At 71.9% G+C, this 54194-nt stretch carries 57 protein-coding genes and 1 tRNA gene (2 of these 58 only partly in view); 17 read left to right on the top strand and 41 right to left on the bottom strand.

Annotated elements, in window-relative coordinates; translation table 11 throughout:
- Nucleotides 1-63 carry the start of a TetR/AcrR family transcriptional regulator gene (locus AERO9AM_RS00800; RefSeq protein ID WP_159574445.1) on the bottom strand. It extends 624 nt beyond the left edge of the window, so only the first 63 of its 687 coding nucleotides appear in the window; its start codon is at nt 61-63; its stop codon lies beyond the left edge, outside the window.
- Nucleotides 64-136: 73 nt separating this feature from the next.
- Between AERO9AM_RS00800 and AERO9AM_RS00795 the strand changes: the two genes are divergently transcribed.
- Nucleotides 137-1213: an alpha/beta fold hydrolase gene (locus tag AERO9AM_RS00795; RefSeq protein ID WP_159574444.1), complete on the top strand. Its 1077-nt coding sequence runs from the start codon at nt 137-139 to the stop codon at nt 1211-1213.
- A gap of 24 nt (nt 1214-1237) precedes the next feature.
- Here AERO9AM_RS00795 and AERO9AM_RS00790 read toward each other — a convergent pair whose 3' ends face one another.
- The gene (locus AERO9AM_RS00790) at nt 1238-1543 is read right to left on the bottom strand and encodes a MarR family winged helix-turn-helix transcriptional regulator (protein ID WP_159577288.1); all 306 of its coding nucleotides are present in this window, start codon (nt 1541-1543) and stop codon (nt 1238-1240) included.
- Between the two features lie 459 nt (nt 1544-2002).
- On the opposite strand from AERO9AM_RS00790, the gene AERO9AM_RS00785 reads away from it, so the two are divergent.
- Both AERO9AM_RS00785 and AERO9AM_RS00780 read left to right on the top strand, forming a co-directional pair.
- Nucleotides 2003-2833, top strand: a complete 831-nt coding sequence (locus tag AERO9AM_RS00785) for a MarR family winged helix-turn-helix transcriptional regulator (RefSeq protein ID WP_159574443.1) — start codon at nt 2003-2005, stop codon at nt 2831-2833.
- A 75-nt stretch (nt 2834-2908) separates the two neighbouring features.
- Nucleotides 2909-3880: a helix-turn-helix transcriptional regulator gene (locus AERO9AM_RS00780; RefSeq protein WP_236602435.1), complete on the top strand. Its 972-nt coding sequence runs from the start codon at nt 2909-2911 to the stop codon at nt 3878-3880.
- 45 nt (nt 3881-3925) lie between these two features.
- Here AERO9AM_RS00780 and AERO9AM_RS00775 read toward each other — a convergent pair whose 3' ends face one another.
- The 6 genes from AERO9AM_RS00775 to AERO9AM_RS00750 form a co-directional block, all read right to left on the bottom strand.
- On the bottom strand, nt 3926-5131 hold the full coding sequence (locus tag AERO9AM_RS00775; RefSeq protein ID WP_159574442.1) for an MFS transporter: 1206 nt from the start codon (nt 5129-5131) through the stop codon (nt 3926-3928).
- Between the two features lie 321 nt (nt 5132-5452).
- A complete protein-coding gene (locus AERO9AM_RS00770; protein ID WP_159574441.1) occupies nt 5453-6250 on the bottom strand; it encodes a hypothetical protein in 798 nt (265 codons plus the stop codon).
- Between the two features lies 1 nt (nt 6251).
- A complete protein-coding gene (gene dcd, locus AERO9AM_RS00765) occupies nt 6252-6857 on the bottom strand; it encodes a dCTP deaminase (protein ID WP_159574440.1) in 606 nt (201 codons plus the stop codon).
- 142 nt (nt 6858-6999) lie between these two features.
- On the bottom strand, nt 7000-8331 hold the full coding sequence (locus tag AERO9AM_RS00760) for a mechanosensitive ion channel (RefSeq protein WP_159574439.1): 1332 nt from the start codon (nt 8329-8331) through the stop codon (nt 7000-7002).
- Between the two features lie 216 nt (nt 8332-8547).
- Complete coding sequence (locus AERO9AM_RS00755) at nt 8548-9369, bottom strand: ABC transporter permease (RefSeq protein ID WP_159574438.1); 822 nt, start codon at nt 9367-9369, stop codon at nt 8548-8550.
- Nucleotides 9366-10310 (bottom strand): ABC transporter ATP-binding protein, encoded by a 945-nt coding sequence (locus AERO9AM_RS00750; protein ID WP_159574437.1) that lies wholly within the window; start codon nt 10308-10310, stop codon nt 9366-9368. The genes AERO9AM_RS00755 and AERO9AM_RS00750 overlap by 4 nt, the downstream gene beginning before the upstream one ends.
- A 295-nt stretch (nt 10311-10605) precedes the next feature.
- Here AERO9AM_RS00750 and AERO9AM_RS00745 point away from each other — a divergent pair.
- Nucleotides 10606-10679: transfer RNA gene (locus tag AERO9AM_RS00745), tRNA-Gly, on the top strand.
- A 198-nt stretch (nt 10680-10877) separates the two neighbouring features.
- On the opposite strand, the gene AERO9AM_RS00740 is transcribed toward AERO9AM_RS00745, so the two are convergent.
- Complete coding sequence (locus tag AERO9AM_RS00740; RefSeq protein WP_159574436.1) at nt 10878-11243, bottom strand: winged helix-turn-helix transcriptional regulator; 366 nt, start codon at nt 11241-11243, stop codon at nt 10878-10880.
- A gap of 94 nt (nt 11244-11337) precedes the next feature.
- Here AERO9AM_RS00740 and AERO9AM_RS00735 point away from each other — a divergent pair, with 94 nt between their 5' ends.
- On the top strand, nt 11338-12192 hold the full coding sequence (locus AERO9AM_RS00735) for an SDR family oxidoreductase (protein WP_159574435.1): 855 nt from the start codon (nt 11338-11340) through the stop codon (nt 12190-12192).
- Between the two features lie 192 nt (nt 12193-12384).
- Nucleotides 12385-12702 carry a DUF2853 family protein gene (locus tag AERO9AM_RS00730; RefSeq protein WP_159574434.1) on the top strand — a complete coding sequence of 106 codons (318 nt, stop codon included), beginning with the start codon at nt 12385-12387 and terminating at the stop codon, nt 12700-12702.
- 94 nt (nt 12703-12796) lie between these two features.
- Here AERO9AM_RS00730 and aztD read toward each other — a convergent pair whose 3' ends face one another.
- From aztD to aztB, 4 genes are read right to left on the bottom strand one after another with little or no spacing between them, the layout of a single operon-like run.
- Nucleotides 12797-14005, bottom strand: coding sequence for a zinc metallochaperone AztD (gene aztD / locus AERO9AM_RS00725; RefSeq protein ID WP_159574433.1), 1209 nt, complete (start codon nt 14003-14005; stop codon nt 12797-12799).
- 37 nt (nt 14006-14042) lie between these two features.
- On the bottom strand, nt 14043-14960 hold the full coding sequence (gene aztC, locus AERO9AM_RS00720; RefSeq protein ID WP_159574432.1) for a zinc ABC transporter substrate-binding protein AztC: 918 nt from the start codon (nt 14958-14960) through the stop codon (nt 14043-14045).
- A gap of 1 nt (nt 14961) precedes the next feature.
- Complete coding sequence (locus tag AERO9AM_RS00715) at nt 14962-16197, bottom strand: ABC transporter (RefSeq protein WP_159574431.1); 1236 nt, start codon at nt 16195-16197, stop codon at nt 14962-14964.
- Nucleotides 16198-16238: 41 nt separating this feature from the next.
- Entirely contained in the window at nt 16239-17135 is an 897-nt protein-coding gene (gene aztB, locus AERO9AM_RS00710; protein WP_159574430.1) for a zinc ABC transporter permease AztB, read from the bottom strand.
- A gap of 54 nt (nt 17136-17189) precedes the next feature.
- Between aztB and aztA the strand changes: the two genes are divergently transcribed.
- Nucleotides 17190-17855 (top strand): zinc ABC transporter ATP-binding protein AztA, encoded by a 666-nt coding sequence (aztA, locus tag AERO9AM_RS00705; RefSeq protein WP_159574429.1) that lies wholly within the window; start codon nt 17190-17192, stop codon nt 17853-17855.
- A 24-nt stretch (nt 17856-17879) separates the two neighbouring features.
- On the opposite strand, the gene AERO9AM_RS00700 is transcribed toward aztA, so the two are convergent.
- Nucleotides 17880-18365, bottom strand: a complete 486-nt coding sequence (locus tag AERO9AM_RS00700) for a MarR family winged helix-turn-helix transcriptional regulator (RefSeq protein ID WP_159574428.1) — start codon at nt 18363-18365, stop codon at nt 17880-17882.
- Nucleotides 18366-18443: 78 nt separating this feature from the next.
- Here AERO9AM_RS00700 and AERO9AM_RS00695 point away from each other — a divergent pair, with 78 nt between their 5' ends.
- Nucleotides 18444-19643: an FAD-dependent oxidoreductase gene (locus AERO9AM_RS00695; protein WP_159574427.1), complete on the top strand. Its 1200-nt coding sequence runs from the start codon at nt 18444-18446 to the stop codon at nt 19641-19643.
- Nucleotides 19644-19694: 51 nt separating this feature from the next.
- Here AERO9AM_RS00695 and AERO9AM_RS00690 read toward each other — a convergent pair whose 3' ends face one another.
- A complete protein-coding gene (locus tag AERO9AM_RS00690) occupies nt 19695-19844 on the bottom strand; it encodes a hypothetical protein (protein ID WP_159574426.1) in 150 nt (49 codons plus the stop codon).
- 172 nt (nt 19845-20016) lie between these two features.
- On the opposite strand from AERO9AM_RS00690, the gene AERO9AM_RS00685 reads away from it, so the two are divergent.
- The gene (locus AERO9AM_RS00685) at nt 20017-20556 is read left to right on the top strand and encodes a GNAT family N-acetyltransferase (RefSeq protein WP_159574425.1); all 540 of its coding nucleotides are present in this window, start codon (nt 20017-20019) and stop codon (nt 20554-20556) included.
- Between the two features lie 14 nt (nt 20557-20570).
- Here the strand turns inward: AERO9AM_RS00685 and AERO9AM_RS00680 are convergent, their stop codons facing one another.
- Entirely contained in the window at nt 20571-20768 is a 198-nt protein-coding gene (locus AERO9AM_RS00680; RefSeq protein WP_159574424.1) for a DUF2795 domain-containing protein, read from the bottom strand.
- A complete protein-coding gene (locus AERO9AM_RS00675) occupies nt 20768-20965 on the bottom strand; it encodes a hypothetical protein (protein WP_159574423.1) in 198 nt (65 codons plus the stop codon). The genes AERO9AM_RS00680 and AERO9AM_RS00675 overlap by 1 nt, the downstream gene beginning before the upstream one ends.
- A gap of 144 nt (nt 20966-21109) precedes the next feature.
- Between AERO9AM_RS00675 and AERO9AM_RS00670 the strand changes: the two genes are divergently transcribed.
- Entirely contained in the window at nt 21110-22747 is a 1638-nt protein-coding gene (locus AERO9AM_RS00670; protein WP_159574422.1) for an acyl-CoA dehydrogenase family protein, read from the top strand.
- A 130-nt stretch (nt 22748-22877) separates the two neighbouring features.
- Here AERO9AM_RS00670 and AERO9AM_RS00665 read toward each other — a convergent pair whose 3' ends face one another.
- The 3 genes from AERO9AM_RS00665 to AERO9AM_RS00655 form a co-directional block, all read right to left on the bottom strand.
- Nucleotides 22878-24374 (bottom strand): sugar porter family MFS transporter, encoded by a 1497-nt coding sequence (locus tag AERO9AM_RS00665; RefSeq protein WP_159574421.1) that lies wholly within the window; start codon nt 24372-24374, stop codon nt 22878-22880.
- 132 nt (nt 24375-24506) lie between these two features.
- On the bottom strand, nt 24507-25904 hold the full coding sequence (gene pntB / locus AERO9AM_RS00660) for a Re/Si-specific NAD(P)(+) transhydrogenase subunit beta (protein ID WP_159574420.1): 1398 nt from the start codon (nt 25902-25904) through the stop codon (nt 24507-24509).
- The gene (locus AERO9AM_RS00655) at nt 25901-27460 is read right to left on the bottom strand and encodes a Re/Si-specific NAD(P)(+) transhydrogenase subunit alpha (protein WP_159574419.1); all 1560 of its coding nucleotides are present in this window, start codon (nt 27458-27460) and stop codon (nt 25901-25903) included. The genes pntB and AERO9AM_RS00655 overlap by 4 nt, the downstream gene beginning before the upstream one ends.
- A gap of 198 nt (nt 27461-27658) precedes the next feature.
- Between AERO9AM_RS00655 and AERO9AM_RS00650 the strand changes: the two genes are divergently transcribed.
- The gene (locus AERO9AM_RS00650; protein WP_159574418.1) at nt 27659-28096 is read left to right on the top strand and encodes a hypothetical protein; all 438 of its coding nucleotides are present in this window, start codon (nt 27659-27661) and stop codon (nt 28094-28096) included.
- Between the two features lie 99 nt (nt 28097-28195).
- Complete coding sequence (locus AERO9AM_RS00645; RefSeq protein ID WP_159574417.1) at nt 28196-29512, top strand: alpha/beta hydrolase; 1317 nt, start codon at nt 28196-28198, stop codon at nt 29510-29512.
- Between the two features lie 46 nt (nt 29513-29558).
- Here the strand turns inward: AERO9AM_RS00645 and AERO9AM_RS00640 are convergent, their stop codons facing one another.
- Nucleotides 29559-30869 carry a cation:proton antiporter gene (locus AERO9AM_RS00640; protein ID WP_159574416.1) on the bottom strand — a complete coding sequence of 437 codons (1311 nt, stop codon included), beginning with the start codon at nt 30867-30869 and terminating at the stop codon, nt 29559-29561.
- Nucleotides 30870-31054: 185 nt separating this feature from the next.
- Entirely contained in the window at nt 31055-31987 is a 933-nt protein-coding gene (locus AERO9AM_RS00635; RefSeq protein ID WP_159577286.1) for a LysR family transcriptional regulator, read from the bottom strand.
- 96 nt (nt 31988-32083) lie between these two features.
- On the opposite strand from AERO9AM_RS00635, the gene AERO9AM_RS00630 reads away from it, so the two are divergent.
- Nucleotides 32084-33124 carry a YeiH family protein gene (locus AERO9AM_RS00630; protein ID WP_236602434.1) on the top strand — a complete coding sequence of 347 codons (1041 nt, stop codon included), beginning with the start codon at nt 32084-32086 and terminating at the stop codon, nt 33122-33124.
- Nucleotides 33125-33277: 153 nt separating this feature from the next.
- On the opposite strand, the gene corA is transcribed toward AERO9AM_RS00630, so the two are convergent.
- The 5 genes from corA to AERO9AM_RS00605 form a co-directional block, all read right to left on the bottom strand.
- Complete coding sequence (corA, locus tag AERO9AM_RS00625; protein ID WP_159574415.1) at nt 33278-34294, bottom strand: magnesium/cobalt transporter CorA; 1017 nt, start codon at nt 34292-34294, stop codon at nt 33278-33280.
- A gap of 121 nt (nt 34295-34415) precedes the next feature.
- Nucleotides 34416-35684, bottom strand: a complete 1269-nt coding sequence (locus tag AERO9AM_RS00620; protein ID WP_159574414.1) for a serine hydrolase domain-containing protein — start codon at nt 35682-35684, stop codon at nt 34416-34418.
- Nucleotides 35685-35957: 273 nt separating this feature from the next.
- Entirely contained in the window at nt 35958-36683 is a 726-nt protein-coding gene (locus tag AERO9AM_RS00615; RefSeq protein ID WP_159574413.1) for a response regulator transcription factor, read from the bottom strand.
- Nucleotides 36680-38041, bottom strand: a complete 1362-nt coding sequence (locus AERO9AM_RS00610; protein ID WP_159574412.1) for a sensor histidine kinase — start codon at nt 38039-38041, stop codon at nt 36680-36682. The genes AERO9AM_RS00615 and AERO9AM_RS00610 overlap by 4 nt, the downstream gene beginning before the upstream one ends.
- A complete protein-coding gene (locus AERO9AM_RS00605) occupies nt 38038-38613 on the bottom strand; it encodes a hypothetical protein (protein ID WP_159574411.1) in 576 nt (191 codons plus the stop codon). The genes AERO9AM_RS00610 and AERO9AM_RS00605 overlap by 4 nt, the downstream gene beginning before the upstream one ends.
- 95 nt (nt 38614-38708) lie before the next feature.
- Between AERO9AM_RS00605 and AERO9AM_RS00600 the strand changes: the two genes are divergently transcribed.
- Both AERO9AM_RS00600 and AERO9AM_RS00595 read left to right on the top strand, forming a co-directional pair.
- The gene (locus AERO9AM_RS00600; RefSeq protein ID WP_159574410.1) at nt 38709-38915 is read left to right on the top strand and encodes a ribbon-helix-helix protein, CopG family; all 207 of its coding nucleotides are present in this window, start codon (nt 38709-38711) and stop codon (nt 38913-38915) included.
- Nucleotides 38912-39277, top strand: coding sequence for a type II toxin-antitoxin system death-on-curing family toxin (locus tag AERO9AM_RS00595; RefSeq protein WP_159574409.1), 366 nt, complete (start codon nt 38912-38914; stop codon nt 39275-39277). The genes AERO9AM_RS00600 and AERO9AM_RS00595 overlap by 4 nt, the downstream gene beginning before the upstream one ends.
- Before the next feature lie 130 nt (nt 39278-39407).
- Here AERO9AM_RS00595 and AERO9AM_RS00590 read toward each other — a convergent pair whose 3' ends face one another.
- The gene (locus AERO9AM_RS00590) at nt 39408-40793 is read right to left on the bottom strand and encodes an ATP-dependent DNA helicase (RefSeq protein WP_159574408.1); all 1386 of its coding nucleotides are present in this window, start codon (nt 40791-40793) and stop codon (nt 39408-39410) included.
- Nucleotides 40794-40908: 115 nt separating this feature from the next.
- Between AERO9AM_RS00590 and AERO9AM_RS00585 the strand changes: the two genes are divergently transcribed.
- Nucleotides 40909-42027 (top strand): hypothetical protein, encoded by a 1119-nt coding sequence (locus AERO9AM_RS00585; protein WP_159574407.1) that lies wholly within the window; start codon nt 40909-40911, stop codon nt 42025-42027.
- A 14-nt stretch (nt 42028-42041) separates the two neighbouring features.
- On the opposite strand, the gene AERO9AM_RS00580 is transcribed toward AERO9AM_RS00585, so the two are convergent.
- The 12 genes from AERO9AM_RS00580 to AERO9AM_RS00525 form a co-directional block, all read right to left on the bottom strand.
- On the bottom strand, nt 42042-44186 hold the full coding sequence (locus AERO9AM_RS00580; protein ID WP_442923244.1) for a cytochrome c oxidase assembly protein: 2145 nt from the start codon (nt 44184-44186) through the stop codon (nt 42042-42044).
- Between the two features lie 120 nt (nt 44187-44306).
- On the bottom strand, nt 44307-44594 hold the full coding sequence (locus AERO9AM_RS00575; RefSeq protein ID WP_045250850.1) for an HU family DNA-binding protein: 288 nt from the start codon (nt 44592-44594) through the stop codon (nt 44307-44309).
- 283 nt (nt 44595-44877) lie between these two features.
- Nucleotides 44878-45183, bottom strand: a complete 306-nt coding sequence (gene rpsN, locus AERO9AM_RS00570) for a 30S ribosomal protein S14 (RefSeq protein ID WP_159574406.1) — start codon at nt 45181-45183, stop codon at nt 44878-44880.
- A gap of 3 nt (nt 45184-45186) precedes the next feature.
- A complete protein-coding gene (gene rpmG, locus AERO9AM_RS00565; RefSeq protein ID WP_045250846.1) occupies nt 45187-45357 on the bottom strand; it encodes a 50S ribosomal protein L33 in 171 nt (56 codons plus the stop codon).
- Complete coding sequence (gene rpmB, locus AERO9AM_RS00560) at nt 45357-45593, bottom strand: 50S ribosomal protein L28 (RefSeq protein WP_159574405.1); 237 nt, start codon at nt 45591-45593, stop codon at nt 45357-45359. The genes rpmG and rpmB overlap by 1 nt, the downstream gene beginning before the upstream one ends.
- Nucleotides 45594-45728: 135 nt before the next feature.
- Nucleotides 45729-46523: a DNA-3-methyladenine glycosylase gene (locus AERO9AM_RS00555; protein WP_159574404.1), complete on the bottom strand. Its 795-nt coding sequence runs from the start codon at nt 46521-46523 to the stop codon at nt 45729-45731.
- Nucleotides 46524-46542: 19 nt separating this feature from the next.
- Nucleotides 46543-48309 carry a hypothetical protein gene (locus AERO9AM_RS00550; RefSeq protein WP_236602433.1) on the bottom strand — a complete coding sequence of 589 codons (1767 nt, stop codon included), beginning with the start codon at nt 48307-48309 and terminating at the stop codon, nt 46543-46545.
- On the bottom strand, nt 48299-49156 hold the full coding sequence (locus AERO9AM_RS00545) for a TIGR03943 family putative permease subunit (RefSeq protein WP_159574403.1): 858 nt from the start codon (nt 49154-49156) through the stop codon (nt 48299-48301). The genes AERO9AM_RS00550 and AERO9AM_RS00545 overlap by 11 nt, the downstream gene beginning before the upstream one ends.
- Nucleotides 49149-50150: a permease gene (locus AERO9AM_RS00540; protein WP_159577282.1), complete on the bottom strand. Its 1002-nt coding sequence runs from the start codon at nt 50148-50150 to the stop codon at nt 49149-49151. Before AERO9AM_RS00540 ends, AERO9AM_RS00545 begins: the two co-directional genes overlap by 8 nt.
- A gap of 79 nt (nt 50151-50229) precedes the next feature.
- Nucleotides 50230-50625 (bottom strand): Fur family transcriptional regulator, encoded by a 396-nt coding sequence (locus AERO9AM_RS00535; protein ID WP_159574402.1) that lies wholly within the window; start codon nt 50623-50625, stop codon nt 50230-50232.
- 199 nt (nt 50626-50824) lie between these two features.
- Nucleotides 50825-52141, bottom strand: a complete 1317-nt coding sequence (locus AERO9AM_RS00530) for a cell division initiation protein (RefSeq protein ID WP_201298540.1) — start codon at nt 52139-52141, stop codon at nt 50825-50827.
- Nucleotides 52142-52494: 353 nt separating this feature from the next.
- A complete protein-coding gene (locus AERO9AM_RS00525) occupies nt 52495-53076 on the bottom strand; it encodes a TetR/AcrR family transcriptional regulator (RefSeq protein WP_159574401.1) in 582 nt (193 codons plus the stop codon).
- Between the two features lie 108 nt (nt 53077-53184).
- Between AERO9AM_RS00525 and AERO9AM_RS00520 the strand changes: the two genes are divergently transcribed.
- Nucleotides 53185-53871, top strand: coding sequence for a DUF899 family protein (locus tag AERO9AM_RS00520; RefSeq protein WP_159574400.1), 687 nt, complete (start codon nt 53185-53187; stop codon nt 53869-53871).
- A gap of 3 nt (nt 53872-53874) precedes the next feature.
- Here AERO9AM_RS00520 and AERO9AM_RS00515 read toward each other — a convergent pair whose 3' ends face one another.
- Nucleotides 53875-54194: the end of a YibE/F family protein gene (locus AERO9AM_RS00515; protein ID WP_159574399.1), read on the bottom strand. It continues 1117 nt past the right edge of the window; only the last 320 of its 1437 coding nucleotides appear in the window; its start codon lies beyond the right edge, outside the window; it ends in the stop codon at nt 53875-53877.

The following is a 54194-nucleotide window of genomic DNA, read 5'->3' as shown; positions in this document are numbered from 1 at the left end:
TCCGTCTGGAATCGACTGCGGCGCGGGCTCCGGGAGGCGATCGGTGGTGAGGGGATCCGGCATAGCTCTAGTGTACGAACGATCGTACGGTTATTATACGGATGATCGTTCGTATTCTTTGTCCGAAGGAGTACCGATGCCCGCCTCCGCTCGCCTCGTCGCCGCCGCCATCCGCCCGGTGGGCCTGCTCGCCCCGGCACTGTCCGCACGCCTGGCCCTGAGCCTGTTCTTCACGACAGCGCCGCGCATGTCGGTGCGCGACGCCGATCGCGCCACCCACGAGGATGCCCGGCGCGAGCGGATCCGGGTGCGCGACGCCGATCGCGCCACCCACGAGGATGCCCGGCACGAGCGGATCCGGGTGCGCGACGCCGAGGTCGTCGTCTACCGCTGGGGCCGCGGCGAGCGCAGCGTCCTGCTGCTGCACGGCTGGCAGGGACGCGCCTCGCAGTTCGCCCCGCTCGTGCGGGAACTGGTCGCCGACGGCTTCCGCGTGGTGTCGTTCGACGCGCCGGGGCACGGCGACTCCGGCGGTCGCCGCACCGACGTGCGCGACTGGGTCGCCCTCGCGGACACGCTGCAGCGCACAGACGGACCGTTCCACGCCCTCGTCGGGCACTCCTTCGGCGGCTTCGCCGCACTCACGGCGGTGCGGACGACCGTGCCGGCCCCGCACGTCGCCGTGATCGCGGGCGCGAGCTCGGCGACCGCGTATCTGTCCGAGTTCGCGCGGTCGCTCCAGCTCACCCCCGCCGTCGCCGCGCGATTCGAGCGCCGGTTCGCCGCGCGGTTCGGACTCGACGCGGAGGGGATCGCCGCCGCCTTCGACGCGGTGCGCGACCCGCTCCCCCGCGGCACCGACCTCCTGGTGGTGCACGACCGCGCCGATCGCCGGATGCCCGACACCGACGCGCTGCGCCTGCATGCGGCGCACGCCGGCAGATCCCGGCTGCTGCGCACCGAGGGGCTCGGCCACAACCGCGTGCTTCAGGACGACGCCGTGCTCGACGCGGTGCAGGATCTCGTGCGCGACCGGGGCGCTTCCGCGAGCGCGCCCGCGCGGCGGGTCGGCGCGCCCGCGCTCGAGCGGGTGGCCACCGCGCCGGCGCCCGAGGTGGCCACCGCGCCGGATCCCGTGCTCGTCGACGGCACCGCCGTGCTCGAGCAGGCGGCAGCCGTGGCGCCGGCGCCCGAGGTGATCACCGCGCCCTGAGACGACCCGGCGTCGCCTGAGCGGTCAGCGCCAGTTCGCCGCGACCTTGGCGAGCAGGCGCGCGAACTCGGCCTGCTCCTCCTCGGTCAGCGCCGACATCGCCCGGCGCAGCGCCTCGCGCCGGTCGCCCCGGACGCCGCGCCCGAGACGCCGCCCCTCGTCGGTGAGCACGATGCGGGTGCGGCGGGCGTCGTCCGGATCCGCCTCGCGCCGTAGCCACCCGCGCTCCGCGCCCTGCTGAACGAGGCGCGACGCCCGCGGCTGGTCCACGCCGATCGCCTCGCCGAGCGCGCTCACGCTGAGCGGCCTGGACGCGAGCGCCTCGAGCATGCGCACCCGGGCCGGCGCCTCCCCGCGCGGGCCCGCCCAGGGGCCCCCACCCAGGGCTCCGCGCCGCCCCGCCCGCGTGCGCCAGGCATGCTCTCGTGCCCGGCGAACTCGCCGTGGGGACCGCCGTGCCCGCGCCCACGGTGACCCCGGCCGCCGTGCGCGGCCTCGCCGTCATGAGGGCCGCCGTGGCCGTGCTCTCGCGGCGGCCGCGGCCCGCGCCCGCGCAGCAGGCTCAGCGCGGCGATGATCGCGTCGAGGGGATCCGGGGCGTCGGCGTTCTGAGGCACGAGCCGATTTTACATGCGACTTGACATGGATCCGGAATGCATGTCACACTGCATATACATGACACATGACAAGTAACCGGATCCCTCCCCGCCGCACCTGAGCCCCCGCAAGGGGCGGGCGCCACCGAAGGGCCGATCCGGCGTCATCCCCCAGACCAGAACAGGAATCACCATGAACACCTCAGAGAACCCCTCAGAGAACGCATCCTCCGACCAGAGCCGCCCGTTCGGCTTCTGGATCACCGCCGTCGACCGCCTGACGGCCGCCCGCTTCGCCACCGCCTTCGAAGACGAGGGGATCACCCGCCGCGACTGGCGGATCCTCAACATCATCGACGGCACCGTGCCCGCGGGCCGCGAGCTCCCCGACTGCAAGCTGCACCGTCTCGCCGACCTCGGCTGGATCGAGCGCACCGCCGACGGCTGGGCGCTCACTCCGGACGGCACCGCGGCCAAGGCGCGGCTCGCCGGCGCCGTCGAAGAGATCCGCGCCGAAGTGGCCGGGATCCTCGGCGCCGACGAGTTCACCGCGATGGCCGCGTCGCTCGAGAAGCTCGCCCGCGGCCTGGGCTACGAGGACGGCATGCGCCTTCCCCGCCGTCCCGACGCGCGGCGCGGCGACGTCCACGGGCGGCGCGGACACCGTCACTTCGACGATCACCGCCGTCACGGTCTCGGCCATGGCGAGCACCGCCGCCGCGCGGGTCTCCCCCACGGCGAGCCCTTCGGGCACGGCGACCACGACCGCTTCGCCGGCCACCCGGGCTTCGACCGCGAGTGGCCGCACGGCGAGCACCCGCGGTTTGGCCACGAGCACGGCGAGCACCCGCGGTTCCACGGCGCGCACGGCCGCGGCGAGCGCCCGCCGTTCCGCGGCGCCCGCGAGCACGGCGAGCACCCGCGTGGCGGGCGCTGGCACGGCATGGGCCCGCGCGGGCGCCACCACCGCCGCGCCGCCGAGCACATCCACATCCACCTGCACCACGGCCGTCGCGACGGCTGATCCCCACGCTCCGGCCCCTGTCCGCGCTTCGCGGCGGGGGTCGGATCCGTCTTTCCCGGAATACGCTTCCGACGGGTGCGGTTCCTCCTTCACATGACGCTCATCGCCCCCGACCCGGCATCGTCCGATGTCGCCGTCCCGGGCGCGGTCGCGCAGAAGGGCGCGGTCGCGCACGCCGGCACGGTCACTCCGGTCGGCGGCCCCGTCGAGGCGCTGCTCTCCGCGGTCGACGTGCGGCTGCGGCGGCAGGTGCGGATCACACCGGATCCGCACGAGACCATCGCGCTCGACCGCGACGCCCTGACGATCGTCTACGTGATCGAGGGCGCCGCGCACACCCGCTGCGGCGACAAGCCGACGTCGCTCGCCCGCGGCGACGCCCTGCTGACGCCGGGGCGGGTGCCGATGTCGGTGAAGACCGACCCGGGAAGCCGCATCCTCGTGTCCACCCTCACCCTGATGCCGCACGCCGCGCATGTCGCGAACGCTCTGCCCGATGTGGCGCTCGTGCGCGACTTCGCCCACCACGAGCCCGCCGCGGCCGCGCTGGCCTCCCAGGTCGGGGTCGACCTCACGGCGCTGCCGGTCGACGCGGCGCAGATCGAGGCCTCCGGACGCGCCGGGGACGCCGTGATCTGCCGCATGATGGCCAACACCGTGCTGGCCTCGGTGATCCGGGCGTGGGCCGCGCACGGCTGCGCACCCGCGGGATGGCCGGTGCGCACGAGCGACCCCTTCCTGGAGAAGGTGGTCGAGGCGATCCACGCCGACCCCGGGCGGGACTGGAGCGTCGAAGGCCTCGCGAGCGTGGGCGCCATGTCGCGCACGGTGTTCGCGGAGCGGTTCCGCGCCGCCTTCGGCACCTCGCCCGCGAGCTACGTCACGGAGGTGCGGATCCGCGCCGCGCAGGACCGGCTCGTGCTGGGCTGCCTGGTGAGCGAGATCTCCCGCGACCTGGGCTACAGCTCCGACGAGGGGTTCAGCCGCGCGTTCCGCCGCCGCACCGGGCAGACCCCAACCGCCTGGCGCGAGGCCCGCACCGCCTGACGCCCGGCTCCCGTCGCGCCGGCGCCCGGCGCCGCGACCGCGGGCTCAGCGCCGGCCGGACCGATCCGCGAGGCCGAACAGCACCGCGCCCACGACGAGCACTGCGGCGCCGATCGCGTAGACCTGGGTCACGCCGATCGCGTCGACCAGGACGCCGCCGACGGCCGCCGCCGTCATGATCGCCGCCTGGAACCCCATCACGACCAGGCTCCCGCCCGCCTCGAGGCGGTCCGGCATCCGGTGCCCGATCCACGTGTTCACGATGAGCAGCCACGAGGCGAAGAAGAAGCCCCACACGAACACGACCGCTCCGATCGCCCAGAGGGATCCGGTGAAGGCGTTCATGAGGAGCGCCATCGCAGCGATCACGAACGGGGTGACCACGGCGAGGACCCGGTAGCTGCGATCGACGATCACGCCGATCGCGATGTTGCCGATGAACCCGCCGATGCCGAACAGCGCGAGCAGCAGGATGATCGTGCCCGGCGTGATCGCGGAACCCCCGTCGTGCACCCGCTCGAGGGCGACGCGGATGTAGGTGTACGCCAGGAAGTGCCCGAGCACCACCAGCACGTGCCCGACGATGCCGAGCCCGATGCCCCGGCGGCGGAACGTCTCCACGAGCGTCGACAGTCGCGCCGCGCCTTCGGCGGGGACGCTCGGCAGAGCGATCCGCAGGGCGACGGCGAGCAGACCCGAGCCGGCAGCGGCGATCGCGAACACGCCCCGCCAGTCCAGCGCCTGGCTGAGCAGCACCCCGAGCGGCACACCGGCGACGGTCGCGAGCGACACCCCGGCGGAGGTGAACATCATGGCGCGCCCGAGGCGCTCCGGCCCGGCGATGCGCGCCGCGACGGTCACCGACATCGACCAGAACCCGCTCAGTGCTCCGCCCAGGAGGACGCGGGCGATCAGCAGCAGGGGCAGGCTCGGAGCGATCGCGACCACGATGTTCGACACCGTCGCGCCGATCGCCATCCACACCAGCAGTGAACGCCGGTCCAGGCGCGGCAGCATGAGCCCGATCGTGGGGGCGACGACGAGCCCGGCGAGTGCCGTCACGGTGACCATCTGTCCGGCCTGCCCCGGCGTGACGCCGATCTCGGCGGCGATGTCGGTGAGCAGCCCGCCGGGGAGGAACTCGGCGGTCACGAGCAGGAAGGCGGTCGCCATCATGACGAGCAGCGCGCCGTAGCGCATCGGCTGCGGGCGGACGCCTGAGGCGAGGGGCACAGGGGCGGTCGTGGTCATGGTTCCACCCTTCCGTGTCCGGCGGCTGCGCGCCCGACCATGCGTCCGGCGGATCCGACCGATCGTCCGGATCGCGGCCGTGCATCGCGCCGGCTGTCGCGGTCGGGCCCGTTGCCGCGGGAGTCGGCCCGCGACGGGGCCGGTCGGCCTGCGGCGGGGCCGGTCGGCCTGCGGCGGGACCCGTTGCCGCGCGACGGATGCAGGACGGTGCGACGGATGCAGGGCGGATCCGGCGGAGACGTCCTGCAGACGTCGCACGATCCTGCAGGCGTCACCCCGCCGATCGTCGGGATCGCCGCCGGGCAGCGGTCGCTGCGGTCCTCAGAGCAGGGGCGCCACGGGCGGAAGGGCGGCGTCGGCGGCGGGGAACGGCCAGGCGCCGTTCCCCACGAGCACGGCGATCAGCACGATCGCGCCGACGAGCAGCGCCGCGAGGAAGAGGAACACCAGCGCCACCAGCCCGCCATAGCCGCCTCCGCCCCGCTGCGGCACCGGCGGAGGGCCTGGCCGCTCGGGCGGCAGCGCGGGAAGCGCCGCCAGCCCGGTCGATGATGCCGTCGGGGACGCCGGGGACGCGGATCCGACGCCGGGAGCCTGGGCGGCCGCGGGTGGCGCGGCACCGGCCGCGGGCGGCACGGCACCGGGCGCGGCCGGCGCGGGAGGCTCGGCCGCCGGCACGGCCCCGGCCGTCGGCGCGGCCCCGGCCGTCGGCGCGGGCGCGCCGTCACCCGTCGGCACCGCGTCACCTGCCGCCGCATCCGTCTCGGGCTCGTTCGCCGGCTCGCCGAACAGGGCCGGATCCGGGTCGGCGAGGATCGCGGCGAGGCCGGGGGTCTCCTCGGCGGGCGCGGCCTCCTCGGGCGTCGCCAGCAGGTCCGCGAGCGCGGCGCTCTCCTCGGCCGGGGCGATCTCGGGGTCGGCGAGGATGTCGGCGAGCCCCTCGCTCTCGACCGGTGCGGGCGCCAGCTCGGTATCGCCCGCAGGCGGCTGCGTCGTCGGATCGGCGGGCACCGCGGGCGCCGGAGGCTCATCGACCGAGCGGGCCCCCGGGGGCGGCGGCGCAGAAGTCTCCTTCGCCGGCTCGCCGCCCGCGATCGGATCCTTCTCGTCGCCCGCCACGTCAGCCCCCGGTGGATCCCGCGTCGGTGACGCCGACGTCGGTGCGGTGGAAGTTCTGGAACGACCGCGAGGCGGTCGGGCCCCGCTGACCCTGGTAGCGGTTGCCGTACGGGCCGGATCCGTACGGATTCTCCGCCGGCGACGACAGGCGGAAGAAGCACAGCTGACCGATCTTCATGCCCGGCCACAGCTTGATCGGCAGCGTCGCGACGTTCGCGAGCTCGAGGGTGACGTGCCCGGTGAATCCGGGGTCGATGAAGCCGGCCGTGGAGTGCGTGATGAGGCCCAGGCGGCCGAGCGACGACTTGCCCTCGAGGCGGGCGGCGATGTCGTCGGGCAGCGTCACCTGTTCGAATGTGGCGCCCAGCGCGAACTCTCCGGGGTGCAGCACGAACGGCTCGTCCGGATCGACCTCGATGAGGCGGGTCAGCTCGGGCTGGTCCTTGGCAGGATCGATGAACGGGTACTTGTGGTTGTCGAACAGCCGGAAGTAGCGGTCGAGTCGCACGTCGATGCTCGACGGCTGGATCATGCTGGGCTCGAGCGGATCCAGCCCGATCCGCCCCGCGTCCAGCCCCGCCCTGATGTCTCTGTCGCTCAGCAGCACGATCTCAGCGTAGCCGGTGCGGATCCGGCGGGTCGGCCGGTGACGAGCCCGTGACGACGCGGTGACGCCGCGCGCCGGCGTCCCGCGCCTCGACCGACGGGCCGGGGCGCGGGACGCCGAAGGACGGGCGACGGTGTGCGGATCAGACCGCCGGGCCGCTCGGTTCCGCCGATCCGGTGGATCCGCCGGCATCAGTGGATCCGGTGGTGCCGCCGGCATCGGTGGATCCGGTGCTCGTGGCCGGAGCGGGGCGGCGGGAGGCGGGCGCTGCGGCGGCCGGCGCATTCTCGGCGCTGTCGGCGAGACGGTTCAGAGTGCGGCTTGCCGCCTCCCGCCCGCCGAGGCCGAAGGCGAGAGCGGCGGCGAGGCCGGCCCCGACCACCACCGCACCGAAGGCGAGGTTGATGATCGAGTCGGCGATCCCCATGGCCTTCAGGCCCATCGCGGCGAACAGCACGATGGTGGTGTAGCGCAGCACCTTCGACAGGGTGCCGGTGCCGAGCATCCGTCCGAGGATCGACGCGATGAGGAACCCGGCCGCGATCACGGCGCCGCCGAAGACCACGCGGCCGGCGACGACGAGCACCTGGTCGAGGAGATGGGTGATCTCGGGGAACCCGAGCAGCCGCGTCGCCATGATCGCGAAGAAGACCATGATGGCGGTCTGCGCGATGCGGGTGATGATCGTCGACGCGCTCGCGCCGTCCGGGACGACGCCGACGTCGGCGAGCGCTCGATCCGTGCCGGCACCGTGCAGCAGCTCCTCGATGAGCTGCCCGAGGAAGCGCGCGATGACCCAGCCGATCGCCAGTAGGACCGCAGCGGCGATGATCGACGGAAGCGCGGCGAGGAACATCGACAGCATCTGCTCGGCCGGGCGGGAGATCGCCGCGATCCCGAGGATCTGCAGCGCGGAGATCGACACGACGATGATGATGACCGCGAACACCAGGTTGCCGATCAGCGGGACCAGCTTCGGGCCTTGACGCGCGGCCGATGCGGTCGCGTCAGCGGCGGCGGTGCCGGTCGCGGTGTCCGCGGACCTGTTCACCCGGCGCCCGAGCGCGGAGAAGTCGACCGTGCCGAGCGCGGTCACCACGAGCTGACGCGCGATCTTGGCGAGCACGTAGCCGATGAAGAACACCACGCCGGCGCCGATGATGTTCGGGAGTGCGCCGAGCACGCCGTCCACCGCGGCCTGCAGCGGTGCGAGCACCTGATCCAGCGAGAACACCTGCAGGACGGCGATCAGGCCGAGGAGCCAGATGATCAGGGATGCGATCTTCCCGATGGAGTCGCCGATCTGCACGCCATCCGCACCCTGTCTGCGGAGGAAGGCGAGCCGGCCGACGAGTTTCGCGAACAGCCAGCGGACGATCCGTGCGAGCAGCCAGGTGATCAGCAGGATCACGATGGCGATGAGAACCTTCAAGCCGATCGACACCCAGTCGACCGAACCGAGAGTGCCTTGCATGATTCCCTCCCTTGCCTTGGTGGCCTGCACCGTCGCAGGCAGACCATTGACACCAGACTTCTCCCGGTCCTGGCGACCCACAACCCCCTGGCGAGTTCCCGCAGCCCCCTTGAAAACACGAGGAAGATCGCCTATTGCGCCGCGGCGACCCGGGTCCGGACACAGAGACGCCCTCTTCGCGCAGCGCGAAGAGGGCGAATCCGGCGGCGGTGCGGATCAGGCGTCGCGCAAGCGCAGCACCACCCAGGATCCGAGCAGTCCTGCGACGACCCATGCGGCGAGCGTGAGGAAGGCGGCGCCCACGGAGAGCGGAGCGGTGTCGCTCGGCAGGATGGCGTTCTGTGCGGCCGACAGCGGCAAGTAGTTCGCGGCGTCGAGGACCCACTTCCACGACTCGCCGGCGAACGCGAAGAACGTCGACATGATCGGAAGCACGAACAGCAGTCCCACCGTGGCCGCGATCGCTCCGGCGCCCGAACGCAGCAGGAATCCGAACGAGACGCCGATCAGCGCGCACACCGACATCGTGACCGCGGCCGAGAGAACAGGCAGGATCACCTTGTCCGGCTGTCCCCACTCCAGCCCCTGCCCGTGCCCGCCGAGGATCGCCGAGACGAGCACGGCCGAGATCACGAACATGACCAGCGAGGCGAGGAACAGGAAGACGGCGAGCACGACGGCCTTGGCCACCAGCACCCGGCCGCGCCGCGGATCGGCGGTGAGCGTGGAGCGGATCATGCCCGTGGAGTACTCGCCGGTGACCGCGATCGCACCCAGGATCCCGGCCAGCAGCGCCGTGAACTGGATCGGCGAGACCACCGCCATGATGCCGTTCAGGCCGCGCGGCGCTTCACCCGACGAAGTGAGGGCGAACGCGATGAGCACGCCGATGCCGATCGTCAGCGCGGCGGTGATGGCGATCGACCACCACGTGGAGCGCAGCGTGGTCAGCTTGATCCATTCGCTGCGCAGCGTGCGCGGCAGGGACAGCCGGTAGCTACTCGCAAGAGCGGGTGCGGCGGGGGCGAGGGCGCTCATGCGACCAGCTCCGGGATCGGGGCGCCGGCTTCCGGCACGGCGCGGGTGCGGTACTCGACGGCGTCGCCGGTGAGGGCGAGGTAGGCGTCCTCGAGCGAGCCGCTGGTGGGGGTCAGCTCGTGCAGTGCGATGCCGCGCTCGGCGGCGAGATCGCCGATCCACCATGCCTCGGGGCCGGTGACCTCGATCGTGTCGTGGCCGGATCCGTTGACCACGGCGCCGGCGGCGACGAGCAGCTCGCCGAGCTCGAGGGCGCGCGGGCTGCGCACCCGCACCTGGGCGGTCGTCCTCTGCTCCACAAGCTGCGACAGCGGCGCGTCGGCGAGCACCCGGCCGCGGCCGAGCACGATGATGTGGTCGGCCGTCTGCGCCATCTCGCTCATGAGGTGGCTCGACAGCAGCACCGTGCGCCCCTCGGAGGCCGCATGCCGCACGAAGTTGCGCACCCAGAGCACGCCCTCCGGGTCGAGGCCGTTGACCGGCTCGTCGAGGATGAGCGTGTGCGGGTCGCCCAGCAGCGCCGCCGCGATGCCGAGCCGCTGCCCCATGCCGAGGGAGAAGCCGCCCGCGCGCTTGCGGGCGACCGATCCGATTCCGGTGATCTCGATGACCTCGTCCACGCGGGACGCGGGGATCCCATGGGTCGCCGCCATCGCGCGCAGGTGGTTGCGGGCGGTGCGGCCCGTGTGCACGGCCTTCGCGTCGAGCAGCACGCCGACCTCGGTGAGCGGCGCACGCAGCCCGCGGTACTCCTGGCCGTTCACGGTCACCCGGCCTGCGCTCGGGCGGTCGAGACCCACGATCATGCGCATCGTGGTCGACTTGCCGGCGCCGTTCGGGCCGAGGAAGCCCGTGACCGTGCCCGGACGCACGGTGAAGGACACGTCGTCGACGGCGGTCTTGGGTCCGTATCTCTTGCTGAGGCCCTCTGCGGTGATCATGCCTTCGACGCTATGCGGCGCCTGTGGCGCATCGCATCCGTCTGGAGGATGACTCGGGGAAGCCGCGAGGATGACTACGGAAAACCCGCCATCGATGACGGCGTGCCGGGATCCGGCTCGGCTCTCGGTCCCCCGCGCCGCACGTTCGCCCCCTCGCAGCATCTTCGCCCCCTCGCACGCGCGTCGCTGCGAGGGGGCGAAGTCGCCTGGAGGGGGCGAACACGAGGGGAGCGCTCGGGAGCGGGGCGTCGTTGCCGTGCGCGTTTGTTATGCTGGCCAGGCGTCGATGACGCACGGGGCTGTAGTTCAATGGCAGAACTTCTGCTTCCCAAGCAGACAGCGCGGGTTCGATTCCCGTCAGCCCCTCCATCCAGCAAGGGTCTCCGCCGCAGGCGGGGGCCCTTGTTCGATCTCGGCAGTGTCGGATCCGACGGGCGATCGCAGCTCCGGAGTCGACGTCTGAGCGCTCGCCTTCGGCGGGCCAGACTCGTGCCGCGAGCACCCATCACGTACGACAGTCAGCGCACTGCCGTGAAGCGGGTCGCGGGAACCGCCGTTCGCTCCGCCCTACGGGCGCCCGACCATCTCCTCGGCGTGGTCGGCGACCCAGGCGACGAGCGGGAGCATCCGCTCCATGAGGTCGCGGCCCAGCGGGGTCAGGCTGTACTCGACGTGGGGCGGCACACTCGGGAACGACTCCCGGTGCACGAGGCCGTCGGCGGCGAGGGTGCGCAGGGTCGAGGCGAGCATCTTCTCGCTGATGCCGTCGACCTGCCGTCGCAGTTCGCCCCAGCGCAGGGTGCCGTCGGAGAGGGCGGAGAGCACGAGCACGCCCCACTTGCTCATGACGTGATCGAGCACGACGCGCGTGCCGCATCCTTCGTCGAACAGTCGATCCTCGGATGCGCGGATCTGCGCGAAACTCACCACCATGTAGGTACCTTACCTGAAAGTGGGTACCTCCTGGAAGGAAGGTGAGCGATGGCGTGCGCGTTGTCACGGGCGAACCCCCTGAGAAAGGACCCTGATGACCATCCTCATCACCGGTGCAACCGGCCAGCTCGGCCGCCTCGTCATCGACAGCCTGCTCGCCCGCGGCGTCGCGCCCTCCACGATCCGTGCCGGTGCGCGCGATATCGCCAAGGCCGCCGATCTCGCGGAGCGCGGCGTGCAGGTCGTCCCCCTCGACTACAACGCCCCCGAGACGGTCGCCGCAGCCGTCGACGGCGCCGACGCGGTGCTGCTCATCTCCGGCAACGAGTTCGGCAAGCGCGCTGCGCAGCACCAGGCCGTCATCGACGCCGCACGTGTCGCCGGCGTCGCCAAGCTCGTCTACACGAGCGCCCCGAAGGCCACCACGAGCGACCTCGTCCTCGCACCGGAGCACAAGGCGACCGAGGAGGCCATCACTGCCTCGGGCGTGCCCGCGGTGATTCTGCGGAACAACTGGTACACCGAGAACTACCTGGCCGACGTCGCGCGAGCGAAGGAGACCGGGGTCATCGCGACGGGCGCGGGCGAGGGCCGCGTCGCCTCCGCGAGCCGCGCCGACTACGCCGAAGCCGCCGCCATCGTCCTCACCGAGGACGGCCATATCGGCCAGGTCCACGAACTGGCCGGCGATGTCGCCTGGAACTACGACGAGCTCGCCGCCGCCGCATCGGAGGTCGTCGGGCGCCCCGTGCAGTACACGTCGCTCAGCCGCGAGGAGCAGGCCGAGGCTCTCGCAGGCGCCGGGCTCGACGAGGGCACGATCGGTTTCGTGACGGAGCTCGACGCGAACATCCGCGACGGAGCACTCGCCGAGACCGACGGAACGCTGTCGCGCCTGCTGGGCCGCCCGACGACGCCCCTCGTCGAGGGACTGCGCGCCGCGCTCTGAGATGCGCCGGCCGTGATCGTGACGGTCGGACGGCTCCGGGTGTGCTCGAGATCCGTCCGACCGTCACGACGAACAGCGAGATCGGGAAACGAGCCTGTCAGTTCGCTATGACGTCTGTTCCCGTTCGTTTCCGGCGTCTAGGATCACTCGCGAGCGAGGCATACGAGCCGAGCCGGAGCGAAGGAGTTCCCTATGGCCGACTGGGCCGCTGACGTCAAGATCTACCGTCCCGACGCTGACGAAGCCGCGATCGAGGGTCTGCTCAAGACCTACCGGCTCGTGATGGGCAGCCAGGACTCGGCGTATGTCGCGTTCTCGGACGCGGAAGAGCTCGAGACCGTCAAGACCAATTTCCTCAAGAACAAGCTCGGCCTCACCGAGTCGGACGAGGCGCTCGACGCCGCGCTCGACGAGGTCAAGGAGACGATGAAGGCGGACCGCACCAAGAGCCGCATCACGGTCTACTACCTGCTCGCGGAGAAGTTCGGCAAGCTCGACCTGTTCCACTGAGCGCCGTCTCGATCCACTGAGGAGAAGGGCCGCAGCCGCGTGAGCGGGTGCGGCCCTTCTTCGTGTTCGCTTCGCGCCAGGGCGGGACGAGGCCTCAGCCCGCGGCGATCGCGAGCTCGACCGGGGCGACGCCCAGCTCGCCCGTCGCGGTGACCTTGCCCGTGCTCAGATCGACGGAGTGGAGCCGCTTCGCGGCCGGCTCGGTGACGTAGGCCGTGTTCCCCGAGATGGCGATCAGCGGATGCGGGTCCTGCCACTGGGCCGGCCCCTCCCAGGCGGCGATCACGGGGAAGGATCCGGTGAACGTGCCGGACGACGGGTCGAACACGTGCACCGCGCCGTCGGTCGCGAGGATGTACGCGAGGTCACCCGGTCCGCGCGCCACGTCGCGGAAGGTGTACCGCGCCCCCGCAGGCATGTCGACGACCTTGAGCGTCTTGGCCTGCGTGTCTATGACCGTGACGGCACCGAGAAGGTACCCCTCGGCGTCCTGGTCGGCCTTGTAGTCGCCGACCACGAGCGGACTCGTCTCGCTCACGTACGCGTTCCCCATCCGGCCGTAGGGCTGGGTGGGGGCGTCGAGCTTCGTGATCGCACCGTCCTTGTAGATCAGCGCGCCGTTCTCGCACCCGAAGACGACGGCCTCGTCCTTCGCGGTGCCCTCGCCGTGCACGCCGGGGCACTGGTCGCTGCCCGCGATCACGCGGCCGTTCGGATCCGTGACCGTGATGCCCGTGCGGCCCTGGGCGTTGCCGACCGTGGTCAGGAAGGTGCCGTCCTTCAGCACGACGGACACACCGTGGTGCGCCGCGACGCCGCGCGTGACCTGCGTCTCGGGCAGGTCCGCATCCGCCTTCGACAACGCGGCCGTCTCGAAGACCGTCGTGTCGCTCGTGCCGTCCGCGTAGAGGATGGTCCGGCCGCCGTGATGCACGACGTGCCCCGGCTTCGCGGCCGGGAACACGAGGTCGGTGAGCCGTGGCTCGCTCCCGCTCCCGGCAGCGGTGTCGAGCACCTGGAAGCCCTTGCTCATGGTCACCATCACGTGGCGGTCATCGCCCGCAGGGTTGAGTCGCGTGAAGTCCTCGGAGTCGAACTCGGCGACGGACCTGAGCGTCGTGGCATCCAGCACCCGGATCCCGCCCTGGTATGAGACGGCGATCCGCCCGTCGCCCGCGGCGGGCGCGGTCGTGGCGCCAGCAGCGCCGGAGACGGCGCCGGGTGACGAGCATCCTGTGATCGCGATGGCCGCGCCGACGGCGAGCGCCGCGATCGCGATCCGGCGGGACGGAGATCTGTGCATGTGCTTCCTCTTTCTTCTTCTCGGATTCCGCGTGGCCTCAGGGCGAGAGCCCGCGGGCGATGCGCTCGGTGTTGACGCGCATCATGGTCAGGTAGTCGGGCGCGGCGCCGCGCGGCCCGGTGAGCGACTCGGTGAAGAGCTCGACCACGGCGACGTCGATGTCGGCCTCTTCGGCGAGCGCGCGCACGAGCTGGTCGGGCGATGAGGACTCCGCGAAGATCGTGCGCACTCCGGTCTGTTCGATGGCGGCGACCAGGTCGGCCAGATCCGACGACGACGGGGCGGCCAGCGTCGTGCCGCCGGGGATCGCCGTTCCGACCACCCGGAAGCCGTACCGGTCGGCGAGGTAGCCGAACACGTGATGGTTGGTGACGAGGGCGCGCTGAGCCGCCGGGATCCGCGCGAAGGCGGCGGTCATCTGCGCATCCAGCGCCTGCAGCTCGGAGCGGTACGCCTCCGTCTCCTCGTGCAGTCGGGATCGATCGACACCGGGGATCTCGGCCAGGATCGGCTCGAGCGCATCGACGACATCGATCATGCGGCCCGGATCCGTCCAGAAATGAGGATCCGGTGCACCCGATGCGTCCCCGGCCTTGTACGGCAGGACGTCCACGGCATCGCTCGCGACGACGTGGCGCACGCCCGCCGCACCGGCCTCGTCGAGGTGGCGCTGCAGGCCCTCCTCGAGCCCGAGCCCGTTCGAGATCACGAGGTCGGCGGCGCGCAGGCGCGCGGCTTCCCGCGCCGAGATCTCGAAGGAGTGGGGATCGGCGTCGGGCTTCATCAGGGTCAGCACCTCAGCCTGGTCGCCGACGATCTCCGAGACGACGTCCCCGAGGATGTTGGTCGACACGACCACGAGGGGTCGGTCCGCGCTCGCAGCGGGCGCACAGCCGAGCAGCGAGAGCGCGAGGCCGGCGGCCACGAGTGCCATGAGCGAGCGGATGCGGATCATGTCATCGTCCCGTCTCGGCGACGAAGGCCAGAGGCTCGGCGCCGTCGAAGGTGCGGGCGATGCGAGCGCCGTCCGCGAAGTCGATCTCGTACAGGCGCGTCATCCCGGCGCCGCCCACGTAGGCCCGCTGCTGATCGGCGATGAGCGCCGGTGCTCCCCCCTCGGCCGGCGCGGACACGAGCGGATCGGTCACCGCCCGCGGCGCGCCGCCCGCAGGGTCGAGCACCAGCATCCGGCCGTCGCGGGCGAGGGCGAGCAGGTGGCCGCGCTCGTCGTCGACGGCCGTGACCGCGACGAGCGGTGTCGGCGAGGGTACCAGGGTCCAGGTGCGCGCCCGGGTGTCGAGCAGCCACACCGCCTCCGGCCCTGCGAGTGCGGCGACCACCGGACGTCCCTCGCGGTTCGCGAAGCCCGTCGCGGGCGGCGCCGCGGTCCCCGCCGGGTACGGGATGCGCTCGAGCGACAGCACCCCGTCGGCGACGGTCGCCAGCAGCGCGCCGTCCCGGCAGCCGATCACGGCGCCGACCCGCGTCGTGATGCTGCCCGAGGCGTCGGCGCAGGCCGCGCTCTCGCCGGTCGGCTCGCCCTCGTGCGTGTAGACCGAGACCCGCACCGGCGATCCGCCGTCCGCCTCGGTCACGAGCGCGAAGTCGCCGGCGGGCACGACCATCCCGGCGTGCGGCTCGGTCCGGAGCCGGAAGCGCTCTTTCACCTCGCCCCGGGAGAGCGCCCCGGTGTCGAGCAGCACCGCATCGCCCGAGGCCGCGAAGAACACGCCCGTCGATCCCGAGGTCGACTGCGTGGTGGTCGCGACCGAGACGGGTCCTCGCCCCGGGACGGGATCGAGGATCCGCGATGCGCCGCGGTAGTAGTGGAAGTGGTCGCCGTGATCCCACGTCCACACCCCGCTGTCGACGATCTCCAGGCCGCGATCGGTGCCGACGAACAGGTAGCGTCCGTCCGTGTGCATCGAGGCGGGCGCGCCGATCCGGCCGAGCTCGCGGGTGCTGCCGTCGAGGAGATCGAGGTGGGTGACCAGCCCCGAGGCGCCGATGCCGGTGAGCGCGAGCTGCGGTTCTGCCTCCTCGGCGGCATCGGCTCGCACGCCGTGGCCGGCGCCTTCGGACGCGCTCTGCGGCGCGGTCGTCGGGCCGCCGCTTCGGGGCGCGGCGCTGCAGCCGGCCACGAGCAGGCAGCACAGGGCGATGACGGAGAGAGGGATCGGACGAGAGCGCACGGGGGCCTTTCGTGAAGAGGGACGACGTCGGTGGAGCGGGCTCAGGGCAGGGCGAGGGGTTCCGGAACGGCGCGGGGGCCGGGCGCCGAGGCCGTGCTCGCCGCGCGGCGGCGCCGGTGCCCGAGCCAGGACAGCCCGGCGAGCGCGACCGCTGCCGCGGCGACGGTCGCTCCGGCCGCGGTGGCGGCGTGCCAGGAGACGAACAGGCCGACGACGACCGCGGCGATGCCGATGGCGGCGGCGAGCAGCATCCGAGTCGGGATGCGCGTGGTCCAGCGCTCCGCGGCGACCGCCGGAGCCAGCAGCAGCGCGACGACGAGCAGGGATCCCACCGCCTGGTAGGACGCGACGACGGCCAGGGTGACCATGCCGACGAGGACTGCGTGTGCGATCCGCGGACGCAGCCCGAGCGTCTCGGCGACGCGCGGATCGATCGCGAGAGCGACGAGCGGGCGGTGCGCGACGACGGCGACGAGGATGCCGATCGCGACGGCCGCGCTCAGCACCACGAGGTCAATCGCGCGGATGGCCAGGATCTCGCCGAACAGGATCGACGAGACATCGGTGGCGAACGTCCCGGAGCGGGACACGATGATCACTCCCAGTGCGAGCATGGCCACGAAGAGCAGACCGATGCTGGTGTCGTAGGAGAGCCGGCCGCGGCGCTGGAGCGCGCTCACGCCGATGCTCATGGCCACGGCGCTGACGGCCCCGCCGATCAGCACGGGGGTACCGGTCACGGTGGCGAAGGCCACCCCGGGCAGCATCCCGTGCCCGAGGGCCTCGCCGAGAAACGCCATCCCGCGGATCACGACCCACGTCCCGACCACGCCGCAGAGCACGGCGACCAGCGCGCCGCCGAGCAGCGCCCGCTGGAAGAACTCCGCTGCCAGCGGCGCCAGGAGCCCCTCGGAGATCAGGGAGGAGAAGTCGGTCATGATCCTCGACCGTAACGTTATTGAGAATGATTCTCAAACTCGTAAGCTGGTGACATGCCCTCCGAACACGTCGCCCACTCCCACCGGGGCGAGAGCCTCCGGATCGCGCGACTCCGGGGCGTCACGGTGCTCTTCCCTGGCGCCCGCGCCCTCGTCGACGCGGACGTGGACATCCCCGCCGGCCGGATCACGGCGCTCGTCGGGCCGAACGGCGCCGGCAAGACCACACTGCTCGAGGTGCTCGCCGGCGTGCGGCGCCCGACGGCGGGCGTGCGCGAGGTGCATGCCCGCACGGTCGGCTTCGTCCCGCAGCGCACGCGGCTGCCCGACCGGCTGCCGGTGACGGTGCACGACGTCGTCTCGGTCGGCACCTGGGGGCGCCGGCGTCCTCCGCGGAGCACCCCGTCCGCAGCGAAGGATGCCGTGCGCCTCGCTCTCGCACGGATGGACCTCGCGGAGATCGCCGACCGCCCTTTCGGATCACTGTCCGGCGGTCAGCGCCAGCGCGCCCTCCTGGCCCAGGGACTCGCGCGGCACGCCGACCTGCTGCTGCTCGACGAGCCCACCACAGCCCTCGACCGCGAGAGCGCCGACCGGATCCGCGCAGCGATCCGCGAGGAGGCGGAAGCCGGCGCCGCTGTCGTGTGCGTCTCGCACGACGCCGCCCTCATCCACGACGCCGACCTGCGCGTCACGCTGCACGAGGGGCGCATCCTCTGAGGCGCGCCTCGACGCCCGGGCGCCTCAGCCGCGGGTATCGGCGCGGAGCCGCTCGATCTCCTCGCGATTCACCTCGGCCGCGCGCGTGAGGAGTTCCGCGGCGAACTCGATCTGCTCATCGCTCAGGGTGTCGAGGTAGGCGTTCCATCGCTCGGCGACCCGGCCGTAGACGGGGCCGACGCCGGCGAGGATCGGATCCGGATCCGCGGTGACCAGCACACGACGGCGATCGTGCTCGTCACGACTGCGGTGCACGTAGCCGGCGCGCTCGAGCCGGTCGATCATGGCCGTGACCGCCCCTCCGGCCGTGAGCCCGGTCCTCGCCGCGAGCTCGCCGGGCGTCGCGGGGCCGCTGTTCAGCAGCAGGCCGACCGCCTGCAGGTCGGTGCCGTTGAGGCCGACGGACCGGGCGACCGCGTCCTGGAAGAGCACGGCGCGCGCCATGAACTCCTGCATCGCCTCGGTCTGCCGGGCGATGGCGGCGGCACGGCGTGCGGATTCTTCGGGCATCTGCTAATCTCTCCAAAATAGAGAGACTCTTCAATCGAGACTCTCTGTTCTCTTCCAGACTATCGAAAGGCCGATCCGATGCCCAAGGCGCTCATCATCGGCGGCGGAGTCGCCGGACCCGCCGTCGCCCTCTTCCTGCGACGCGCGGGCTGGGAGGCGGAGATCTTCGAAGCACGCCCTCACCCCGATGCCTTCGGCGGCCTCTTCCTCAACGTCGCCACCAACGGCCTTGCCGTGCTCGACACCCTCGGGCTCAAGGAGCGCCTGCTCGAAGACGGCCACCTCGCGCCGTACATGCGGATGCGCAGCGGCCGCGGCCGCATCCTGGGCACCGTGCCGAACGGCCCCGCCGGCGAGCCCGAGCGCGGCAGCGTCGTGGTGCGCCGCGAGTGGCTGAACAGCGTGCTGCGCGAGGCGACCGAACGGGAGGGCATCCCCCTCACCTGGGGCGCGCGACTCGAGCGCATCGAGGAGACCGCCGACGGCGTCACCGCGCATTTCGCCGACGGCACTCGCGCAACGGGGGACATCCTCATCGGCTGCGACGGCGTCGGCTCCCCGACGCGCCGGTGGATCGATCCCGACGCACCGGAGCCGACGTACAGCGGGCTGCTCAGCATCGGCGGGTTCGCCCGCGTGGAGGGACTCGCGCCGACCCCGCTCACGCAGCACATGATCTTCGGATCCCGCGGCTTCTTCGGCTACCTCGTGCGCGAGGACGGCACAGTGTTCTGGTTCGCGAACCCGGCGCGTGCGGAGCAGGACCGCGACGAGCTGCGGGCGGTGCCGAGCGAGACGTGGATCCGGGAACTGCGCGCGCTGCACGCCGACGATCCCTACCCGGTGCCGCAGATCCTCGACAACGTGACCGGGACGGTCGGCGCCTACGGCATCTATGAGCTCCCGCACGTGCCGCGCTGGCATCGCGGCCGGGTGGTCGCCATGGGCGACGCCGTGCACGCGACCTCGCCGAGCGCCGGCCAGGGCGCCTCACTCGCCCTCGAGGACGCGGAGACGCTCGCCCTCTGTCTGCGCGATCTCCCCGACCACGGGCAGGCGTTCGCCCGGTATCAGGACCTCCGCCAGCGCCGGGCGGAGGACGTCGTCGCATACTCCCGCGCGATCAGCCGGCAGAAGACGGTCACCTCCTCGAAGCTCGCCGTGCTCCTGCGCGACGCCCTGCTCCCGCTGTTCCTGCGCGGCGCCATGAAGGACACCCGCAACAACCACCTCTACAACCACACGATCCCGTGGGAGCGCTCCGTCCTCGACGTGTGACCCTCGAGCATCGCGACGCCGTGCGCTCCGTGCGTTCCGATCCGGGCTCCGTCAGAGCCCTTCGATCGAGCCCTCGAAGCCGAGGGTCGTCTCCACGTCCGGCGGCGGCAGCGGGCGGCCCTCCTCGTCCACGTCCGTCATGTCCTCGTCGAGCGCGTCCTGCTGCTCGTCGACCTCGTCGGCGTCCTCGTCACGCCCCATCCCGTCCTCCTTCGCGATGGCGGATCCGGAGCAGAACGGCGTCGATCGGCCGCGGCCGACCCGGATCCGGTCTTTCGTCGGCAGGCTATGCCGCGACCCCGGGATTGACAAGACCCACGAGGATCCGAGCCCGGCACGCACGCTGTCGGCACCCCTGGGTAGCGTGTAGCTCATGATCCAGCACCCCGCGGTGACGCTGCGCCCACGCACCGACGCGGACTACGACGCGCTCTACGCGCTCGCCGCCGAACTCGAGACCTGGGAGCAGCGCAGTCCGCTCCGCCCCGCGGCGATGACCCGGAAGGGCTGGGAGGCGCGGGTCGCCGAGTACGACGCCGACCCGAACGGGAACCTCAGCTTCGTGGTCGACGTCGACGGCGAGGCGGTCGGCACCGTGAGTCTCTTCGACATCGACGGGTTCACCGCCACGGCGGAGGTCGGCATCGCACTCGCCGCACCGGCACGCGGCCGGGGCATCGGCTCGGAGGCGATCCGGCAGATCGTCGAGTTCGGGTTCGTCCGCGCCAACCTGCGCCGCCTGCACCTCGAGGTGATCGCCTCGAACGCCGGGGCGATCCGGGTGTACGAGAAGGCCGGCTTCGTCGTGGAAGGGCGCCAGCGCGAGCACGCCTGGGTGCGCGGACATTACGAGGACATCGTGCGGATGGGTCTGCTCCGCGACGAGTGGCGCGCCGCGCTCGGCGACCGCTGAACCGGTACGACCGGTCAGCGGTCGCCGAACAGCTCCTCGATGACCTCGACCGGCCCTTCGTAGCGCCGATCCGGCAGGCCGGCGAGCGCATCGACGATCACATCGGCGGCGCCGCGGTCCTTCGCCGCGGCGACCAGGTCGTCCCGCGACGCCGGGTAGGCCACTCCGGAGAGGTGCTCCTGCACGGCGAGAGGATTCGGGTGGATGGCCATCACGCCCCTCCCTCCTGCGCCGCCTCCGCATCATGCGCGATCGGATCCTCATCCTCCTCGACCGCGGTCGGGTGGCGCTCCTCGGCCTGCGCCGGCGGCTCGTCCTGCAGATACGCCCGGTCGTCGTTCGGATCGCCCGAGCCGGTCGTCCGCTGCGTCTCCTCGTCCGGATCCGTCGGGTTGCCCTGCTCGCTCATCTCTTCCTCCTTCGCGGCGCCCGGTGCGGCGCCGGACTCCCATGTCACCTCGTGCGGCACGGCGGGCCCAGGGTCTTGACAGCGCCGTCGTCCGCCGTCTGCGATGGCGTAGCGTCGGAACGGACCGTGATCGAAGGGGATCCCATGGCCACGCACACCATCACGAACCAGGCTCCGCCGCGCGTGGACGTCGATGAGTTCGCTCTGGATGCGCCCCTCGTCGCGGCGGTGCGGCGTCACGGCGCCACCTGGGCCGAGCCCGAGCTCGCCGCGACCGGACGGCTCGTCGGGTCTGCGGGGTTCCAGCGCGACGCCGAGCTCGCAAATACGCACGAGCCGGTGCTCACCGCGTTCGATCGCTGGGGCCGGCGCATCGACGAGGTCGAGTACCACCCCTCCTATCACCGGGTGATCGGCGCCGCGGTCGCCGCCGGAGCCCACACCGCCGCCTGGGCCGCCCCGCGCCCCGGCGCGCAGGTGGCGCGTGCTGCGCAGTTCCTGCTGTTCGCCCAGGTGGAGCCCGGCCACGCCTGTCCGGTGTCGATGACCCACGCGGTCGTCCCGGCGTTGCAGCAGTTCGCGCCCGCCGATCTGCGCGAGCTGTGGATCCCGCGGCTGCTCTCCCGCGACTACTCCCCCGACCTCTCACCCGGCAAGACCTCGGCCCTGTTCGGGATGGCGATGACCGAGAAGCAGGGCGGATCCGACGTGCGCGCGAACAGCACCGCCGCCGTCCCGGCGGGCGACGGATCCTGGATCCTCACCGGGCACAAGTGGTTCTGCTCCGCCCCGATGTCGGACGGCTTCCTCGTGCTCGCACAGGCGCCCGGCGGGCTCAGCTGCTTCCTCGTGCCGCGCGTGCTGCCGGACGGATCCCGCAACCCGTTCCTCATCCAGCGCCTCAAGGACAAGCTCGGCAACCGCGCGAACGCCTCGAGCGAGGTCGAGTTCGACGGCACGGCGGGCTGGCTCGTGGGCGACGAGGGCCGGGGCGTGCGCACGATCATCGAGATGGTGAACCAGACTCGGCTGGACTGCATGCTCGGCACCGCCGCGGGCATGCGGCAGGCGACGGCGGAGGCGATCTGGCACGCGCAGCATCGCGCCGCGTTCGGCGCCCGGCTCGTGGAGCAGCCCGCGATGACGGAGGTGCTCGCCGACCTCGCCATCGAGACCGAGGCCGCCATCACCGCATCGCTGCGGGTGGCGGCGGCTGACGAGGCCGATGCCGACGCGACGGACGAGCCGTTCCGGCGCCTGGCCACCGCCGTGCTGAAGTACTGGATCTGCAAGCGCGGGCCCGGCCACGCGTACGAGGCGCTCGAGTGCCTCGGCGGCAACGGCTACACCGAGGCGTTCCCGCTCGCCCGCCGCTACCGGGAGCAGCCGGTGATGGCGGTGTGGGAGGGATCCGGCAACGTCATCGCGCTGGACGTGCTGCGCGCGATCGCCCGCGAGCCGGAGACAGCCGACGCGTTCCTCGCCGAGGTGCGCCTCGCCGTCGGCGCCGACGCCCGGTTCGACGCCCACGTCGACGACGCCGTGCGCCTGCTCCACGACGTGCAGCGGGATCCCGCGTCCGCGGAGGCGCAGGCGGGGGCGCGCCGGCTCACCGAGTCGCTCGCCGTGGCGCTGCAGGGGTCGCTGCTGCTGCGCCACGCTCCCGCGACGGTGGCCGACGCCTTCGTCGCGACGCGCATCGGCCCGGTCCGCGGGTTCCTCTACGGCGGTGTGCCGACCGGTGCAGCAGCGGCCATCGTCGCCCGGCACGCGGGGGAATGAGCGTCCGGCGGCGGCCACCTCGCGGCGTTCCTCGGGCCGCCGGTCGCGCCGGGGCCGCCCCCGCAGCTCCGCGGTCTGGCTGGCGCCGTCGACGGTTCCGGGCGCCGCGCACGGCGGTCGGAACCGTCGGTCACTCCCCGGCCACGGCTCCGGCCGCGCCGTCCTTGTGGTGCAGCGGGACCACGCCGGTCGCCGCGTCCATCTCCTCGAGCGACATGCCCTTGGTCTCCTTCACGAACTTCGCCACGAACAGCAGCGACAGCAGCGCGAACGCCGCGTACAGGCTGTAGGCCAGACCCAGGGAAAGGCTCTTCAGCGGTGGGAACGTGACGGTGATCACCCAGTTCGCCGCCCACTGTCCGGCCGCGGCCAGCGACAGCGCGGCCGCACGGAACCGGTTCGGGAACATCTCGCCGAGCAGCACCCAGACCACCGGGCCCCAGCTCATCCCGAAGAACACCACGAACAGGTTGGCCGCCACGAGCGCGATCGGCCCGGCGGCGCCGACGAGATGCGGGTCGCCCTGCGGCGTCAGCGGCGCCGTGCCGAAGCACACAGCCATGGTGGCCAGCGTGACGATCATGCCCGAGGATCCGATCATCAGCAGCGGCTTGCGGCCGACCCGGTCGACGAGCAGGATCGCCGCGATGGTGGTGGCGATGTTCACGACCGAGGTGAACACGCTGATGCCGAACGACGCGCTCTCCTTGAAGCCGACCGCCTCCCAGAGGATGTTCGAGTAGTAGAAGATCACGTTGATGCCGACGCCTTGCTGGAACACCGACAGCAGCAGGCCCACCCAGACGATCGCGTAGACCCCGCCGCCCGGCTTGCGCATGTCGCGCCAGCTCGGCTTGACGTCGTGGTCGATGCTCTCGTGGATCCGGCCGATCGTGACCTCGAGGTTCTTCTCACCGAGCAGGATCGTCAGCACCTTACGCGCCTCGGGGATCCGGTGCTTCGCGATGAGGTAGCGGGGCGATTCCGGGATGGTCGCCGACAGCACGCCGTAGAGGATCGACGGCACCGCCATGGCGAGGAACATCCAGCGCCAGGCCGGCAGGCCGAACCAGAAGGTCTTGTCGGCCCCGCCGGCCGCCGTCGCGAGCAGCCAGTCGACCAGCAGCGACAGGAAGATGCCGGTGACGATCGCCATCTGCTGCAGCGATCCGAGCCGGCCGCGGATCCGGGCCGGCGAGGTCTCGGCGATGTACGCCGGCGCGATCACCGAGGCCATGCCGATCGCGACGCCGCCGACCACGCGGAAGATGACCAGCGTCCACAGCTCCGGAGCGAGGCCGGTCACCACGGCGCTGATGAGGAAGAGCAGCGCGGCGATCTGCATGACCCGCACCCGACCGATCCGGTCGGCGAGGCGCCCGGCGGTCATGGCTCCGACCGCGGCGCCCAGCAGAGCGGAAGCCACCGCGAAGCCGAGCAGGGCGTCATTGACGCCGAACGCGGTCTTGATCGACGCGACCGCGCCGTTGATCACGGCGCTGTCGTAGCCGAAGAGCAGGCCGCCGAGCGCCGCGACGGAGGCGATCTGAACGATGCGCTTGCCGTCGCCGACGTCCTCCTCCCCGTAGATCGACGGCTCATCGGCGGATGCGGCGAACTCGCTCATGCTCGTGTCCTCTCCTTCGAGTGCGGTCCCCCCGGAACACGACTTCGTCCGACGGACTCCGTGGTTCGTTCGTACGCCCTCCGGGCCGGATCCGCAATCGTCTTGCCGCGCGTCGCCTCGACCGCTCCCGGGTCAGAGCGCCGCGATGATGTCCTCCACGCGCTGCTTGGCGTCGCCGAACAGCATCTGCGCGTTCTCGCGGAAGAACAGCGGGTTCTGCACGCCCGCATAGCCGGCCGCCATGGAGCGCTTGAACACGATCACGTTCTCGGCCTCCCACACCCTCAGCACCGGCATGCCCGCGATGGGGCTGCCCGGATCCTCCGCCGCAGCGGGGTTGACCGTGTCGTTGGCGCCGATCACGAGCACCACCGAGGTCGACGCGAGGTCGTCATTGATCTCCTCCATGCTCAGCACGATGTCGTACGGCACCTTGGCCTCCGCCAGCAGCACGTTCATGTGGCCGGGCAGGCGTCCCGCCACCGGGTGGATGCCGAAGCGCACCTCGACGCCGCGCTCGCGCAGGCGACGCACCAGGTCGGCGACGGGGTACTGCGCGTGCGCGACCGCCATGCCGTAGCCGGGCGTGATCACGACGCTCTTCGCACCGGTGAGCATCTCCGCCGCGCTCTCCGCGGTGATCTCGCGGTACTCGCCCTGTTCCTCGTCGGAGGACGACGAGGCCACGATCCCGAAGCCGCCGGCGATGACGGACAGGAACGACCGGTTCATCGCCTTGCACATGATGTACGAGAGGTAGGCACCGCTGGATCCGACGAGCGCACCGGTGACGATGAGCAGGTCGTTGTTCAACAGGAAGCCCGCCGCGGCCGCGGCCCAGCCGGAGTAGCTGTTCAGCATCGAGACGACCACGGGCATGTCGCCGCCGCCGATCGAGGCGACCAGGTGCCACCCCAGCGCGAAGGACAGCACGGTGATCGCGATGAGCAGCCACAGCTGCTGGTCGATCACGAACCACACCGTGAGCACCAGGAACGCGACCAGCGCGAGAATGTTCAGCGCGTTCTTGCCCGGCAGCATGAGCGGCTTGGAGGAGATCCGCGCCGACAGCTTGAGGAAGGCGACGATGGATCCGGTGAAGGTCACCCCGCCGATGAAGATCCCGATGAAGACCTCGGCGTTGTGGATCCCGACCAGCGCCGGGGCGATGTCCGCGTGCGCGAGGTGGCCGTTCCAGCCGACCAGCACGGCGGCGAGGCCGACGAAGCTGTGCAGCAGGGCGATGAGCTCGGGCATCCCGGTCATCTCGACGACCCGCGCGCGCCACAGCCCGATGCCGGCGCCGACGAGCACGGCGACGAGCAGGAGCACGAGTCCGATCACGGCGCCCGTGGACCAGGCCTTCGCCACGGTCAGCGAGACCGTGGCGAGCAGGGCGATCGCCATGCCGGAGATGCCGAAGATCACCCCGGAGCGCGCGGTCTCGTGCTTGCTGAGACCGGCGAGGCTGAGGATGAACAGCAGGGCCGCGACGATGTACGCGGCGGTGGAGACGGCTCCGACGGTCACTTCTGGCCGCCCTTCGTGAACATGGCGAGCATGCGGCGGGTGACCGCGAACCCTCCGAAGATGTTGATGGATGCGAGCAGCACCGCGACCGCGGCGATCACCTGCACGACGGGATTCGGATCTGTGATCTGCAGCATCGCCCCGACGACGATGACACCGGAGATCGCGTTGGTCACCGACATGAGCGGGGTGTGCAGCGCGTGGTGCACCTTGCCGATCACGTAGAAGCCGATCACCACCGACAGCGTCAGCACCGTGAAGTGCTGCGGCAGCGGTGCGGGTGCGAACGCGTTCACCGCGAACAGCGCCGCGATGCCGAGCACGATCAGCAGCGCCTTGCGTCCCGCCGAGAGGCCCTTCTTCGCGGGCGCCTCCCCCTCCGGTCCCTGAGCCTGTCGACCGGAGGCCACCGGGGCCTTCGCGGGCGCCGCAGCCACCTGCACGGGCGGCGGCGGCCAGGTCACCGCGCCGTCGCGCACGACCGTCACCGAGCGCTGCACCACGTCATCGAAGTCGATCGTGAGCACCCCGTCCTTGCCGGGCGTGAGCAGCGTCACGAGGTTCGCCACGTTCGTGCCGTACAGCTGCGAGGCCTGGGCGGCCAGGCGCGAGGCGAGGTCGGTGTAGCCGAGGATGATCACGCCGTTGTCGGTCACGACGCGCTCGCCGGCGACGGATCCCTCGACGTTGCCGCCCTGGCCGGCGGCCATGTCGACGATCACGCTGCCGGGCTTCATCCGGGCGACGTCGGAGGCGGTGATGAGCCGCGGCGCCGCACGGCCGGGGATCAGCGCCGTGGTGATGATGATGTCGACGTCGGCCGCCTGCTCCGTGTAGATCTCGGCGGCCCGGCGGTCGTACGCCTCGCTCGTCGCCTTGGCGTAGCCGTCCGTGGACTTCTCCACCGCCACGTCGACGGGCAGGTACTCGCCACCGATCGAGGTGACCTGGTCGGCGACCTCGGGGCGCGGATCCGTCGCGCGCACGATCGCGCCCAGGCTCGAGGCCGCGCCGATCGCGGCGAGACCCGCGACGCCGGCACCCGCCACGAGGACCTTGGCCGGGGGCACCTTGCCCGCCGCGGTCACCTGGCCGGTGAAGAACCGGCCGAACTCGTGCGCGGCCTCCACCACGGCGCGGTAGCCGGCGATGTTGGCCATCGAGCTCAGCACGTCCATCGACTGGGCGCGCGAGATGCGCGGCACCGCGTCGAGCGCGAGCGCGGTGATCCCCCGCTGCGCCAGCGACTCCACGAGGTCGGGACGCAGGGCCGGCGACAGCAGCGCGATGATCGTCGCTCCATCGGCGAGCAGCGCGATCTCCTCGGGGCCGGGCGCGGTGATCGCCAGCACGACCTCCCCGCCCCACGCCTGCGCGCGGTCGACGAGGGTCGCTCCGGCGTCCGCATAGGCGTCGTCGGGGTACGACGCCGCCGATCCTGCACCGCGTTCCACGACCACCTCGTGGCCGAGCTTCCGCAGCGACCCGACGGTCGCCGGGGTCGCTGCGACGCGCGCCTCGCCCTCGGGTTCGCGGACGATGCCGATGACTGCCATTCCTACCTCCTCCGTGCCCGTCGGCGATGACGGGCCTGTGCGCACTGCACGACCGGGGCGGCCTCGCCCCGGGGACAACCTGCTCAGAGTACTGAGCCGGTTCGCGCGGATCCCTCGGCTTTTCGCGATCTTACGCGCAAAGAAACGCGGATCTTTGCTCCCTGGCAACGAGCACCGCCACCCCGTAGGCTCGAGGGCATGGCACCGGATCCTCGGCTCATGACACTGCTCGGAGACTGGACGGGGACGGAGGAGCTGTTCCCCACGGCATGGACCGAGGCGGGCACTGCCCGCGGTGCCCTCAGCGTCGAGCCGGGGCCGGGCGGGATCCTCCTGGACTACGTCGAGTCCCGCGACGGCGCCGAGGGAGCGCCCCTCGTGGCGCACGGTGTGGTCGCCGGCACCGGCTTCTGGTGGTTCGACACCTACGGCTTCACGCCGGCCGCCCCCGGATCCGCGGAGTGGGCCGACGAGAACCTGGTGCTGGAGCGCCGCTCCGACCGGGGCCGCACGGTGATGCGGCTGCGCGCCGACGGCGACCGGCTGGCGGTCGAGCTGGACACCGCCGTGCCCGCGGACGCCGCGCTCGCGCCGCTGGTGCGCGGCGTCTACACGCGGCAGCCCGCGCAGAACTGAGCGGCCAGGGCTGAGCACACCGGGCGGCAGGAGGCCGCCCGGGGCCGGGGGCTATAGTCGCAGCTGTGCCGCCCGGCATCCCACGGTCAGGAGCCTTCGATGAGCTGGTTCTTCGCACTGAACGTCATCGACGGTCCGGTGCCGTTCGCGATCTGGGGCCTGACGGCGGTCGGCATCATCGTGCTGCTGATCCGGCGCCCCACGCCGGCCTGGTTGTGGCGCATCGTGATCGCGCTCGCCCTCGGCATCGGTCTGGGTGCGGGGCTGGTGCTGTGGATCAACGGATCGAAGCTCTTCGGCGCCGCCCTGCCGTTCGCGGTCGGGTTCTGGGCGCCCGCGGGCTTCGCGACGATCCTGCTCGCGATCGTCTCGCTGTGGGAGCGCGGCGTCTGGCGCAAGGTCGTGGCGGCCCTCCTGGTGATCCTCGCGCTGCTGTCGACGATCCTCGGGATCAACGCCGCCTTCGGCATCAACACCACCGTCGGCTCTCTCCTCGGCGTGTCCGCGGAGGACCGGATCGATACGCTTCCGAAGCCCGCCCCCACCGAGACCACGAGCGGCCCGCTCTACAGGACCTGGACGCCGCCGGCGGGCATGCCCGCCAAAGGCGAGGTCAAGCGTCTGAGCGGCGCCTACGCGATCCCGTCCACGGGCGGATTCGCGCCCCGCGATGCGGCGATCTACCTGCCCCCGGCCGCACTCGTGCCGGACCCGCCGCGTCTTCCGTTCGTGGTCATGATGATGGGCTACACCGGCTCTCCGGATCCCACGTTCATCGCCAAGGCGCTCGACGCGCTTGCGGCCAGGAACAAGGGCCTCGCCCCGATCGTGATCGTCGCAGACCAGCTCGGGTACGGCGGAGACCAGGTCGGCGGGCCGGATCCGACCTGCGTGAAGAGCACGAAGTACGGGGACGTCCCGGGATACTTCAACACCGACGTGCCCGCGTACGCAGTGAAGAACCTGAACATCACCCTCGATCACGCCGACTGGACGATCATGGGCTACTCCAACGGCGGGGCCTGCGCCTTCACCTGGGCGACGCAGCATCCGGACATCTGGGGCAACGTCATCGGCATCTCACCCGACGAGTACCCGGGCGTGGAGTGGCGCGCCGACGCCATCAAGACGCTCTACGGCGGAGACGAATCGGCGTTCGAGGCCAACATGCCGGCGGCGGGCATCGCGGCGCATCCGGGCGCCTTCGCCGGCCATCTCGCGGTCTTCACGGTCGGCGAGCAGGACACGGGCTTCATCCCTGGGGTGCAGCGCAACGCCAAGCTCGCGGAGGACGCCGGCTTCTCGACCACGTATCACGTCGTTCCCGGCGCGGAGCACGTCACCGGCGCCCTCGACGGCGGCATCCCGTTCGCCATGGAGCTGCTCTACAAGCGCGTGGGCCTGTCCGCACCGTGACCCTGTCGCAGCGGCCGAAGAGGGTGCGCCGCCGGCCGCGGGCGGCTCAGTGCGCCGCCGCCGCGCTCTCCCCCGCACGGGCGCCGGGGGCGAGCCGACGCAGCACGAGCGGTGCGGCGACCCCGTGCAGCAGGATGCTGCCCACGACGGTGACGACCATGACGAGCAGCACCAGGTTGCCCTCATCGTCGGGGAGGGCGTTGTACGCCAGCAGGCCGAACACGATCGTGGCGGTGCCGCGCGGGCCGAGCAGACCGATCCGGACGCGGTCGCCGCGGCCGACGGAGCTGCCCATGAGCGAGAGGTACACCGGCCCGAGCCGGAGCAGCGTGAGGGCGAGCAGTGCGAGCACGAGCACGCGCCAGTCGAACGACTCGGTGAAGGCGAGCAGGGCCGCGCCGCCCAGCATGAACCAGACGAAGTTCGCGGTGAGGGTGCCCACCTCCTCGACCAGCAGCAGTTCGGCGTGCGGGATCACCCGCACCTCCATGCCGCGCGTGCGGGCGACGCGGTACATCAGCCCCGCGACGAAGGCCGCGACGAAGCCGTTCGCCTCGATCGCCGGGATGGTCGCGATCCCGTAGGCGATGAGCGGCAGCAGCAGCATCGCGTAGCGCGCGCCGCCCTCGCTCGCGACGCCGCGGTCGCGCGCGATCCGCAGGATCAGGCCGATGAGGCCGCCCAGCACGACGCCGATCGCGATCGCCCAGAGCGTGGCCGGCACGGCGTTGAGGAACGCCTCCGCCATCTTCTCGCCGTTGTGGTCGAGCTCCTTGTCGGTGATCGTGACCGAGTCGGATCCTGTTGCGACCGCCTCGTGCCACACCGGCGCGAGCACGACGGCGATCGGCAGGGCCATCCCGAAGATCGGCGAGACGAGGCCGTCGTTGTAGCCGCTCTCCACGTTGAGGATCGCGCGGATCCGCTCCGGCAGCCGCTTGGTGCGCAGCAGCCGGGCCGCCGGGGCGAAGTCGGTCGGCATCACCACGCAGGCGATCACGCCGATCACCACGAAGGAATCCGGGATCAGCAGCACGCTCGCGATCGCCGTGAGCAGGAGCGACAGCGGCAGCGCGATGAGCACGAGCCGGGCGGTGATCCGGCCCTCTCCGCCGAAGATCCCGCCGCGCACTTCGGTCGCGTCCGCGAACAGGAGGAGCGAGAGGATGACCTCCACGATCTTCTCGGTCAGCGGGGCGTCGAGCGCGGCGCCGTACGAGGTCAGATCCCACACCGTTGTCGCGGCGCCCAGCACGAGCAGCATGGCCGGCCCCGCCACGCCCCAGCGCTCGAAGCGCCGGGACACCAGGGACCACAGCAGCACGGCGGCGAGGCCGAAGAGCACGAGCGGGGGCATCCGGATCCTTCCAGGGCGACGATCAGAGGGTACCGCGGGACGGCGCCCTCCGACCCCTGAGCGGCGGCGCAGGGGCCGCTTCGCCGCGCTGCGCTCGCTCGGGAATCGGGTGCGGCTGGGGGCGTCCGTCGGCCCCTGAGCGAGGCGGAGGCGGGGCGATGAGCGAGTCGGAGGCGGGGCGGGCCTCAGGAACCGGGACGGCCCTGGTCGCGCGCCGTCCGCACGGCCACGTCGATGAGCTCCCGCCCGGCCGGGGGGAGGTCGCGCGCGCCCCCGCGCCAGAGCGCCGTGATGGGCCGCACGATCGGGTCGCCGGCGGTGCGCACGGCGCGCAGCCGCCCGAGGCGGATGTCGTCGGCGGCCTCCCGGCGGCTCAGCACCGCGGCGCCCAGCCCGTCGGCGACCGCCGAGCGCACCGCGGCGGAGGTCGGCAGGACCACCGCGGGCTCGGCGGCGGCGCGATCGAGCCGTCGGCGCACCTCGTCCTCCCAGGCCCGCCGGGTGCCGCTGCCCTGTTCGCGCGCCACGAGCGGTTCCGCGGCGGCCACCTCGAACGCCACGGGTCCGTGGCCGATCCACGGGTGCCCCGGCGCCACGACGAGCACGAGCTCGTCGCGGTCGACGGTGGTCGAGCCGAGGTCGGCGGGCACCTCGCTCGACTCGATGAAGGCGAGGTCGGCGCGCCCCTCGCGCACGAGCGCCTCGGCGTCGGCGCTGTTGCCCGACAGCAGCTGCACCGCGGTGGGCGTGCGCCCCGCACCGAGCTGGTGCCGGCGCAGCGCCACGAGCCACCTCGGCAGCAGCCGTGCCGACACGGTCTGGCTCGCCGCGACCGTGAGCCGCGCGCTGCTCTCGCCGCGCAGGGTGCGTGTCGCCGCCTGGAAGCGCCCCGCCGCCGCGAGGACGTCATCGGCCCAGGACGCGACCACCTCGCCCTCGAGCGTGGGCCGGCTGCCCGACGGCGTGCGGTGGAACAGCGACAGCCCGAGCTGGCGCTCGACGGCGCGCAGGCGTGCGGAGGCGGACTGCTGGGTCACGCCGGTGTCGCGTGCTGCGGCCGAGATGGACCCGGTGCGCACGACGGCGACCAGCAGCTCGAGCGAACCGAGATCCGGCATCGATCCGTTCGGCATGCGCACCCCACAGTCTCCGCCTGTATCCCCATCGAGCCTAGCCGGATACCGCGGGCTTTGGCGACGCGGGAACGTGGAGACATGATGTTCCGTCCCGCCCGCACACTGTCGTCCCGCCTCGCGATGCGCACGGCCGAGGTGCTGCCGGGGCTCGCGCTCACCGCGCCGATCGCGGTCGTGGCCACCGTGATCGGCGCCCTGGTGCCGGTGCTCGGATCCGCCCTGCCCGCGATCGTGATCGGGGTGGCGGTCGCGGTGATCCGGCGTCCCGGCGCGACCTTCGGGCCGGGCATCGAGTACTCCGGCCGGTTCCTGCTGCAGGTCGCCGTGGTGCTGCTCGGCGCGCAGCTATCGCTCGACGCGATCCTGAGGGTCGGCGCGGAGTCGCTGCCGATCATGCTCGCCACGCTCGCCGTCTGCCTGCTGGGCACCGCGGTGATCGGCCGTGCACTCGGCGTGGCCCCGCGGCTGCGCACCCTGATCGGCGTGGGCACGGGCATCTGCGGCGCCTCGGCGATCGCGGCCGTCTCTCCGGTGATCGGCGCGCTGAGCGCCGAGATCTCCTACGCGGTCTCCACGATCTTCGTGTTCAATGTCCTCGCCGTGGTGCTGTTCCCCCTGCTCGGGCACGCGCTCGGGATGGATCCGCACACGTTCGGTCTGCTGGCGGGTACCGCGGTCAACGACACGAGCAGCGTGGTGGCGACCGCGAGCGTCTTCGGCGCCTCGGCGCTCGGGTTCGCCGTCGTGGTGAAGCTGGTGCGGACGCTCATGATCATCCCGATCTCCGTCGGGCTCTCCGTGATCGAGTCGCGCCGGTCGCTGGGCGGGCAGCGGATGACGCTGCGGCGGGCGATCGGCCTGGTGCCGTGGTTCCTCGTCGGGTTCCTCGCCGTCGCCGTGCTCGGATCCCTCGGCACCATCCCGGCGGGCGTCCGCGAAGCGATGGTGCACGTCAGCGGGTTCCTGATCGCGACGGCCATGGCGGGCATCGGGCTGTCCACGGATGCGGTGGCCCTGCGCCGTGCGGGCTGGCGCCCGCTGCTGCTCGGCGCGATCCTGTGGATCCTTGTCACCGCCACCGCGCTCGCGGTGATCGCGCTCACGGGTTCCGGCCGCTGAACGTCTCCGACCGAGGGCCCTTCCCCTCGTTCAGGTCGCGATTTCTGCTGTTCCCGCGACGTCGTGGAGCAGAATTCGCGACCTGAACGAGCAAGGGACGGCCGGGGATCCGGATCCGATCCGGGTCCGGATCCGATCCGGATCTGGATCCGCCTAGAGCCAGCCGCGCTTCTTGAAGACGAGGTACAGCACGAAGGCGCCGCCGACCATGAGGCCGATCGCCATCGGATAGCCGAACGGCCAGGCCAGCTCCGGCATCCCGTGGAAGTTCATGCCGTAGATGCCCGCGACGATCGTCGGGGCGAAGAAGATCGCCGCCCAGCTGGAGATCTTCTTGACCTCCTCGCCCTGGCGGATGCTCTCCTCGGTCATCCGGCGCATCTCCTCGTTCTGGCGCCGGGCGACGATCGTGGCCTCCACCGTGAGCGCGTTGTCGAGATTGGCGCGGAAGGTCGCCACCCGCTCGGCGAGCGCGATGATGTGGTCGAGCACGTCGCGCAGATAGCGCTGCAGCTCGAGGTCGACCGCGTACTTGGCGGATCCGCGCAGCAGGTTCTCCAGCATGGGCTGCAGCGGCTGCGTCGCCTTCTGGAAGTCGATCACCTCGCTGGACAGCTCGTAGATGCGCTGCGTGACATCGGAGTCGTCGAGGAACAGCTGCGCCTCGATCTCGTCGATGTCGTTCTCCACGCCGGCCAGCACGGGCGAGTACTCGTCGACCAGTTCGTCGAGGATCGCGTACAGCACGGCCTCAGGACCGCGCGCCAGCAGCTCGGGATCCTGCTCCATGCGCCCGCGCACGCGGCTCAGGCTCGGGGTCTCGGCGTGCCGGATGGTGACGACGAAGTTCGGCCCGACGAACACGTGCAGCTCGCCGAACTCCACCTCCTCCGCGGCGTCGAGGTAGCGGGCGGGCCGGAGCACGACGAACAGGGTGTCGCCGTAGCGTTCGAGCTTCGAGCGCTGATGCCCGGTCAGCGCGTCCTCGACGGCCAGCTCGTGCAGGCCGAACTCGGCGGCGACCTGGCGCACCTCCACCTCACTGGGCCGGTACAGGCCGATCCAGCCCATGCCGTTGCGATCGCGCATGAGCCGGAACGTCTCGGTCAGCGTGTGCGGGGTGTCGGTGCGGACGCCGTCCACGTAGATGCCGTTGTCGACGATGGCCATGGCTGCTCCTCGGTTCGTGCGGCGCTCCGGCGGCTGCCGCCCGGCCACCGCGCCCCGAGAGGCTCCACGGCGGACGGCGAGGACAGACCCTCGGCGCGAGGGAGGCGTCGAACGACCCGGATCAGCCCTGCGGGAGCGGGCAGACGGCCGCGCCGTCGACCGCCTTAGCGTAGTCCTCCGCGGTGAACGGCAGTGCGAACTCCGGCGCGGTGCGGCCCTTGCCGGGCGCTGCCTTAGAGGCGATCGCGGCGAGCTCGAAGCCGAGGTTCCCGATGAATCCGGATCCGGCCGTCGAGTCGTTCAGCACCACCACGACGGTGAACCCGGTGGCGGGGTCGGCGTAGGCGGCGGTGAGGTAGCCGGGCGTGCCGCCGTGCTGGCCGATCATGGATCCGACGAGGTAGCCGCCTCCAGTCGTCTGGTACCAGCTCGGCGCGCCGTCGGCGACCGGGAGCGGGGATCCGAAGCGCTTGGGCGTCTTCTTCAGGCGCAGCGCCTGCACCGCCTCGGCCTGCATGTACCGGCCCAGATCCTTGATCGTGGAGACCACTCCGGAGTCGGTGTAGCCGTTGCTGGACGAGCTCACCGTGATGTCGGTGGGCTTGGCGCACTGATAGGCGCCGTCGACCTGCGCGAGGTAGGAGCCCTGCAGCGCGGGCGCCGGGCTCGGAGCAGCCGCCTTGGGCGCGGGCAGCGACGTCGCGTTGAGCCCGAGCGGCGCGGTCACGTACTGGCGGATGAGCTGCGCCGCGGTCTGCCCGGTGGCGCGCTCCAGCGCCTGGCCGAGCAGCAGGTATCCGGCGTCGGAGTCGCGGTATCCGGTATGCGCCGGGGTGCGGTTCTGCGCGAGACCGTACGACGCGAGCTCCTTGGGCTCCCAGCGGCGATCCGGGTTGTTCAGCCACATCGGCAGCGCGGTCGCCTCCGACGAGCCGATGCCGCCCGTGCCGTTGCACAGGTCGAGCAGGGTGACGTCCTGCAGATCGGGGACGCCGGAGACGTACTCGGTGATGCTGGCGTCGAGCTTGACGGTGCCGCGGTCGGCGAGCGCGTACAGCACGTCGCAGGTCATCAGCCGGGTGACGTCGCCGATGCGGAACGACATGTCGGTGCTGACCGGCGTCTTGTCCCCGGTCGCCACGGTGCCGAGGCCCGTCACGTACGAACCGCTCCACGGCACCCACACGCCCAGGATCGCCCCGCTCGACCCGCTCGCGGCCATCGCACGCTCGACGGCGCTCTTCAGCTGATCCTGCACCTCGGAGGGCAGGGCGCCCTCGACCTGGGGCTTCGGGCTGAACGTGGGGACGGCGGCATCGCCGGCGCACCCGCTCAGCACGAGCACCGCCGCGATCGCGCCGGCGATCAGCGCGCCCGCTCGCCGCCTCATCTTCCCACCCATACGCCCCCCTGACGTTCCTCACGATTGTAAACGGGCGCATCTTCGGCCGACGTCATCCCTCCGGATGATCCGCGTCGGCGCCCGCAGTCCGTCACGGACCACGGGCGCCCCGGCCGTGCCGCGCCGACCGGTGCGCGGGCTCGGCTGATGCGGGTCTCCCGATGCCGGGTCGGCTGACGCGGGTCGCCCGACGCCGGGTCGGCTCACGCGCCGGGTCGCCTGATGCGGGTCGCCCGATGCCGGGTCGGCTGACGCGCCGGGTCAGGAACCGGGCGTGCTGCCGAGCCCTCGCGCGATCGCCTGCGCCCTATCGCGCACGCCCAGCTTCGCGAACAGCGCGTTGATGTGCGTCTTCACCGTCGCCACCCCGACGAACAGCGTCGAGGCGATCTCCGCGTTCGACCGCCCCCGCAGCACGAGCGCGTAGACCTCGCGCTCCCGCGCGGTGAGCGCGGGGAACCGCTCCGCCAGAGCCTCGGCGGAGAGGGGATCCGGTCCCGGCGGGGATCCAGGATCGCGTCTCGACGGGGATCCTGGATCCGCGTCGGGTACTGCCGACGATGCGCCGATCCTGCCGAGCAGCACCTCGCGCACCGGATCCGAGAAGGTGCTCTGACCCGCCGCGACCGCGCGGATCGCCGCAGCGAGCTCCGCGCGGCCCGCGTCCTTGGTGAGGTAGCCACGGGCTCCGGCGCGGAGCGCGGTCACGATGTCGGCATCGTCGGCGAACGTCGTCAGCACGAGCACCGCGGTCTCCGGGGTCTCGGCGGTCACCCGCCGGGTCGCGGCGGCGCCGTCCAGCACGGGCATGCGCAGGTCCATGAGCGCGACATCGGGCCGCTCCGCCGCGATGAGCGCCACCGCCTCCGCGCCATCGGCCGCGGTGCCCACGACCTCGAAGTCGTCGACGAGCCCCAGCACGGTCTCCATTCCGTCGCGGATGATCGCCTGGTCGTCGGCGAGCACGATCCGGATGCGGGCGCTCATGCCCGGGCCTCCACGCGGAGCCGGAAGAGCTCGCCCTCCGCGGTGCGGACCGTCCCCGCCGTCACCGTGCCGTCGATCGCCGCGAAGCGCTCCCGCACACCGCGCAGGCCGAAGCCGCCGCCGGTCGCGGCGAGTCCCGCACCGCGGCCGCCCGCGCCCTCGACAGGCATCGCGTTCTCGATCGCGCACTCCACCCGGTCAGGATGCCAGACGAGGCGGATCCGCACCTCGGCGCCGGGCGCGTGCTTGCGGGCGTTGCTCAGCCCCTCCTGCACGGCACGGACCAGCGCCTCGGCGAGCGCCGCAGGGACCGCACGGGGCTCGCCGAGCTCTTGGACGTGCACCGTCGCGGCGTCCTCCCCGGGGAGAAGCCCCGCGAGCCGTGCGGAGAGCGCGGCCGGATCCACCGTCGCCGCGCCCGGGCCCGGATCCGGCGTCGCGATCGCGGGCGTCCACGTCGCGGTCGCCGGCGTCACGGTCTCCGGCGCGCCCTGCTCGGGTCCGCGCAGGGCGCGCACCGCCTCGCGGGCCTCGTCCAGCCCCTCGACCGCGAGCCGCCGCGCGGCGGTCACGCGCGCGGCCGCGCGTTCGGTGTCGCCCGCTTCGAGCAGCGCCTCCGCCGCGTCGAGCTGCACCACCAGGCCGCCGAGGCTGTGCGCGAGCACGTCGTGCAGGTCCCGAGCGATCGCCACGCGGTGCGCCGTGGCCTGCGCCCGCACGGCTTCGGCGTTCGCGCGCTCCCGTTCCGCGGCCAGCACGCGCTGTGCCCGGCGGCCGAGCCCCGCCACGACCGCCAGGATGAGCCCGGCGATCACGGCCAGCACGCCGATGACGTTCACGTCGACCGCGCCGGCGAGCCCTGCGACCGTGAGAGCGGCACCGGTTGCGGTCGCCAGGGCTGCGGCGAGCGCGGCGGTGCCCCACACCACTGGGGAGTTCGCGGGTTCGCTCGTCACCACGAGCACCGCCACCACGAGCAGCGCCGTCCCGAGGCCCTGCGTGGGGACGGCCGTCAGCCCGCCGCCGAGGAGCATGAGCGCCAGCAGCAGCGCCGCGAGCGCGCGCACCCCGGCGCCCTGCGGTGCGGGTTCTACGGCGCCCTGCGGTGCGGGGTGCGTTCCGGTACCGGGAGCTTCCGGATCGGGCCCGCCCCGCCGCTGCCGCGCGCCCTGCTGCACGGCGAGGGCCGTGCGCGCCACCCAGGCGGCGACCCCCACGGCCGTCACGACGAGGGCCCACGCAGCGGTGTGCGGTGCCCCGCGCCACAGGCCGTAGAGCACGGCGAGAGCGCCGGCGAGGTTGATGCCGGCGCTCCACGGTGTCGTCGCCGCGACGGGCGGCAGACGGAAGCGGGTCACGAGACCATCATGCGCGCCGTTGCGCCGCGAGTGCCGGCGCGGCGCAGCCCGTCGACCCGGCCGTGCAGCACGACGGTGCGCGCGGCGCGGTTCGCGGCGAGCACCAGAAGGATCAGCCCGGTGGAGACGCCCAGGTGGGATCCGAGGCTCTCGAACGCGAAGGTGAGCCCCACGCGCACGCCGATCAGCACGACCCAGAGCGCGAGACCCCAGGGGCCCGTCCGCGTCTCGAACTCCGCGAGGGCCCTGGCCGCCGCCTTGGCCGAGAGCCCGCTGGTGTCCGCCGCGTATCCGGCCGGCCGGGCGATGGGGCGGATGTGGGCGATCGCGCCCATCGCGAGCCCCACGCCCAGCGCGATGACCACCTCGACCAGGAACGCGACCACGTCGATGACACCGAGCGAACGGCCGTTCAGCGACTGCAGCAGGAATGCGGCGCCGGCCACGGCGGCGATCCCCGGGAACATCCAGTCGCGGCCGCCGAGCACGGGGCGCCAGTTCATCTGCCGGACCGCGATGATGCCGACAGCCAGGAGGATCAACAGGACGTTGGAGAGCACGGAGAGGTTCATGTCCTCGATGCTCCTCGGATCCCGGATCCGGCGGCACCACCCGCGGGTGGAGATCCGCGCCCGACGGGTGGAGATCCGCGTTGTATCATTCTGGTATGGCCATGACCGTGCGGATCCCTGCGGAGCTCGATGCTCAGCTCAGTGAGCTCGCCGCGCGTCGGCACACGTCCAAGCACGCGCTGCTCATCGAAGCGGCCGATCGCTTCGTGCGCGAGGAGGTGACGACCGCCGAGGCCGTGTCGATCGCTCTCGGCGTCGCCGACCGTTACGCGGAGCTGATCGCGAAGCTCGAAGACGCGTGATCCGCTACGTCGAGCTGCCCCAGGCGGTGGCGATCCTCGACGCCCTGGGTCTGAAGGTGCGCGACCTCGGCCTTCTCGCATCGGCGCTCGCGCGCCCGGCGAGCGCGATGTTCGGCGTCGAGGCGTACCCGGAGATCGAGGTCAAGGCCGCCGCGCTGATGTCATCCCTCGCCCAGAATCACCCGCTGTACGACGGCAACAAGCGCTTCTGCTGGATCCTGACCCTGACCTTCTTGGAACTCAACCGCATCCGCATCGACATGGATACCGACACTGCGTTCGATCTCGTGCTCGCCACCGCGCAGAGCCGGATCGAACTGCAGGAGATCGCGGTGATCCTCGCCGCGCACGTCGGGCGCTGAGACCCGCGCGCTCCCGCACCCACCGTCCGGGACCACGCGGAATCAGGCGATCGCGCGAGAACAGGCGGATCCGGATCCTGCCGGCCTGACCCGGCGTGATCGCCTGATCTCGCGATGCGCACAGGGCGCGTCAGCTACGAACCTGCGGCGTGGAGTCGCCCTGTCGTGCCTCCCAGGCGGCGCGCATGAAGCGGCGCACGTCCTCGTCGACGCGGATGTCGCGGGGGCGCAGCGGACGGGTGAGGTAGAGACCGTCAAGCGAGGTGAGCCGAGACAGGGCGACGTAGGTCTGCCCGGGTGCGAACGCGCCGGATCCGAGGTCCACGATCGCGCGGTCGTAGGTCTTGCCCTGGGACTTGTGGATCGTGACGGCCCAGGCGAGCCGCAGGGGGAACTGCGTGAACTCCGCGACCACCTCCCGCGAGAGCGTCTTCGTGCCCGGGTTGTAGATGTAGCGATAGCGCTCCCAGACGGCGGGTTCGACGTCCACCTCCTCGCCGTCGATCTCGACCCGCACCGTGTCGCCGAGGATCCGCACGACCGTGCCGATCGTGCCGTTGACCCAGCGCGGCGGATCGGGGGCGGCGGAGACGTCGTTGCGCAGGAACATCACCTGCGCACCCTCCTTGAGCTGCAGCTCGGCGTCGGCCGGATAGTTCGCCTCGCCGCGGCCGAAATCTCCGGAGATGTCGGCCTTGGCCTTCTGCACCTTGCCCGGCAGCGCTGCGAGGTGCCGGGCGTTGATGCCGTTGACGATGTCGTTTCGCGTGGCGAGGGTGATGATCGGGATCTCGCCGGGAGCCGGATCCGGAGGCGTGCGGGCACCGGCCGTGTTCAGCGCCTCGGCGATCTCGGCGGTCACCCGGCCGTAGCGCACCGCGTTGAGCATGGCCTTGAACCCGGCGTCGGACTGCCGGTGGATGTGCACGAGCTCGCGCACGTGCAGCTTCGCCCCGTGCTCGCCGATGTCGAGCAGGCCGTCGGATGCCTCGCCGCCGGTCCACACCTTCGCGTCGAAGAACCAGAACGAGCGGTAATGATCCTGGATGTAGCGCAGCTCGTCGCCGCGCGGCGGCACGGGCGCGAGCTGATACGGATCCCCGAACATCACGACCTGCACCCCGCCGAACGGCTCTCCCCGGCGGCCCCGCGCCTGCCGCAGCGACCGGTCGATCGCGTCCATCAGATCCGCGTTGACCATCGAGACTTCGTCGATCACGAGCGTGTCGATCGCGTTCAGGATCTTGCGGGTCGCATCCGACTGATCGATCTCGCTGTCGGCGATGAGACCGATCGGCAGCCGGAACAGCGAGTGGATCGTCTGGCCCTCGACGTTGAGCGCGGCGACTCCCGTGGGCGCGCACACGGCGATCTGCTTCTGCGTGTTGTAGGCGAAGTGCTGCAGGAGCGTCGACTTGCCGGTGCCGGCGCGGCCGGTGATGAACACGTGCTCTCGGGTGTCCTCGATCAGCCGGAACAGTTCTTCCTGTTCGGCGGAGAGGGTCGGCGTGCTCACGGTCTTCGGATTCTACCGGCGCCACGCCGTGCCGGGTGCCGGCCGTGCCGACGTCGCGCGACCACGTCCGACGCACTCGGGCTTCCCGCAGGCGGGCTTTCGTAGACTGACGCACATGGTGCAGTCGGCGGGGGTGCTGGCGCCAGGCGTGCGGGCGCGCCGGGCGCGGACCGCGCGACGTCGTGCCCCGCTCTGGGCCGACCTCACCCTGCTCGCCGTGGTCGGCGTCGTGCTCGTGGCCGCTCTGGCGGCCGGCGGACTCACCGTCTACCGGCAGTTCTACAGCCCCTCGGCGTTCGTGACGCGGTACCTGACGATGCTCGCCGAGGGCCGCGCCGCCGACGCGCTGCGCCTGCCCGGGGTGGCGATCGGACACGGCGATCTCGACAACAGCACCTTCCGCAACGCCTCGGACGCACTGCTGCGCCGTGCCGCGCTGGGCTCTCTCACCGACATCACGGTGACCGACGAGCATCCGCAGGGCGACGCCACCGCCGTCACCGTGCACTACAAGGCCGGCGGCCACCCCGGCACCAGCACGTTCCTGATCGCGCAGGACGGCTGGATCGGCGTCGCGCCGTCGTGGGAGTTCGCGCAGAGCCCGCTCGCCGTCATCTCGCTCACGGTGCGCGGATCCGACCGCTTCTCGGTGAACGGCTTCGAGCTCGACCGCCGGCAGGTCGCCGCGAAGGGCGCCGAGTCGTCGGCTCTCGACCCCGTGCCGATGCTGGTGTTCTCCCCGGGGCTGTACTCCGTGTCGGTGAAGACGTCGACGGCGACGGCCAGCGGCATGGGCGTGCTGGCCGACAAGCCCCTCGCCGACGTCCCGCTGGACGTCCAGGCGAAGCCCACGGCCGAGTTCGTGAAGGTGGTGCAGCAGCGGGTCAACGAGTTCCTCGACCAGTGCACCACCCAGACCGTGCTGCAGCCCACCGGCTGCCCGTTCGGCCTCACCGTGCAGAACCGGGTGGTCGACGGCCCCACGTGGAGCATGGTGCGGCCCCCGGAGATCACGCTGGAGCCCGACGACGACGGCTGGAAGATCCCGCCCACCGATGCCACCGCCCACGTCAAGCTCGACGTGAAGTCGCTCTACAACGGCACCGTCTCCCACGTCGACGAGGACGTCCCGTTCCAGGTGGACGGCTCGATCCGGTTCCTGCCGGACGGATCCGCCTCGATCAGCATCACCTCGCCCGAGCAGTCCGCGAACCCGCCCGGATCCGAGGGCTGAGTCCCGGCCGCGGCTCAGCGCCCGCGGGAGGCAGCGCGGCGGTCCTTCTCGGCGAGCTCGGCGAGGCGCGCGTTGTACTCCTCGAGCTCCGCATCGCCGCTGCGGTCGGCGGCGCGGTCCGCCCGCTTCTGCATGCGGGCGTCGCTGCGGCTCCACTGGATAGCGACGGTGATCGCCAGGATCAGCGTCGGGATCTCCCCCACCGACCAGGCGACGCCGCCTCCGACGTACTGGTCCTGCAGCGGGGTCGCGCCCCAGGTGCGCCCCATCGCACCGAACCACTCCGCGACCATCAGGCCGGACTGCATCATGATCGCCATGCCGAAGAAGGCGTGGGTCGCCATCACGGCGATGAGCGTGATGAGCCGCCCCGCATAGGGCAGCCGCTGCGGAACCGGATCCGCGCCGATCAGGCTCAGCACGAAGAGGTAGCCCGAGATGAGGAAGTGCATCGTCATCCACTCGTGGCCGATGTGGTCGGTCATCGCCCAGCGCACGAGGTCGGTGAAGTAGAACGCCCACAGCGACAGCACGAAGATCGCCGCGGCCACGAACGGGTTCGTGACGATACGGGAGAACGGCGAGTGCACGGCCCACAGGATCCACTCCCGACCGCCGCGGGTGCCGTCGTCGCGCTTGTCGATCGCGCGCAGGGCCAGGGTGACCGGGGCGCCCGAGACGAGCAGCAGCGGGATCGCCATCGACAGCATCATGTGCCCGAGCATGTGCACGCTGAACAGGTACTCCTGGTAGGCGTTGATGGCACCGCCGGTGACCCAGACGAGTGCCGCCATGCCGAGGATCCAGAACACGGTGCGGTGGATCGGCCAGGCGTCGCCGCGCGCCCGCAGCCGGCGCACGCCGAGCAGGTACAGCACGACGCCGAGCACCGCCGCCACTGCCCAGATGAGGTCGAGGTTCCACATGGTCAGCCAGCGCACCGGCGTGAGCTCGGGCGGCAGGGCGGATCCGGTGAGGATCTCGGCGGCGGTGCGCACGGCGGGCGCCTCGAGGCCGGCGGGCGGGGGCGTGCGGGCCAGTGCGGCGGCGAGCCCGGAGGCGATGCCCATCAGGGCGAGCTCGAGCAGCACCAGGGTCCAGAACGGGCCGGATCCGCCCGACTCCAGCTTCGGGATGAGCCGGGTGCGGTAACGGGCGCCGAGCGCGCCGAGCAGGATCAGCACGACCGCCTTGGCGACGATGATCCCGCCGTACGGGGTGAACATGCCGGCCCAGTCGCCCACCGCCACGATCGAGCGGGCGACGCCCGACACGGCGACCACGACGTAGGCCACGAGCGCGAGCGAGGAGTACCGGCGCACGACCGCCGCGAACGTGACACCGCCCCGGGGCGGCCTGCCCTTCGCGGTCTTCTGCGTGTTCGCCGTCTTCGCGCCCGATGCGCCGCCGCGGGCCCCGGCCTTCCCGTCTGACGCGCCCAGCTCGCTGCGGGATCCCCGCAGCACGATGAGCAGCAGCAGTCCGCCGATCCACACCGCCGCACCGACGGTGTGCAGCAGCAGAGAGTTCACGGCCGCGTCGTGCCCGCTGAGGTCGCCGGCATGGCCCTGGGTGGCGAGGGGGATGAACGACGCCGCCGCGAGGATCGCGGTGAGCAGCGTCGCCGTCCAGCCGCGGAACGCGAACGCGGCGATCGTGATCACGGCGCCCGCGAGCACGGTCATCAGCCAGGCCTGCCCCAGCGGCAGCTCGAGCAGGAAACGTCCGAGCTGGGCGCCGAACTCGGGGCCGGCGCTGAGCTTCACGCCGAGGGTCTGCAGGAACGTGAACAGCCCGGCCACGGCGCTGGCGACGGTGTAGACGGCCGCGCCGATCGAGGCGGTGTCCAGCGCGATCTCGAACGACCGCGCCCCGCTGCGCAGCGCGAACAGGGCAAGCACGAGGGATCCGAGCATGGCCGCCGCGCCGAGGTTGCTCAGCGTCGTCACGACCGGGAGGCCCCAGCGCACCACAGGGCCGGGATCGAGGAGGAGGTTCGGCGCGGCGCCCCCGCCGAAGACGAGGCCGGCGATCACGGCGAGGAACGCGGCGCCCACGAGGATCACGGGCCCGGCGATGCGCAGGGTGGCGGATCCGGCGGCCAGGGCCGTGCGGTCGGCGCCCGCCTGGGGGCGGACCCCGGTGGAGGGGCGATTCACCCCTCCAGCCTAGGCGCGCCGCCTGTGCGTGCCGTCCGGGCGCCGCACCACCTGCGACAGGCGCCCCCGGACACGCAGAAGGCCGCCCCCGAAGGGACGGCCTTGCGAGGCGGAGCCGGATTACTTGACGGCGGCCTTGAGCTTGGAACCGGCGGTCACCTTGACGCGCTTGCCGGCCGGGATCTTGATCTCGGCGCCGGTCTGCGGGTTGCGGCCCGTGCGAGCGGCGGTCGCGACCTGCTCGAAGGAGATCCAACCCGGGATCGAGACCTTGCTGCCCTTGGCAACAGCGTCCGAGACCGTGGCGAACAGGGCGTCGAGAACGCCGGAGACAGCAGCCTGGCTCTGGCCGGTGGCGCTGGCGATGCTCGCGACGAGCTCGGTCTTGGTGATGGACTTGTCAGCCATTTCATCCTCCAGCGACGGGGATCCCGTCGCTTCGTATCAGAGTTCCGGATGGGCGGATGCCCCCCGTTGGTCGAACGACCGCCTCGAATGTATCAACCAAACCCCGGTTTTCCGCGTCATTTCGCGGTTTTCGACGTTTTCCGGCGGCGTGTCGCGCCTCATCAGCCCCTTGCGCCACAGCGGATCGGACCGGTCGGATCCGGATCCAGGCATGCAGAAGGGGCGGGGATCCGAAGATCCCCGCCCCTTGCGTCCCTTCGACGAGCTCAGGGACCGGTAAGACTTACCAGCTCGACTTGGTCACGCCGGGCAGCTCGCCACGGTGCGCCATGTCACGGAAGCGGACACGCGAGATGCCGAACTTCGTGAGGACGCCGCGGGGGCGGCCGTCGATGGCGTCGCGCGAACGCAGGCGCACCGGCGACGCGTTGCGCGGGAGCTTCTGCAGGCCGACGCGGGCGGCCTCGCGGGCCTCGTCGGTCGCGTTCGCGTCGACGAGGGTCTTCTTCAGCTCGGCGCGCTTCTCCGCGTAGCGGTCGACGACGGCCTGACGCTGCTTGTTGCGCGCGATCTTGCTCTTCTTAGCCATGGATCAACGCTCCTCTCGGAATTCGACGTGCTTGCGAACCACCGGGTCGTACTTCTTCAGCACGAGGCGGTCGGGGGTGTTGCGGCGGTTCTTCTTGGTCACGTAGGTGTAACCCGTGCCGGCGGTCGAACGCAGCTTGATGATCGGACGGATGTCCTGAGCCTTCTTGGCCATTAGAGCTTCACACCCTTCGCCTGGAGGTCCGCGACAACCTTCTCGATGCCACGGGCGTCGATCACCTTGATGCCCTTGGCGGACACGTTCAGGGTGATCTTCCGGCCGAGCGAGGGCACGTAGTAGGTCTTCTTCTGCACGTTCGGGTCGAAGCGGCGCTTCGTCCGGCGGTGCGAGTGCGAGATGTTGTGACCGAAGCCGGGAACAGCACCGGTCACCTGGCACACTGCTGCCATGATGACTCCTTCATTACCGTGAGGCCGGACGGCCCCACCCAAGATCCCTTGTCTGCACGCCTCTCCCCTGCCCGATGACTCGGCTCAGACGGGGAGGCATACGAACTGCGCACAGGAGTGTGCGCAGACAAAGAGCTACTCTAGCACGGATCCGATCCCGGGCGTGTCCAGCGCCGCCGCGGCCTCGGCCGCTCCCCGGCCCCAGCGGAACGGCGAGACCGTCGGATCCCCCGGGATCCAGAACCGCCACGGGAACGCGTCGGTGCCGGCGTGACCGGCGACGCCCACGCGCGGGCCCGTGGCGATGTCGGCCAGCCGCTCGCCCAGCCACAGCTCCGCCCGCGCTCCCGCGAGTTCCGCGCCCGTGATCGCGTCGATCCCGTCGTGCTGCGGGTGCCGCAGGCCGGACGCCTGACCGAACCGGCCTGGACCGCGGGCGAGGTCGCGCAGCTGCTTGCCACCGATCTCAGGATGGATCGCCATCCGAGGCGTGATCCGGGGCGGTTCCCCCTCTGCAAGCGAATTCGTCCTGAGGACGGGCACGATCCCGCGCCGCACGGCCGCCGCGTCGACACCCGAGACGACCTCGCCGGCGCGCAGCAGCACACCACCGGCCACCCCCTCCGGCCCGCACACCACATTCACGCAGGAGTGGATCCCGTGGCTGAGGTACACGTACAGGTGCCCCGGCTCGCCCCACATGGTCGCGTTGCGCGCGGTGCGCCCCATCCGCGCGTGCGACCCGGGATCGTGCCGGTCACCGACGCCCTTGCCGTGGTACGCCTCGACCTCGGTGATGCGCAGGATCACCTCCGCACCGCCGACGACCGTGCGCAGCCGGGCACCGAGCAGGGTGGGCGCGACCTCGAGCGGCAGCGCGGCGAGGTCCGCGCGGCGGGCTCGCCGCAGCCCCTCCCCCGGCGTGCTCATCGGTCCCCCGCCACCGGGATCACCGGTGCGGCGCCTGCGCGCACCACGACGGGTCGAAGCCGGCGAGCACCACCTGCTCCTTGCCCGTCTTCGTGTCGATGATGTGCGTCTGCATCGTGGTCGGCAGGGGCAGCAGCGACTGGTCGTAGGGGTTGTTCACGAGCTTCGGCGCCACCACGATCGCGCTGTACTGGCCGCTCGGCGACGGGCACGCCTGCATGATCGCGTCGGATCCGGTCACGCTGAACAGCTTCACCGCCTTGCCGTCGTCGGCGACGCGGGTGACGATCTGGCCCGTCGGCAATCCACTGGCGTCGCGGGTGGCGACCTGCCGCAGCGTGCCGCCCGGGAACGGCGCGATCGTGCCCGGCACCCCGAAGTCGGGCGTCGAGGCCGCCAGCGGCTTCTCGGATCCATCGGCGAGGTTCAGCTCGATCAGATCGGCGCCGCGGCTGACGATCGCGGTGTACGTGCCGCGGCTGATGCCCTCGATGGTCTGGGCGGCGCCGAGAGCGGTGGGCTTCGCCTTGGCGTCCGCGCGATCCTCGACGTACAGCGCGCCGGTGAAGTCGATGAACAGCGCCGAGGAGGAGTCGGGCACGAACGCCCACTGCCCGACGCTCGGCTGCTTGTCGGCGAGGCTCACGATCTGCGGCTCGCCGTCACCGGTCAGCGACTGGGTCACGAGCACGCTCGCCCGGCCGCTGGTCGCGCTGACGCCCTTGTCCGTGAAGGTGTAGCCGACGAGGTTGCCGCGCTCCGACACCTGCAGCGAGGACAGGAATCCCGGCCCGGGCAGCTTCAGCTCGCGCTCGTTCTTGCCCTGCCGGTCCATCACGAGCAGGGACGAGACGCCGTCCTTCTCGGTGGCCACCACGAGGTGGTCGGCGGTGGCGCGGAAGTCGTCGATCTTCTCGTGCTGCACGATCGGGACGGCGTTCTTGCCTCCGAGGTCGGTGTGGAAGATCGTGTCGTCGCCGTCGGCGTTGCGCTGCAGCAGGTACATGGTCGACTTCGGCGTCTGGAATGTGGCCTGGAGGGTGCTGCGCCGCTGCTTGTCGGTGCCGGTCACGTCCTTCACGGTGACCGTGTAGTTCGTGTCGTCATCGAGCGGCACCGTGAAGCGGACACCGAGGTTGCGACCCGAGGTGTCGACCGTGAACGGCGTCTTGGGGCTCACCGACACCTGCGACGCGGCCACCTTCGCCAGCGGCTGGCTGGCGGTGATGATCATGCGGGTGCCGGACGCATCGATCGCCGCCTGCGCGTCGACCTTCACGCTGCTGATCCGTGGACCCTGCAGCAGCGTGATCACGCCGAACCCGGCGACGACGAGCACGAGCGCCGCGATCACGGCGCCGAGTACGAGCGGGAACCGGCGACGGCCCTCGATCGGCACGGGCGCGGGGTGCGGTTCCCACGCCGGCGGCTCGAAGCGCGGATCGGATCCGGCCCCGTCTGCGCCGCCGTCCGCCGAGCGTCGCGGGCCGGGGCCGGCGGAGACGTCGACAGGGGCGGGCGGCACGGGAACGGGCGGCACCTCAGGGGCAGGCGCGGGCGAGGCGGGCATGTCGCGCGGGTCGATGACCGGCGTGTCGTCAGGGGTCACCGAGGCCGCGGGCACCGGTTCGAGCGAGGCGGCTCCCGGCGCGGCGGCCGACTCGGGTGCCTCCGGAGTCGTTGCGCGAGCCGGCGGTACCGGGGTCGCCGCGGCCGCTTCCTCGGCGGCGCGGCGGGCCCGCAGTTCGGCGCGGGTGAGGGGACGATCCGCGTCGTCAGTGCTCATAGGGGTCCTTCGGCTCCGGGATCTTCGACACGCTGGCCGGCACGATCGAGAGCTTCCCGTCGGCGCTCGCGCGGACGGTCCCCCTGACCTGCACCCAGTCGCCCACAGCGTACTGGCCCTGCCAGCCGGTGATCTGCACCGGCACCGACGCCGGCTGCGCGTCGAGCACGCAGTGCGAGATGACCATGCGGGTCAGATGCGCCTGATCCTTCGCGGATCCGCTGGGGGTGAGGAAGCCGGTGAGCGTGACGGAGGACCCGTCGTACTTCTCCGGCCGGGATCCGGTGGCGAACACGCTCGCCCAGCCGCCGATCCCGAACGTGCTGGTGTCGGTGTTGGCTCCCAGGGCCACGTTGTCGGCGCCCGCGAAGAGCACGTTGCCCATCGGGGCGCGCTGCATCGCCATATCCACCGACAGCGACGCCGGAGGCAGCAGCAGCGCGCCGGCGACGACGCCCGTGGCGATCACCCCGCCGGTCGCGCCCGCGACGGTGCCGACGACCCGGCGCGCAGACGGACGCGGGCCCCCATGCTCGTGCCATTGCGCCCCCGTGTGATCGTGCCCGACGCCGCCGTGGACGTGCCCGTGGTCCGCATCCCCGTGATCGTGCCCGTGGTCCTGCTCCGCGCCGAGTGGCAGCGCGCACGACCACACCACGCCGATGAGAGTGGCCACCGCCGCGGCCACGGCGAACCACACCGTCTCGGGGCTGATGTAGAGCGTGAGCCGCCCCGTCGCCGCGAGGGCGAGCGTGGCCACGGCCAGCGCTGCGGCGAGCCCCGCACCCAGCCAGCGGGTGCCGAGGGCCTGCGCGCGGGAGGCCCGGGATCCGGTCGCGTCAGGCAAAGACGTTCACCCCGATCCCCAGGGCGAAGCCGAACAGGATGACGATGCCGACGATCCCGGCCAGGGTGCGTGCCGTGAACGTGGTGCGCAGCAGCGCCATCATCTTGATGTCCACGAGCGGACCGACCAGCAGGAACGCGACGATCGCGCCCGGCGAGAACGTCGACGCGAAGGAGAGCGCGAAGAACGAGTCGACGTTGGAGCAGATCGCGACCGAGATCGCGAGGGCGATCATCGCGACGACCGACAGCAGCGGGTTGGATCCGATCGCCAGCAGCACGTCGCGCGGCACCAGCACCTGCACGGCGCCGGCGAGCGCGGAGCCGACGATCAGTGCGGGCATCACCGCGCGCAGCTCGATGAGGAACTGGGCGAGGCTGCGGCGGATCCCGGATCCCTGCTCGTGCACGACGACCTCGCAGGTGTCGCGGAACCGCTCGGTCAGCAGCGCGTCCGGATCCGGGTGCCGGCTGTAGACCCAGCCGATGAGGTTCGCGACCAGGTAGCCGCCGACGAGCCGGGCGACGAGGATCCCGCCGTCGAACCCGAAGGCGGCATGCGTGGTGAGGATGACGATGGGGTTCACGATGGGCGCGGCGACGAGGAACGTCAGGGCCTCGGCGGGACCGAGACCGCGCATCATCAGGCCGCGCGCGAACGGCACGTTGCCGCACTCGCAGACCGGGATCAGCATGCCCAGCAGCGACAGCACGGCGCGCCGCGCCCAGCCGCGCTGCGGCAGGACCCGCTCGATCACGCCCGCGGGCAGCCACACCTGCACGGCGATCGAGAGCACGACGCCGAGGATCACGAACGGGAGCGCCTCGAACAGCACGCTCAACGAGAGGGTGAGCCCGTCCTGCAGGCGGTTCGGCAGCTGGGCCGGGAACAGGTGCGGGGCCAGCACGTCGATCGCGACGAGCGCGGCGACCACGACGACGCCGATCGCGGCGCCGATGACCGCGGTGCGGCCGGTCAGCCGGGGCGGCGGCATGCGCAGCGCGTGCGGGGTGGCCGCCCCGTCACGCGCGGCGGTCGCACGGCGGCCGGGGGTCGTCAGCGTCACGCGGGGATCACTCCTGGGCGGCGGCGCAGTTCGCGCACAGTCCGAAGATGTCGACGACGTGCTCCGCGTCGCGGAACCCGTGCTGCGCGGCGGTGCGCTGCGCCCACTGCTCCACGTCGGTGGCCTCGATCTCGCGGGTCTCTCCGCAGGAGCGGCAGATCAGGTGGTGGTGGTGGCCCGTGCTGCGGCACGCGCGGTACAGCGCCTCGCCCTCGGGGCTCTGCAGCGAGTCCGCCTCGCCGGAGGCCGCGAGCCCGGCGAGCGCCCGGTACACGGTCGCGAGGCCGATGCCGGTGTTGGCTTCGCGCAGGGTGGCGTGCAGCGTCTGCGCGCTGACGAATCCTCGTGCGTCGGAGAGCTCCTCCCGCACGCGTTCGCGCTGCCACGTGTTCCGCTGAGCCATGCCTCGAGTCTAGATCCGCCCGCTGGCCTGCGGCTGGGAGCGGCGTATCCGTGGCCTCCAAGCGCCACGAGATGGAAAACGCACCCCCGGCGCCACGGAACCTGCGAGATCCATCTCCCACGGATCTGGATCCGCGTCACGAGATGGAAAACGCCGCTCCCGGGGACCGGGCAGCGGCGTTTTCCATCTCGCGAGCGGCTCAGGCGTCGGCGTGCTCCGCGGAGGCCTCGGCCGACTCCTGCGCCGCCTCGTCGGTTGCGTCCTCCTCGGCGGCGGAAGCGGATCCGGATCCCTCGCTGCCGAGCGCCCCGTCGGGACGGATCAGCTCGCGCACCTCAGCCATGAAGCTGGTGAGCTGCTGCTGCTGCCAGCGCAGCTGACGGGCCCGGTCGTCGGCGTCGCGCACGACGTTCGCCGTGTGCGCGGTGACCATGTCGACGATCTTCTGCGACTTGGTGCGGGCGCGGTCCAGCGTCTCGCGGGCGCGCACCTGCGCCTCGGCCTCGATCGCCTGGGCCTGCGAGCGCATCAGCCGCTCGTAGTCGTCGGCCTTCGCCGAGATCCGCTCGGCGTGGGCGAGTGCGGCCGCCACCTGCTCGTTCGCGTCGGCGGTGATCCGCTCGGCGTGCGCGACGGCCTGGTTGTGCAGCACGAGGAACTCCTGCTGCGCGTCGTCCTGGCGGCGGGTGAGCGACTCCTCCAGCTCCAGCACGCGCGCGTTCATCTCGCGCACCTCGCGCTCGGCGGCCACGCGCAGATCCGTGGTCTCCCGCGTGACCATCGCGCGCAGCGCCGCGGCGCCCTTCTCGGCCTCGGTGCGGATCGAGTGCGCCTCCTGCTCGGCGTGGTTCACCTTCTCGGCGGCGTGGGCGGCCTCCCGCTCGATCTGCGCCGTGTGCGCGGCGAACTCGGTCTCCATCTTCAGGCGCACCTGGTCGGCGTCGCGCTGCGCCTGGGCCGTGATGCGCGCGACCTCGGCGTCCAGCTCGGCGCGCTTGGCGGCGGCCTCGTCCCGGGCTGCTTCGAGCAGGCGCTCCGCCTGCACCGCGGCGTTCTGGATGAGCACGCTGGCCTGCTCCTCGGCGACCCGCAGCACGGTCTCGAACTGCGAACGCGAGGTGGCCTCGTCGATGTCCTCCTGGGATCCGGCGAGCGCTGTGCTCAGCGACTGGATCTGCTGCGCGGACTCGGCGATCTTCGCGTTCGCGGCGGCGAGGTCGGACTCGAGCTGGGCCGCCCGCTCGTCGTGCGCGGCCGTGGCCTTCTCCAGTTCGCGGCGGTGCTTCTCGGCGGCCTTGTCCAGCTCGCTGCGCAGGTGCGCGTCGGTCTTCGCCTTCGAGTCGGTGGCACGGCGCAGCTCCTCCTTGAGGGCGGTGAGGTGCGCGTCGACCTCCGCCTTGTCGTAGCCGCGGAAACCGATGGTGAACGCCTGCTGCGTCGACGGGTGCTCCAGCAGCTGATCGAAGAAGTCGCCCTGGGGCGCCTCGGGTGCACGGTTCTCGGTAGCCTCGGCCACGGGTGGCGCCTTTCTGCTCACCCCTCCTGCTCCCGGGCGGGGGGAACGCCGGAGAGGGTAGATGCGGAGGGGGATCCGCGTCGTCCGGCGTCCCTGGGTGCGGGGCCGTGATCCGCGCGAGTCCCGACGATCCTAACCCGCGCTTCCCTTGTGTCGACAGGGCGGGCGGGCCGCGGGCGCGGAACGATCGCCCGCCGGATCGCCGCATCGACGACCGCGGTCCGGGCGCGGAGCCGCTCCTGACCGTCCTCAGGATCGTTTGCGGAACCGTGGGCCTGCGGAGCGACTGTCCGGGCCGAGGCGGAACTCATCCTGAGAACGGTCATCGCGGTCAGCGCAAGCGCCCGAGACCGTCAGACCGCGTCGCTCCGGATCCCGGCGATCACCGCACGGATCGCCGCGTCGCCCCGGCGGGTCTGCTCGGCCCTGTCCGCGCCCGCGAGGGGGCCGCGCAGGCACAGCTCGGCGAAACCGTGCACGGTGGCCCAGCACGCCCAGGCGGCGTCGTCGCGGCGGGTCGCCGGCAGCTCCCCCGCAGCGACCAGGTCGTCGAGCGCCGCAGTCAGTGCGCGGAACGCCGGAGCCTGTGCCGTCGTCGCCGGATCCGGCGGGCGGATGCCGAAGAACACCACCGCGAACCATCCCGGCTCATCGAGGGCGAACGCGATGTAGGCGGCGCCGATCCGATGCAGGCGCTCGAGGGGCGAGCGCTCGGGCGCATCGGTCATCGCCGCCGCGAGACCCTCCTGGATCGCGGCCGCGGTGGCGTCCAGGAGCGCGGCGCGGTTCGGGAAGTGCCGGTACGCGGCGTTCGGGGAGACGCCGACGCGGCGCGTGGCCTCGCGGATCGTGATGGCGGCGGGACCTCCTTCGCGGCCCAGCGCGACGGCGGCCTCGACCAGGGCGCTGCCGAGATCCCCGTGGTGGTAGGCCATCGGATCCCCTTCCGCCTCTTGAGTGATCCCCGCCCGATGTGTACGGTGTGAACATAGCAGATGTGGACACCGTGAACATCGGTGCCCGAGCGACCATCGGAGGATGTCATGACCGCCCTGCCCCCTGTCGTCGACGAGCAGACCTGGCGCGAAGAGCTCGCGAAGCTGCGGATCCGGGAGAAGGCCGCGACCCGCGAGCTGGATGCCATCGCGGCCGCGCGGCGGCGCCTGCCCGCCGTGAGGCTTCCCGCGTACACGCTCATCGCCGAGGACGGCAGCCGGGTGAGCCTGGCCGACGTGTTCGAAGGCAAGAGCCAGCTCGTCACCTATCACCACATGTGGACTGACGGGGCGAGCTGGCAGTGCCCGGGCTGCACGGGCCTCACCTCGCAGTGGACGCGCACCGCGCAGATCGAGGCGCAGGATGCGCGGTTCGTCATCATCACCAACGGCCCGATGGACGAGGTGCTCGAGTACAAGAAGCGCGTCGGCAACCAGATGACCTGGTACTCGTCCGCGGAGTCGTCTTTCGGCGCCGACGTGGATGCCGGTCCGGGCGAAGGCTTCGGCTTCAACGTCTTCCTGCGCGACGGCGAGGACGTCTACCGCACCTGGCACACCGACGGCCGCGGCGCGGAGCGCTTCAGCGTCGCGTTCGCGATCTCCGACGTGCTCCCCTACGGCCGCCAGGAGGCGTGGCAGGACGTGCCGGAGGGCTGGCCTCAGGCGCCCACCTACTCGCGCTGGCTCAGCTCGCAGGACATCGCGGCGCGGTACGGCGAGCCGGTCGCGTAGGCGTCACGGTCGGGGATCAGCCGAGGGGAACGGGGGGACCTCGACGGTCCGCAGTGTGCGCAGCCAGGCGACCGTGTCGGCGTCGTCCTCACCGAGCGCGGCGGGCACCGGATCCCCGGTGACGGCGGATCCGGGCGGGAGCAGCGCGACGGCGATCGCCGTGGTGAGCGGCACCGCGAGCACGAGCCCGATGCCGCTGCACAGCGTGCGGACCACCTCCGTCGCGATGTCCTCCAGGCCGAGCATGTTCATCATCGGCTGGTCGTAGAGGTAGAGCAGCAGCACGACGCTCAGGGATGCGCCCACGTAGGCGAACACGATCG

This window comes from Microbacterium sp. 8M, assembly GCF_902506375.1.
In the GTDB taxonomy this organism is placed as follows: Bacteria; Actinomycetota; Actinomycetes; order Actinomycetales; family Microbacteriaceae; genus Microbacterium.
Note: the sequence above shows the minus strand (reverse complement) of the source record. Positions and strands in the feature narration are given on the sequence as shown.

Excerpts from the sequence above, each read along its gene's own strand:
- rpmB (WP_159574405.1), bottom strand. The coding sequence starts at position 45,593 with ATGGCAGCAGTGTGCCAGGTGACCGGTGCTGTTCCCGGCTTCGGTCAC.
- AERO9AM_RS00690 (WP_159574426.1), bottom strand. The coding sequence starts at position 19,844 with ATGGGGCGTGACGAGGACGCCGACGAGGTCGACGAGCAGCAGGACGCG.
- AERO9AM_RS00740 (WP_159574436.1), bottom strand. The coding sequence starts at position 11,243 with ATGGTGGTGAGTTTCGCGCAGATCCGCGCATCCGAGGATCGACTGTTC.
- AERO9AM_RS00635 (WP_159577286.1), bottom strand. The coding sequence starts at position 31,987 with ATGCCGGATCTCGGTTCGCTCGAGCTGCTGGTCGCCGTCGTGCGCACC.
- corA (WP_159574415.1), bottom strand. The coding sequence starts at position 34,294 with ATGGCCATCGTCGACAACGGCATCTACGTGGACGGCGTCCGCACCGAC.
- AERO9AM_RS00695 (WP_159574427.1), top strand. The coding sequence starts at position 18,444 with ATGCCCAAGGCGCTCATCATCGGCGGCGGAGTCGCCGGACCCGCCGTC.
- rpsN (WP_159574406.1), bottom strand. The coding sequence starts at position 45,183 with ATGGCTAAGAAGAGCAAGATCGCGCGCAACAAGCAGCGTCAGGCCGTC.
- AERO9AM_RS00630 (WP_236602434.1), top strand. The coding sequence starts at position 32,084 with ATGATGTTCCGTCCCGCCCGCACACTGTCGTCCCGCCTCGCGATGCGC.
- AERO9AM_RS00550 (WP_236602433.1), bottom strand. The coding sequence starts at position 48,309 with ATGAGCACTGACGACGCGGATCGTCCCCTCACCCGCGCCGAACTGCGG.
- AERO9AM_RS00520 (WP_159574400.1), top strand. The coding sequence starts at position 53,185 with ATGACCGCCCTGCCCCCTGTCGTCGACGAGCAGACCTGGCGCGAAGAG.
- AERO9AM_RS00600 (WP_159574410.1), top strand. The coding sequence starts at position 38,709 with ATGGCCATGACCGTGCGGATCCCTGCGGAGCTCGATGCTCAGCTCAGT.
- AERO9AM_RS00650 (WP_159574418.1), top strand. The coding sequence starts at position 27,659 with ATGGCACCGGATCCTCGGCTCATGACACTGCTCGGAGACTGGACGGGG.
- aztB (WP_159574430.1), bottom strand. The coding sequence starts at position 17,135 with ATGACCGACTTCTCCTCCCTGATCTCCGAGGGGCTCCTGGCGCCGCTG.
- AERO9AM_RS00735 (WP_159574435.1), top strand. The coding sequence starts at position 11,338 with ATGACCATCCTCATCACCGGTGCAACCGGCCAGCTCGGCCGCCTCGTC.
- AERO9AM_RS00675 (WP_159574423.1), bottom strand. The coding sequence starts at position 20,965 with ATGAGCGAGCAGGGCAACCCGACGGATCCGGACGAGGAGACGCAGCGG.
- AERO9AM_RS00640 (WP_159574416.1), bottom strand. The coding sequence starts at position 30,869 with ATGCCCCCGCTCGTGCTCTTCGGCCTCGCCGCCGTGCTGCTGTGGTCC.
- AERO9AM_RS00670 (WP_159574422.1), top strand. The coding sequence starts at position 21,110 with ATGGCCACGCACACCATCACGAACCAGGCTCCGCCGCGCGTGGACGTC.
- AERO9AM_RS00575 (WP_045250850.1), bottom strand. The coding sequence starts at position 44,594 with ATGGCTGACAAGTCCATCACCAAGACCGAGCTCGTCGCGAGCATCGCC.
- AERO9AM_RS00750 (WP_159574437.1), bottom strand. The coding sequence starts at position 10,310 with ATGATCACCGCAGAGGGCCTCAGCAAGAGATACGGACCCAAGACCGCC.
- AERO9AM_RS00525 (WP_159574401.1), bottom strand. The coding sequence starts at position 53,076 with ATGGCCTACCACCACGGGGATCTCGGCAGCGCCCTGGTCGAGGCCGCC.
- AERO9AM_RS00615 (WP_159574413.1), bottom strand. The coding sequence starts at position 36,683 with ATGAGCGCCCGCATCCGGATCGTGCTCGCCGACGACCAGGCGATCATC.
- AERO9AM_RS00790 (WP_159577288.1), bottom strand. The coding sequence starts at position 1,543 with ATGCTCGAGGCGCTCGCGTCCAGGCCGCTCAGCGTGAGCGCGCTCGGC.
- aztD (WP_159574433.1), bottom strand. The coding sequence starts at position 14,005 with ATGCACAGATCTCCGTCCCGCCGGATCGCGATCGCGGCGCTCGCCGTC.
- AERO9AM_RS00775 (WP_159574442.1), bottom strand. The coding sequence starts at position 5,131 with ATGACCACGACCGCCCCTGTGCCCCTCGCCTCAGGCGTCCGCCCGCAG.
- AERO9AM_RS00700 (WP_159574428.1), bottom strand. The coding sequence starts at position 18,365 with ATGCCCGAAGAATCCGCACGCCGTGCCGCCGCCATCGCCCGGCAGACC.
- AERO9AM_RS00685 (WP_159574425.1), top strand. The coding sequence starts at position 20,017 with ATGATCCAGCACCCCGCGGTGACGCTGCGCCCACGCACCGACGCGGAC.
- AERO9AM_RS00795 (WP_159574444.1), top strand. The coding sequence starts at position 137 with ATGCCCGCCTCCGCTCGCCTCGTCGCCGCCGCCATCCGCCCGGTGGGC.
- AERO9AM_RS00655 (WP_159574419.1), bottom strand. The coding sequence starts at position 27,460 with ATGGCAGTCATCGGCATCGTCCGCGAACCCGAGGGCGAGGCGCGCGTC.
- AERO9AM_RS00755 (WP_159574438.1), bottom strand. The coding sequence starts at position 9,369 with ATGAGCGCCCTCGCCCCCGCCGCACCCGCTCTTGCGAGTAGCTACCGG.
- AERO9AM_RS00605 (WP_159574411.1), bottom strand. The coding sequence starts at position 38,613 with ATGAACCTCTCCGTGCTCTCCAACGTCCTGTTGATCCTCCTGGCTGTC.
- AERO9AM_RS00785 (WP_159574443.1), top strand. The coding sequence starts at position 2,003 with ATGAACACCTCAGAGAACCCCTCAGAGAACGCATCCTCCGACCAGAGC.
- AERO9AM_RS00585 (WP_159574407.1), top strand. The coding sequence starts at position 40,909 with ATGGTGCAGTCGGCGGGGGTGCTGGCGCCAGGCGTGCGGGCGCGCCGG.
- AERO9AM_RS00760 (WP_159574439.1), bottom strand. The coding sequence starts at position 8,331 with ATGCAAGGCACTCTCGGTTCGGTCGACTGGGTGTCGATCGGCTTGAAG.
- AERO9AM_RS00620 (WP_159574414.1), bottom strand. The coding sequence starts at position 35,684 with ATGAGGCGGCGAGCGGGCGCGCTGATCGCCGGCGCGATCGCGGCGGTG.
- AERO9AM_RS00540 (WP_159577282.1), bottom strand. The coding sequence starts at position 50,150 with ATGCCGCCGCCCCGGCTGACCGGCCGCACCGCGGTCATCGGCGCCGCG.
- aztA (WP_159574429.1), top strand. The coding sequence starts at position 17,190 with ATGCCCTCCGAACACGTCGCCCACTCCCACCGGGGCGAGAGCCTCCGG.
- AERO9AM_RS00645 (WP_159574417.1), top strand. The coding sequence starts at position 28,196 with ATGAGCTGGTTCTTCGCACTGAACGTCATCGACGGTCCGGTGCCGTTC.
- AERO9AM_RS00555 (WP_159574404.1), bottom strand. The coding sequence starts at position 46,523 with ATGAGCACGCCGGGGGAGGGGCTGCGGCGAGCCCGCCGCGCGGACCTC.
- AERO9AM_RS00665 (WP_159574421.1), bottom strand. The coding sequence starts at position 24,374 with ATGAGCGAGTTCGCCGCATCCGCCGATGAGCCGTCGATCTACGGGGAG.
- AERO9AM_RS00730 (WP_159574434.1), top strand. The coding sequence starts at position 12,385 with ATGGCCGACTGGGCCGCTGACGTCAAGATCTACCGTCCCGACGCTGAC.
- rpmG (WP_045250846.1), bottom strand. The coding sequence starts at position 45,357 with ATGGCCAAGAAGGCTCAGGACATCCGTCCGATCATCAAGCTGCGTTCG.
- AERO9AM_RS00535 (WP_159574402.1), bottom strand. The coding sequence starts at position 50,625 with ATGGCTCAGCGGAACACGTGGCAGCGCGAACGCGTGCGGGAGGAGCTC.
- aztC (WP_159574432.1), bottom strand. The coding sequence starts at position 14,960 with ATGATCCGCATCCGCTCGCTCATGGCACTCGTGGCCGCCGGCCTCGCG.
- AERO9AM_RS00680 (WP_159574424.1), bottom strand. The coding sequence starts at position 20,768 with ATGGCCATCCACCCGAATCCTCTCGCCGTGCAGGAGCACCTCTCCGGA.